This is a genomic window from Cellulophaga omnivescoria (genome assembly GCF_027915275.1).
Lineage (GTDB): Bacteria > Bacteroidota > Bacteroidia > Flavobacteriales > Flavobacteriaceae > Cellulophaga > Cellulophaga omnivescoria.
In genome coordinates this window covers 752,501-810,171 of the sequence record NZ_CP115819.1, presented here as the reverse complement: position 1 = coordinate 810,171, position 57,671 = coordinate 752,501, and the positions used below count along the sequence as shown (strand labels likewise).

General features: G+C 32.6%; 38 protein-coding genes, 1 tRNA gene and 1 rRNA gene (1 of these 40 cut by a window edge). 22 read left to right on the top strand and 18 right to left on the bottom strand.

Annotated features, from left to right (window positions below):
* The 3 genes from PBN93_RS03520 to PBN93_RS03510 form a co-directional block, all read left to right on the top strand.
* A protein-coding gene (locus PBN93_RS03520) for a sodium:solute symporter (protein WP_271081440.1) crosses the window boundary here: on the top strand, window positions 1-647 show its end. 1,000 nt of this gene lie to the left of the window's left edge; 647 of the gene's 1,647 nt are visible here — the last part of the coding sequence; the start codon falls outside the window, past its left edge; it ends in the stop codon at window positions 645-647.
* Between the two features lies 1 nt (window position 648).
* Window positions 649-1,836: a glycerate kinase gene (locus PBN93_RS03515; RefSeq protein ID WP_271081439.1), complete on the top strand. Its 1,188-nt coding sequence runs from the start codon at window positions 649-651 to the stop codon at window positions 1,834-1,836.
* Window positions 1,837-1,924: 88 nt separating this feature from the next.
* On the top strand, window positions 1,925-4,672 hold the full coding sequence (locus PBN93_RS03510) for a TonB-dependent receptor (RefSeq protein ID WP_271081438.1): 2,748 nt from the start codon (window positions 1,925-1,927) through the stop codon (window positions 4,670-4,672).
* 65 nt (window positions 4,673-4,737) lie between these two features.
* On the opposite strand, the gene PBN93_RS03505 is transcribed toward PBN93_RS03510, so the two are convergent.
* The 5 genes from PBN93_RS03505 to PBN93_RS03485 are packed head-to-tail and all read right to left on the bottom strand — an operon-like array spanning window position 4,738 to window position 7,898.
* Entirely contained in the window at window positions 4,738-5,526 is a 789-nt protein-coding gene (locus tag PBN93_RS03505) for a TPM domain-containing protein (protein WP_271081437.1), read from the bottom strand.
* Window positions 5,507-5,944 (bottom strand): TPM domain-containing protein, encoded by a 438-nt coding sequence (locus PBN93_RS03500; RefSeq protein ID WP_077398843.1) that lies wholly within the window; start codon window positions 5,942-5,944, stop codon window positions 5,507-5,509. The genes PBN93_RS03505 and PBN93_RS03500 overlap by 20 nt, the downstream gene beginning before the upstream one ends.
* 8 nt (window positions 5,945-5,952) lie before the next feature.
* Window positions 5,953-6,552 (bottom strand): LemA family protein, encoded by a 600-nt coding sequence (locus PBN93_RS03495; protein ID WP_077398841.1) that lies wholly within the window; start codon window positions 6,550-6,552, stop codon window positions 5,953-5,955.
* Between the two features lie 39 nt (window positions 6,553-6,591).
* On the bottom strand, window positions 6,592-6,921 hold the full coding sequence (locus PBN93_RS03490) for a MerR family transcriptional regulator (RefSeq protein WP_013620277.1): 330 nt from the start codon (window positions 6,919-6,921) through the stop codon (window positions 6,592-6,594).
* On the bottom strand, window positions 6,921-7,898 hold the full coding sequence (locus PBN93_RS03485) for a M23 family metallopeptidase (protein WP_013620276.1): 978 nt from the start codon (window positions 7,896-7,898) through the stop codon (window positions 6,921-6,923). The genes PBN93_RS03490 and PBN93_RS03485 overlap by 1 nt, the downstream gene beginning before the upstream one ends.
* Before the next feature lie 200 nt (window positions 7,899-8,098).
* Here PBN93_RS03485 and alaS point away from each other — a divergent pair, with 200 nt between their 5' ends.
* Genes alaS through PBN93_RS03470 form a run of 3 tightly spaced genes read left to right on the top strand, consistent with a single transcriptional unit; the run spans window position 8,099 to window position 12,309 of the window.
* Window positions 8,099-10,714, top strand: a complete 2,616-nt coding sequence (gene alaS, locus PBN93_RS03480; RefSeq protein ID WP_271081436.1) for an alanine--tRNA ligase — start codon at window positions 8,099-8,101, stop codon at window positions 10,712-10,714.
* A gap of 9 nt (window positions 10,715-10,723) precedes the next feature.
* Window positions 10,724-11,680 carry a GSCFA domain-containing protein gene (locus PBN93_RS03475; RefSeq protein WP_077398838.1) on the top strand — a complete coding sequence of 319 codons (957 nt, stop codon included), beginning with the start codon at window positions 10,724-10,726 and terminating at the stop codon, window positions 11,678-11,680.
* Window positions 11,681-11,682: 2 nt separating this feature from the next.
* Window positions 11,683-12,309 carry a DUF4230 domain-containing protein gene (locus tag PBN93_RS03470; protein ID WP_271081435.1) on the top strand — a complete coding sequence of 209 codons (627 nt, stop codon included), beginning with the start codon at window positions 11,683-11,685 and terminating at the stop codon, window positions 12,307-12,309.
* 1 nt (window position 12,310) lies between these two features.
* Here PBN93_RS03470 and PBN93_RS03465 read toward each other — a convergent pair whose 3' ends face one another.
* The 3 genes from PBN93_RS03465 to PBN93_RS03455 all read right to left on the bottom strand — a co-directional run bounded on the left by PBN93_RS03465 (window position 12,311) and on the right by PBN93_RS03455 (window position 15,018).
* The gene (locus PBN93_RS03465) at window positions 12,311-14,062 is read right to left on the bottom strand and encodes an aromatic amino acid hydroxylase (protein ID WP_271081434.1); all 1,752 of its coding nucleotides are present in this window, start codon (window positions 14,060-14,062) and stop codon (window positions 12,311-12,313) included.
* A 154-nt stretch (window positions 14,063-14,216) separates the two neighbouring features.
* On the bottom strand, window positions 14,217-14,771 hold the full coding sequence (locus PBN93_RS03460) for a DUF4136 domain-containing protein (protein WP_077398832.1): 555 nt from the start codon (window positions 14,769-14,771) through the stop codon (window positions 14,217-14,219).
* A gap of 79 nt (window positions 14,772-14,850) precedes the next feature.
* On the bottom strand, window positions 14,851-15,018 hold the full coding sequence (locus tag PBN93_RS03455) for a DUF5522 domain-containing protein (RefSeq protein ID WP_161633467.1): 168 nt from the start codon (window positions 15,016-15,018) through the stop codon (window positions 14,851-14,853).
* Between the two features lie 167 nt (window positions 15,019-15,185).
* Between PBN93_RS03455 and PBN93_RS03450 the strand changes: the two genes are divergently transcribed.
* Genes PBN93_RS03450 through hemL form a run of 4 tightly spaced genes read left to right on the top strand, consistent with a single transcriptional unit; the run spans window position 15,186 to window position 18,558 of the window.
* A complete protein-coding gene (locus PBN93_RS03450; protein ID WP_077398830.1) occupies window positions 15,186-15,515 on the top strand; it encodes a hypothetical protein in 330 nt (109 codons plus the stop codon).
* Window positions 15,516-15,527: 12 nt separating this feature from the next.
* On the top strand, window positions 15,528-16,433 hold the full coding sequence (locus tag PBN93_RS03445; RefSeq protein ID WP_271081433.1) for a 1-aminocyclopropane-1-carboxylate deaminase/D-cysteine desulfhydrase: 906 nt from the start codon (window positions 15,528-15,530) through the stop codon (window positions 16,431-16,433).
* The gene (locus PBN93_RS03440) at window positions 16,426-17,268 is read left to right on the top strand and encodes a glucosaminidase domain-containing protein (RefSeq protein WP_271081432.1); all 843 of its coding nucleotides are present in this window, start codon (window positions 16,426-16,428) and stop codon (window positions 17,266-17,268) included. Before PBN93_RS03445 ends, PBN93_RS03440 begins: the two co-directional genes overlap by 8 nt.
* Window positions 17,269-17,277: 9 nt before the next feature.
* Complete coding sequence (hemL, locus tag PBN93_RS03435; RefSeq protein ID WP_077398824.1) at window positions 17,278-18,558, top strand: glutamate-1-semialdehyde 2,1-aminomutase; 1,281 nt, start codon at window positions 17,278-17,280, stop codon at window positions 18,556-18,558.
* Window positions 18,559-18,607: 49 nt separating this feature from the next.
* Here the strand turns inward: hemL and PBN93_RS03430 are convergent, their stop codons facing one another.
* The 5 genes from PBN93_RS03430 to PBN93_RS03410 all read right to left on the bottom strand — a co-directional run bounded on the left by PBN93_RS03430 (window position 18,608) and on the right by PBN93_RS03410 (window position 25,646).
* Entirely contained in the window at window positions 18,608-19,120 is a 513-nt protein-coding gene (locus PBN93_RS03430) for a hypothetical protein (protein ID WP_271081431.1), read from the bottom strand.
* A 156-nt stretch (window positions 19,121-19,276) separates the two neighbouring features.
* Entirely contained in the window at window positions 19,277-19,456 is a 180-nt protein-coding gene (locus tag PBN93_RS03425; RefSeq protein ID WP_271081430.1) for a hypothetical protein, read from the bottom strand.
* Between the two features lie 329 nt (window positions 19,457-19,785).
* On the bottom strand, window positions 19,786-22,281 hold the full coding sequence (locus PBN93_RS03420) for a zinc-dependent metalloprotease (RefSeq protein WP_271081429.1): 2,496 nt from the start codon (window positions 22,279-22,281) through the stop codon (window positions 19,786-19,788).
* Between the two features lie 343 nt (window positions 22,282-22,624).
* Window positions 22,625-24,055 (bottom strand): SLC13 family permease, encoded by a 1,431-nt coding sequence (locus PBN93_RS03415; RefSeq protein ID WP_271081428.1) that lies wholly within the window; start codon window positions 24,053-24,055, stop codon window positions 22,625-22,627.
* 85 nt (window positions 24,056-24,140) lie between these two features.
* Complete coding sequence (locus PBN93_RS03410; RefSeq protein WP_271081427.1) at window positions 24,141-25,646, bottom strand: hypothetical protein; 1,506 nt, start codon at window positions 25,644-25,646, stop codon at window positions 24,141-24,143.
* A gap of 149 nt (window positions 25,647-25,795) precedes the next feature.
* On the opposite strand from PBN93_RS03410, the gene yiaA reads away from it, so the two are divergent.
* Window positions 25,796-26,275, top strand: a complete 480-nt coding sequence (gene yiaA / locus PBN93_RS03405; RefSeq protein ID WP_077398812.1) for an inner membrane protein YiaA — start codon at window positions 25,796-25,798, stop codon at window positions 26,273-26,275.
* Between the two features lie 119 nt (window positions 26,276-26,394).
* On the opposite strand, the gene lysS is transcribed toward yiaA, so the two are convergent.
* Complete coding sequence (gene lysS, locus PBN93_RS03400; protein WP_077398810.1) at window positions 26,395-28,086, bottom strand: lysine--tRNA ligase; 1,692 nt, start codon at window positions 28,084-28,086, stop codon at window positions 26,395-26,397.
* Window positions 28,087-28,358: 272 nt separating this feature from the next.
* Between lysS and PBN93_RS03395 the strand changes: the two genes are divergently transcribed.
* Window positions 28,359-28,517 (top strand): YqaE/Pmp3 family membrane protein, encoded by a 159-nt coding sequence (locus tag PBN93_RS03395; RefSeq protein WP_013620258.1) that lies wholly within the window; start codon window positions 28,359-28,361, stop codon window positions 28,515-28,517.
* A gap of 15 nt (window positions 28,518-28,532) precedes the next feature.
* On the top strand, window positions 28,533-29,237 hold the full coding sequence (gene lipB / locus PBN93_RS03390; protein ID WP_271081426.1) for a lipoyl(octanoyl) transferase LipB: 705 nt from the start codon (window positions 28,533-28,535) through the stop codon (window positions 29,235-29,237).
* A gap of 4 nt (window positions 29,238-29,241) precedes the next feature.
* On the opposite strand, the gene PBN93_RS03385 is transcribed toward lipB, so the two are convergent.
* Together PBN93_RS03385 and PBN93_RS03380 are read right to left on the bottom strand one after the other, a co-directional pair.
* Window positions 29,242-31,668, bottom strand: a complete 2,427-nt coding sequence (locus PBN93_RS03385; protein WP_271081425.1) for a ribonuclease HII — start codon at window positions 31,666-31,668, stop codon at window positions 29,242-29,244.
* 39 nt (window positions 31,669-31,707) lie between these two features.
* On the bottom strand, window positions 31,708-32,304 hold the full coding sequence (locus PBN93_RS03380) for a ribonuclease HII (RefSeq protein WP_271081424.1): 597 nt from the start codon (window positions 32,302-32,304) through the stop codon (window positions 31,708-31,710).
* A gap of 428 nt (window positions 32,305-32,732) precedes the next feature.
* Between PBN93_RS03380 and PBN93_RS03375 the strand changes: the two genes are divergently transcribed.
* The 6 genes from PBN93_RS03375 to PBN93_RS03350 all read left to right on the top strand — a co-directional run bounded on the left by PBN93_RS03375 (window position 32,733) and on the right by PBN93_RS03350 (window position 47,725).
* Entirely contained in the window at window positions 32,733-35,852 is a 3,120-nt protein-coding gene (locus PBN93_RS03375) for a SusC/RagA family TonB-linked outer membrane protein (protein ID WP_077398803.1), read from the top strand.
* Between the two features lie 15 nt (window positions 35,853-35,867).
* Window positions 35,868-37,286, top strand: a complete 1,419-nt coding sequence (locus PBN93_RS03370) for a RagB/SusD family nutrient uptake outer membrane protein (RefSeq protein ID WP_077398801.1) — start codon at window positions 35,868-35,870, stop codon at window positions 37,284-37,286.
* 403 nt (window positions 37,287-37,689) lie between these two features.
* A complete protein-coding gene (locus PBN93_RS03365) occupies window positions 37,690-40,953 on the top strand; it encodes a SusC/RagA family TonB-linked outer membrane protein (protein WP_077398799.1) in 3,264 nt (1,087 codons plus the stop codon).
* Window positions 40,954-40,957: 4 nt separating this feature from the next.
* Complete coding sequence (locus PBN93_RS03360) at window positions 40,958-42,472, top strand: RagB/SusD family nutrient uptake outer membrane protein (RefSeq protein WP_077398797.1); 1,515 nt, start codon at window positions 40,958-40,960, stop codon at window positions 42,470-42,472.
* Window positions 42,473-42,996: 524 nt separating this feature from the next.
* Window positions 42,997-46,185, top strand: coding sequence for a SusC/RagA family TonB-linked outer membrane protein (locus PBN93_RS03355; protein WP_077398795.1), 3,189 nt, complete (start codon window positions 42,997-42,999; stop codon window positions 46,183-46,185).
* 10 nt (window positions 46,186-46,195) lie between these two features.
* Window positions 46,196-47,725 (top strand): RagB/SusD family nutrient uptake outer membrane protein, encoded by a 1,530-nt coding sequence (locus tag PBN93_RS03350; RefSeq protein WP_171974448.1) that lies wholly within the window; start codon window positions 46,196-46,198, stop codon window positions 47,723-47,725.
* A gap of 144 nt (window positions 47,726-47,869) precedes the next feature.
* Here PBN93_RS03350 and PBN93_RS03345 read toward each other — a convergent pair whose 3' ends face one another.
* Window positions 47,870-48,574: a hypothetical protein gene (locus PBN93_RS03345; protein ID WP_077398790.1), complete on the bottom strand. Its 705-nt coding sequence runs from the start codon at window positions 48,572-48,574 to the stop codon at window positions 47,870-47,872.
* Between the two features lies 1 nt (window position 48,575).
* Entirely contained in the window at window positions 48,576-52,838 is a 4,263-nt protein-coding gene (locus tag PBN93_RS03340) for a T9SS type A sorting domain-containing protein (RefSeq protein ID WP_271081423.1), read from the bottom strand.
* Between the two features lie 282 nt (window positions 52,839-53,120).
* Between PBN93_RS03340 and PBN93_RS03335 the strand changes: the two genes are divergently transcribed.
* The 3 genes from PBN93_RS03335 to PBN93_RS03325 all read left to right on the top strand — a co-directional run bounded on the left by PBN93_RS03335 (window position 53,121) and on the right by PBN93_RS03325 (window position 57,495).
* Complete coding sequence (locus PBN93_RS03335) at window positions 53,121-55,094, top strand: putative porin (RefSeq protein WP_271081422.1); 1,974 nt, start codon at window positions 53,121-53,123, stop codon at window positions 55,092-55,094.
* A gap of 692 nt (window positions 55,095-55,786) precedes the next feature.
* Window positions 55,787-57,306: ribosomal RNA gene (locus PBN93_RS03330) — 16S ribosomal RNA — on the top strand.
* A 115-nt stretch (window positions 57,307-57,421) separates the two neighbouring features.
* Window positions 57,422-57,495 (top strand) — tRNA-Ile (locus PBN93_RS03325).
* Window positions 57,496-57,671 lie beyond the last annotated feature (176 nt).

Genomic DNA, 57,671 nt, shown 5'->3' with positions numbered 1-57,671 from the left:
CTAAATATTTGCCTCATGGATTAATTGGTTTGTTAATGGTAGGTATACTTTCTGCGGCAATGTCTACGTTAAGTTCTACTGTAAATTCTTTATCTGCCGTAACCGTTGAAGATTTTTTTAATAGAGGTTCTAAAAAAATATCATCTAAAAAATACATATTAGTTTCTAAAATGTCTGTAGTTTTTTGGGGACTTGTATGTATGGCTAGCTCATTTTTATTTGGAGGTAGTAAAAGTGCAGTAATAGAAATTATTAATGCAATAGGCTCTGTTTTTTATGGTCCTGTTTTGGTTACTTTTTTACTAGCTATGTTTTCTAAAAAAGTAAATTACAAGGGTATAAATGCAGGTATTATAATAGGTGTTTTGGTAAATCTTATTTTTTCTAAAACAATGCAAAATATTGTAGGTATAGATTTAGGTGTACATATTTTTTGGATTTGGTTAAATTTTACAGGTGTATTACTTACCTTAAGCATTAGTTATCTAGTAAGTTATTTAACAGGGTGGCAAAAAAGTAATACAGGTTTACTAATAAATGTATTCCCTAAAAAGTCAGATTTTTTAATAAAAGAAGTATATATATTATTAGGTTTTTTTAGTCTAATATTAATTTTAAGTTTTTTAATTCCCCAAATATATAGTTAGTATGAATTATTTAGTTATACCAGACAAATTTAAGGGCTCGCTAACGGCTAACGAAGTAATACAGTCTATTACTAATGGTTTACATCGAGTAGACAAATCTCCTTCGGTTAAATCAATTTTAGCTTCAGATGGTGGTGATGGTTTTTTAGATGCCGTTGCATGTAAAATTATGGTTCAAAAAATATATGTAGATACACTAAACCCTATAGGAGACAAATTACGAACATATTACCTTTACAATAAAGATACTAAAACAGCTTATGTAGAGTTAGCAAAAGCATCTGGTTTAGAGTTATTAAAACCAAAAGAACGTAGTGCTAAAAACACATCTACCTTTGGTACAGGATTGCTTATTAAAGATGCTATAAAAAAAGGGGCCATTAATATTTATGTAGGTTTAGGTGGTAGTGCCACTACAGATGCAGGTATGGGCTTGGCAGCAGCATTGGGTTATTCTTTTGTTAGTGAGGAAGGAATGTTACTAAATCCTATAGGAGATAATTTATCTAAAGTATTTAAAATAGAGCGTAATGCTACAGTTACCATATTAAACCGTATTAAGTTTTATGCCGTTAATGATGTAGAAAATCCGTTGTTTGGAGAAAATGGTGCGGCTAAAGTTTATGCAAAACAAAAAGGGGCTACAGCAAAAGATATAGATAATTTAGATAAAGGCTTAGAATATTTTAATTCGGTTGTAAAACATTCTTTATTACTAGATCATTCATTTGTGCCAGGAGCTGGTGCAGCTGGTGGTACTGCTTATGGTTTAAAAACGTTTTTTAATGCAGAGTTTGTTAATGGAACATCATTTTTGCTAGAATTGGCAGGTGTACCAAAAATGTTTAAGAATAAGAAAATAGATTATGTTATTACAGGAGAAGGTAAAATAGATAGCCAAACTACTAACGGAAAATTGGTAAAAGGTGTAGTAGATTTAGCAACTAAATATAATGTGCCAGTAGTGGCTATTTGTGGTAAGCTAGATGCTAACCAGATAGAGCTAGATGTAATGGGATTAAAAAATGTTTTAGAAATTTACAGCTCTAAAAAGGGGTTAGAATACAGTATAAAAAATGCAGCAAGTTTAATAGAAGAATCTATTGCTAATTTTTTTACCAATAACAGGCGTAAAACACAAAAAAAAGTTAACGTAAGTAATCTCTTTACAAAATTTAATATATTTTAAGAGTTTGTGTAAGTTTTTTAGGTTTTCTTTAAGAAGCATAGTTTTTGATAAAATTACATTTGTCTTTATCAAACTAAGCAAAACTTAAATGAAATTATTTTTAACGCTAGTAGTAATGCTAACCACATTAACTAGCTTTTCTCAATCTAAACAGAAACCGTTTGCCATTTCTGGAACCATTATAACCGCAGATGATAATCAGCCATTAGAGTCTGCCACAGTATATTTACAAAGAGTTAAGGATAGCTCCTTGGTGACCTATACAATTACAGATCAAAACGGAGCTTTTTCGCTAGAAGGCAAATCTTATGATGCTACTTTAAATATGTTTATCTCATATATAGGCTATAAAACCTATACTAAGAGATTAACAATAACAAAAGAGAAAATTAATTTAGGACAGATTAATTTACAGCCCGATGAAAACTTATTAGATGAGGTGGTTGTAAAGGCTACTGCTCCTGTTACAATTAAAAAGGATACTTTGGAATTTAATGTGAATTCTTTTAAAACTAAGAAAGATGCTAATGTAGAAGATTTACTTAAAAAGTTACCAGGTGTTGAAGTAGATGAAAATGGAAAAATTACCATTAACGGTAATGACGTAAGTAATATTTATGTTAATGGAAAGCCTTTTTTTGGTGACGACCCTACAATTACTACGCGTAATTTAACCAAAGATATTATAGAAAAAGTACAAATTACCGATACTAAAACGAAGTCACAAGCTTTTACTGGTGAGGAGTCTGATAATGATAATAAAACAATTAACCTTACCATTAAAGAAGATAAAAATAAAGGCGTGTTTGGTAAAGCCTCTGCCGGTGGCGGTACAGATGAGCGTTATGAGGCTGCCGCAATGGTTAACTTTTTTGATAACGACCAAAGAGTAAGTGTACTTTTTGGTGGTAATAATATTAACTCTGCAGGGTTTAGTTTTGGAGATCTAAGCAATATGTTTAGTATTGTTGGCGGCGGCGGTGCTGGCAGTGGAATAACAACTTCTAAAAATGCAGGACTTAATTACACAGATAAGCTAAGTGATAAAGTAGAACTTTCTGCAGATTATTTTTATAAAGAAAGTAATACAGAAAACGATAATGCTAGCCAGCGAGAAAATATTTTACCAGACTCTAGATACTTTACAGACTCTAGGTCTAACTCTGTTGTAGATAATTATGAGCATGATGCTAATTTAGAACTAGAAGTAGAATTAGACTCTACATTACGTATAGATTTTGAACCCTCATTCACTTACGGAAAAAATACAAGTATGAATGCAAGTATGGAGGAGTCTAGAGACAATGATGATTTTGTAACAAACGAATCTCAGTCCAATTCATTTTCAGAGGGTACAACAAATAATTTTAGAAACGATTTAGATATTACAAAAAGGTTTGGAGCCAAAGGATCTTTTATACGTGTAAGTATTACCCACGGTATTAGAGAGGCTAACACCGAAAACTTTCTTAACTCGCAAACCGAAATATATGGTAGTAACCCAGAAACTATTACTAGAGATCAATTTACAAATGGAGAACAAAAAACATCAACGTTAAATACAGGTGTTACCTATAGGATTCCGTTAGTTAATGAAGCACTTTCTTTAGATCTAAAGTATGATTATAGGTCCGATAAAGATGAAGATGTAAAAAGTACTTTTGACCTAAATACGGCTACACAAGAGTTTACCAATTTTAATGAAGCATTAAGTACAGATTTTGAATATAAAAACGACAGAAGTACTCCCGGAATTAGAATAAACTATAAAAAAGATAAAATTAGATTTAATTTTGGAGGTAGTTATATTTACAGAACTTTAGAAAATAAGGATGCACTTAGACCAGAGCTTAACTTAAAACGTAATTTTGAGGCCTTAGAATTATACTCTAGGTTTACTTACAGGTTTAATCCTAAGTCTAGAATGTTTGCGCGTTATTCTTTAGATAATAACACACCAAGTTTAAACCAATTGCAACCTTTTGAGGATGTAAACGATCCCTTAAATACCATTATTGGTAACCCTAGCTTGGAACCTACTACAACACATAGTTTGTTTTTTGGTTTTAACAATCATAATTTTCAGAAAGGATTAACCATTTGGTCTTATGCAGGCTTTAATGTTAGTGAAAACCAAGTTGTGGCCAAAACCACAATTGATGATGATTTTGTTAGGAGAACCACTTATGCAAATGTAAATGGAGGATATAGTGGACGAGGAAGCTTTTTTATAAGTAAAACAAAAAGGTTAGATACTTTAAGAACATTAAAATTTGGGGTTGGTTTGTCCGGTAATGCTAGTAAAAATATTAACTTTAATAATAATGTAAAGTATAGCTCAACCAATACTTCGTTTAATCCGTCTTTAGAACTTACTTTTAATTGGAAAGATGTCATGGAGATTACACCAAGATATTCGGTTTCATTTACAGAAAATAGGTTTGATTTAGATCAGTTTAGTAATCAAAGTTTTAATTATCAAAATTTGGGTATTAGAACTTCTACTTTTGTCCCTAAAAAGTTAGAGTGGCGTAATGATGTTAACTATACATACAACCCAAACGTGGGGCCAGGTTTTCAAAAAAGTGCTTGGTTTTGGAACACAACTTTAGCGTATTCTATTTTAAAAAATAATGGTACAGTTTCTTTAAAAGCGTATGATTTGCTTAACCAGAATACAAATGCAAGGCGTATAGCAACAGGCAACTACATACAAGACAGTCAAAGTACGGTACTGCAACGCTATTTTATGTTAAGCTTTAGTTGGAAATTTAATAGTTTAGGTAAAACTGGAGGTGCAATGCCATCTCCACCACCGCCTCCAAGAAGATTTTAATTTAAAATATAATAGAAAACACAAAACCCTGAATTTTTATTCAGGGTTTTGTGTTTGTTGTTCTGTTACCAACCTCCAGAAGCGCCACCGCCTCCAAAGCCACCGCCACCAAAGCCTCCGCCAAAACCTCCTGTACTGCCTCCGCCAAAGCTTCCGCCTCCGCCAAAACCACCAGAAGAACCTCCGCGCCCAAGGTTGCTTAATATTATAATATCTAATAAATCAATACCCGTAGACCTGTTGCCACCGTTATTACCACCGTTGTTTCTTTTTTTATTTATTAGTATTAATATGATAATAAAGAAAACAATAAAAGGTAAAAAAGATTCTAATCGAAATTTAGTAAGGTTTCTGTCTTCTTTAAATTCGCCTTTTAATGCACTAAAAATGGCGTCTGCGCCATAGTTTAAGCCGTTATAATAACTACCAGTCTTAAACTCTGGTATAATTACATTATTAATAATTTGGTGTGCTGTAATGTCTGGTAATCTTCCTTCTACACCGTAACCCGTATTTATAGCTATTTTTCTATCATTCTTAGCTAATAGAATTAAAATACCGTTGTCTTTTCCTTTTTGGCCAAGCCCCCATTTATGTCCCCATTCTGCCCCTAAAAAGGTGATATTCTCACCTTCTGTACTAGGTATTATAGCAATAACTATTTGTGTAGATGTACTATCAGAATAGCTAATAAGTTTACGCTCTAAGCTATTTTTTTCTGTAGTAGATAAAAGCTTTGCATAGTCATAAACACTAGTTTGTAGCTGGGGTTTTTCTGGTATTTTATATTGAGCTAAAGTAAAATTAGCAACAAATAAAAATAATAAAAATAGACTAGCCTTTGGATATTTCATTGCTAAGTTCGTTGGTGTCTGTATGTATCCAAGGAAAATGAGTTTCTAATTCTTTTCCAGCTTTTAAAACACCATTAATAATTCCTTGTTTAAAATTTCCTTTGGTAAATTCAGCTTGTATGGCATCTTTAGTGGTGTTCCAAAAATCTTTAGGTACGGCATTGTTTATTCCCTTATCGCCATAAATAACAAATTTTTTATCAAGTACAGCAATGTAAAGCAATACTCCATTTTCGGCTTTTGTATTATCCATTTTTAAAAAATGAAACACCTCTTGCGCTCTTTTGTAATGGTCTATTTTACTTGTAGCTTCAATATGCACTCTAATTTCACCAGAAGTATTTTTCTCTGCGGTTACAATAGCAGCTACAATTTCTTGTTCTTCAGCGGTGGTTAAAAATTCTTCAACCTTGGACATAGTGTTGTTTATTTAAAGTCAAAACTAGCGTCTGGTGCTTTTTCTGATCCTTCATCGGCACTAAATAATGCCATAGGTTCAAAATTAGCTATAGAAGCAATAATGTTTGTAGGTATTTTTTCTATGTGAATATTGTAGTCACCGGCTATGTCATTAAACCTGTTACGCTCTACGTTTATTCTGTTTTCTGTACCTTCTATTTGTGCTTGTAATTCCAAAAAGTTTTTATTGGCTTTTAGTTCTGGATAACGTTCTACAGAAACTAATAGTTTACTAAGTGCGCCAGTTAAACCACTTTGCACTTTACTAAATTGCGCTATTTGTTCTGGTGTCATATTAGAGGGGTCTATGTTTATAGACGTTGCTTTAGCTCTTGCGTTTATAACACCGGTTAAAGTACTTTTTTCAAAGTCTGCTGCACCCTGTACTGTTTTTACCAAGTTACCAATAAGGTCATTTCTTCTTTGGTAAGAGCTTTCTACATTTGCCCACTGCTTAACGGCTTGCCCTTTCATTTCTACTAGTGTATTATTTGCGCTAACATACCAGGCGCCAAAAGCAAGTACTAATACAAGAATAAAAGCAAATACAATTAATAATTTTTTCATAGTTAGGTTTTTAGTGTTTAGTTTATTTATAATTAATGGTTATAGTTGATCTTTAATTTTTAATAGCTCTGATTTTACATTTTCTAATTTTGTAATAATATCAAAATTAGAAAGTGTTTTTTTCTTTTCTTCTTTAAGGTGTGTTTTTGCACCATCTAGGGTAAAACCTCTTTCTTTAACTAAGTGATAAATTAGCTGCAAGTTTTTAATGTCTTGCGGTGTAAATTTACGGTTGCCCTTAGCGTTTTTTTTTGGTTTTAAAACATCAAACTCCTTTTCCCAAAAACGTATTAAAGACGTATTTACGTTAAAAGCTTTGGCTACTTCGCCAATACTGTAATATCTTTTTTCTGGAAGCTCTATATGCATTAATCCAATGATTGATTTTCTTGAGTTGCGTGTTTTAATAGGTTTTCAAACTCTAAAGCAGAAAGGTTTCCGTAGTAGAAATTAATAGGATTAATTCTGTCGCCATCTTTCCAAACCTCGTAGTGTAAGTGTGGAGCTTCAGACCTACCTGTACTACCAACAAAACCAATAAGGTCTCCTCGTTTTACCTTTTGCCCAGCAGTAACATTGTATTTACTTAAGTGCGCATAAAGGGTTAGATAGCCATATCCGTGATCTATACGTATGTGTTTGCCATAACCAGTAGAACTTGCATCTGCTCTTGTAACTGTGCCGTTACCAGATGCGTATATTGGAGTTCCTCTTGGAGAGGTAAAGTCCATTCCCCAATGCATTTTACGTACTTTGGTAAAAGGGTCGGACCTCCAACCATAACCAGATGCCATACGTGTTAAGTCTTCATTACTTATTGGTTGTATGGCAGGTATTGCTTCTAAAAACTTTTCTTTTTCTTCAGCAAGTTTGGTAATTTCATCTAAAGACTTAGACTGTATTACCATTTGCTTTTGTATTATTTCTAAACGTTTAGTGGCGTCAATAATCATATCAGAGTTATTAAAACCCTCTAAAGATTTGTATCTATTTACACCTCCAAAACCAGCGCGTCTTTGCTCTTCAGGTATTGGGTTAGCTTCAAAATATAAACGATAAATATTATTGTCTCTATCTTCTATATTGGCTAAAACTTGTTCCATTTGCTCCATTTTTTTGTTAAGCAACTCAAACTGAAACTCGTAATTATGCAACTCTCTTTGTAAAGATAGCTCTTTGGGTGTGTTTACTAAATTTGTGTTTAATAGAAGTAATAAACCTAAAAAACCTAATATGGCTGCACCTATAAACATTAGGGCAACGTTCCGAAATTTTTTAGACTTTTTATGCTCTATCTTTCTGTAAGATAGTGTGTCTGGATCATAATAATATTTAACTTGAGACATAAAGGGAATTTATCCTATTTTTGCATTTTTAATTTATCAAAACAAACAAATATAAAAATTGTTTTGCAGAAATAGTTAATTTTATAAAAAGCTTACCATTTTAGAGTGGTATAAGCCATATAATTATATGTTATTTGGGTTAAATATAGCGTTTTTTACAAAACTGTAACTGCCAATTAAATTTACAAACATAGCAACGGATGAAATCTCAAGAAATAAGATCTCAGTTTTTAGAATTTTTTCAGAATAAAACACATAAAATTGTTTCTTCTGCCCCAATGGTCATTAAAGATGATCCTACTTTAATGTTTACCAATGCTGGTATGAACCAGTTTAAAGAATTTTTTCTTGGAAATACCGAAGCCAAAGACACTAGGGTAGTAGATACCCAAAAGTGTTTGCGTGTTAGTGGTAAGCATAACGATTTAGAAGAGGTAGGTAAGGATACTTACCACCATACTATGTTTGAGATGTTGGGGAACTGGAGTTTTGGTGATTATTTTAAAGAAGAAGCTATTACTTGGGCTTGGGAATTACTTACTAAGGTTTTTAAAATAGATGAATCTAGCTTATATGTTACTGTTTTTGAAGGTAGTAAGGATAAGGATAATTTAGAGATGGACCAAGAGGCGCTAGATTTATGGAAAAAAATTATTCCGGAGTCTCAAATACTATTTGGAAATAAAAAAGATAACTTTTGGGAAATGGGAGATCAGGGGCCTTGCGGACCTTGTTCAGAAATACACGTAGATATTAGGTCTGCAGAAGAAAAAGCTAAAGTTTCTGGTGCAGAATTGGTAAATATGGATCACCCACAGGTTGTAGAAATTTGGAACCTTGTATTTATGCAATACAACCGTAAAGCAAACGGTGAGTTAGAAAATTTACCAGCAAAGCACGTAGATACTGGTATGGGTTTTGAACGTTTGTGTATGGTAATGCAAGGTGTACAGTCTAACTATGATACTGATGTTTTTACACCAATAATTAGAGAAATAGAAACAATTACCAACGCAGAATACAATAAAAACGAAGATGCAAATATTGCTATACGCGTTATTGCAGATCATATTAGAGCTGTTGCTTTTTCTATAGCAGATGGCCAGTTGCCAAGTAATACAGGGGCTGGTTATGTTATACGTAGAATTTTAAGAAGGGCTATACGTTACGGATTTACATTTTTAAATACCAAAGAGCCATTTATGTATAGATTAGTAAATGTATTAACCAATACTATGGGTGATGCTTTTCCTGAGCTTAAAGAACAAAAGCAACTTATAGAAAATGTAGTTAAAGAAGAAGAGCATTCTTTTTTAAAAACACTAGACCAAGGTTTGGTATTGTTAGATAGCGTAATAAACAGTGCTTCTTCTAAAACTATAGATGGTAGAAAAGCTTTTGAATTGTATGATACTTATGGCTTTCCTATAGATTTAACTGCTCTTATTTTAAGTGAGCGTGGGTATACGTTAGATGAAAAAGGGTTTGATGCAGCAATGCAAGAACAAAAAAACAGATCTAGGTCTGCTTCTGAGGTATCTAAAGAAGATTGGGAAGTGCTTTTGCAAGATGCAGAACAGGAATTTGTTGGGTATGATGTTTTAGAAACTAATGTGCGTTTAGTTAAATACAGAAAAGTTACTTCTAAAAAAGATGGAGAACAGTATCAATTGGTCTTTAATATTACTCCTTTTTATGCAGAAGGAGGCGGTCAAGTAGGTGATAAAGGGTATTTAGAAGCACAAAACGGAGATGTTGTTTACATATTAGATACTAAAAAAGAGAATAACGAAATTATTCACTTTGCTAAAAATTTACCTAAAAATACTACAGATACTTTTAAGGCTGTTGTAGATGTAAAACAACGTCAAAGAACAGCAAGTAACCATACTGCTACACATTTATTACACCAAGCATTAAGAGAAATTTTAGGTACACACGTAGAACAAAAAGGTTCTGCTGTACACTCTAAGTATTTACGTTTTGATTTTTCTCACTTCTCTAAAGTTACTTCAGAGCAGTTAAAAGAGGTTGAAGATTTTGTAAACGCAAGAATAGAAGGTAACCTACCGTTGCAAGAAAAACGTAACATACCAATGCAAGAAGCTTTGGATGAAGGCGCAATGGCTTTGTTTGGAGAAAAATACGGAGATACGGTTAGGCTTATACGTTTTGGGCAGTCTGTAGAGCTTTGTGGTGGTACACACGTACAAAACACAGGAGATATTTGGCATTTTAAAATTAAGTCAGAAGGTGCAGTTGCATCAGGAATACGAAGGATAGAAGCTATAACTTCTGATGCTGTTAAAGATTTTTATGCAGCTAATAGTGAGGTTCTAACAGATATAAAAGAAGTTTTAAATAATGCTAAGGATCCTGTAAAAGCTGTAACTTCTTTACAGGAAGAAAACAGCAAACTTAAAAAAGAAATAGAGCAGTTATTAAAAGATAAAGCTAAAAATTTAAAAGGCGATTTACTTAACGAGTTACAAGATGTAAATGGCGTGCAATTTTTAGCTAAAAAAGTAGATTTAGATCCTGCAGGTATTAAAGATTTATGTTTTAATATAGGAGCAAACGCTACTAATATGTTTTTGCTTTTTGGAGCAGAAAATAATGGTAAAGCTACCTTATCTTGTTATATATCTAAAGAATTAGCAGGCGAGAAAGATTTAAATGCAGGTACTATTGTACGTGAACTTGGTAAATACATACAAGGTGGCGGTGGTGGCCAACCGTTTTTTGCTACTGCGGGTGGTAAAAACCCCGGTGGTATTGCAGAGGCATTAGAAAAAGCAGTGAGTTATATTAGCTAAACACAGTGTATGAAACTGCAAACATTAGTACCACTTAAACCCAGTGAGTTTCAAATAGACTATTCTAGTAAGCTCTTGTTATTAGGATCCTGTTTTGCAGAGCATATTGGTGGTAAATTTGCATACCATAAAATGCAAGCTGTAACCAATCCGTTTGGTATTTTGTTTCATCCAAAGGCAATAACGCAGTTGGTAAAAAATGCAGTTTTAGAACAAGAATACACAGAACAAGATATATTTAAACAAAATGAGCGTTGGCATAGTTTCAACGCTCATTCTGTTTTAAGTACGCCATTAAAACAAGAACTATTACAAAATTTAAACGCTGCGGTAAAAGAAACTAAGTCTATTTTAGACACTGCTACACACGTGGTCATTACTTTAGGTACTGCTTGGGTGTATAAACATTTAGAGTTAAATAAAGTAGTTGCAAATTGCCATAAAGTGCCACAAAAAGCCTTTAAAAAGCAATTGTTAACGGTTACAGAGATAGAGGCTAGTTTGCAAGAGCTTATTTCATTGGTAAAAAGTGTAAATGCCAATGCTAAGTTTATTTTTACTGTGTCTCCTGTTAGGCATATAAAAGATGGTTTTGTAGAAAATCAGCGTAGTAAATCTCATTTGCTAACTGCTGTGCATAATACTATAGAGTTAGAAGAAAATAGAGGTAATGCTTTTTATTTTCCTAGTTATGAAATTATGATGGATGAGTTACGTGATTATCGATTTTACAAAGAAGATATGGTGCACCCAAGCAAATTAGCTGTAGATTATATTTGGGAAAAGTTTACTAGTGTTTGGTTAACTAAAAAGGCCTTAGAAATTACTAAAAAAGTTGGCGCTGTACAAAGAGGGTTAGAGCATAGACCTTTTAATTCGCAATCAGAGGAACATCAGAAATTTTTAAAAAACATTCAAGAAAAAATTACGTATCTTCAAAAAGAATATCCTTTTATTAGTTTTTAATTATGAAGAGAATCCTTGTAGGAATTATAATTGTTTTGGTTGCTTTACTTGTATTTAAAACGTGTTCAGATAAAAAAGAAGAACAATCTATTTTGCAAGAAAACTCAATGCTTATTCAGCAACAAATACAAAACGTATCTAAACTAGTAGTTACAGAGGGGCATTTTGCAGAGGTGTATAATTACAAAGATTCTCAACAGCTTTTTGGCCCCTTAATTACAGCAGAGAAAAAAGCGTTAGTAGTTGTTAATGCAGATGTTACAGTAGCTTATGATTTAAGTAAAATTGTTTTTAAGGTTGATGAAGAAAACAAGGTGTTGCAAATAACATGCATACCAGAGCCTGAAATAAAAATAAGTCCAGATTACGAGTATTATGATGTTACCGCAGACTTTTTAAATCAGTTTGATGCTAATGATTATAATAAAATAAAGAAAAACGTAAAAGCATCACTACTTAAAAAAGTTGAAAAGTCTACCTTAAAAACAAATGCGCAAAACAGACTTTTAAGTGAGCTGTCTAAGTTTTATGTACTAACAAATTCTTTGGGGTGGACATTAAAATATAATGACAATCCAATTAATAAAATGGAAGAATTAAAAGCTATTAAAGAGTTAGAGTTGCAATAAATTAAACAACCATACTTTTATTAACTAACTCCAAACCGTCATCAATTAAATGACCAACCTTTGGGTTGTTTTGTTTTACAGTTTCTAGGTGATTTACAATTTCTTCTGCAAAATCATCATCGTTATTAGATTTGGCTAATTCATACAATTCTACAGGTAGCAACCAATCTGTTGGGAAGTTATTTTGTACTTCTTTAAAAACTTTGTTTCTAGATATTGTAGTGTTGGTTCCTTCTCTAAACTCACGTACTTGTTTGTATAAGTTTTCAAGCAGTGTTGTAGCTTCTGTTTGTTTGGGTTTAATAGTTTCTTCAGTAATACTATGTGTAATTAAATCAAAACTATGTAAATCTGCTGGTCCGTTAAAGGCAGAAACTATATTTTCGCCAACGGCCATATGGTATAAACCCCATTCTGGTTTAAACAATACAGTTTCGTGCTGTGTAACGGTACAATTTTCAAAAGTAATTAGTACAATTTCTCCTTTAAGGTTTCGTGTACCAGTAATTATACTTCCTTCAACTTTAATACCACCAACAAATTCTAGTGTAATGTTTTGCCCTTCAAAAATATTATACGCTTTTAAGTCACGCGGACTCATATCTTCTATGGCTAAGTTAATACCTTTTAGCTTGCCAATGGGAGAACCAAAACCATCTTCATGGTGTTTTGTACTGTGTCCTACAAGTTCTTTTTCTCTGTAAGACAAAGCAGTTTTGCCAGTAGTTTGTATGTATGTAGGTTTGCCCTTGTATGTAAGCACATTTGTGAATACGCCAGAAATTTGTAAGCCCGTACTAAGTTCTACAGTTCCTAAAGCATTAGAGTCTATAAGTTTGTTTACACCATCTAAACCACCAGTGCGTAAAGCCATAGTGTTTGCAAATTCTTCTAAAACCTGACTTAAAAAAGCAAAGTCTGGTGTTACAAAAAGCTGAGGTTGAGGTTGCGTAATATCAAAAGATTTGTGTGCAGCCTCAATAGAGTAATCTAATTTTTTAACTTGGTCTGTCATACACCAAGCGCTTTCTCCTATAGAAGATAGTAAACCTGCGCCATAAATTTTAGGATTATCGGTGGTGCCAATTAATCCGTACTCTACAGTCCACCAATGTAAATTACGAATTAACGCCATTTCACTAGGTTCTCCCATATTTTGTTGCAAGTCTTCAACGTGTTTTTCTGCTTTTTCTATTTCTTTTTCATCAGAATCAGCAGCCTCTTTTATAATAGATAAATGCCTAACAGCTTCATACAATTCATAATCTTTTCCGCTAGATATTGCTTTGCAGCCTATTTCTCCAAATCGTCTTAAATACTCTGCATATTCAGGATTTGCTATAATAGGAGCGTGCCCAGCACCTTCATGGATAATGTCTGGTGCAGGTGTGTATTCAATATTTTCTAATTGTCTTATGTCTGATGCAATAACTAATACATTATATGCTTGAAACTCCATAAAAGCAGAAGGTGGTATAAAACCATCTACAGCTACAGCAGCCCATCCTATTTCTTGTAAAATACGGTTCATACCGTACATATTAGGAATGTTTTCTATAGAAATGCCTGTCTTTTTTAAACCCTCTAAGTAAGATGTATGTGCAACTTTGCTTAAATAATCTACATTTTTACGCATAACGTAACGCCAAACAGCTTGGTTAATTGGAGTGTACTCCTCATAATTTTGCGGTTTTATGTATTGCTTTAAATGCGTTGGTAGTTTATCTAATATATAATTGCTTGTGTAAGACATTGCACGTTATGTTAGGTATTTACTAATAGGCAATAAAGATACAAAATTGGAAAATAATGTAAGGTTTAATTTGGTCTAAAATTAGTATGCGTAACAAGTAAAAAACTAAAGATAAAAGCAAAAAAAAACCGCTAATATTAGCGGTTATTATTTTTTAGTTAGATGCAATTGCCGGAGGATAAGCTTCTAGTATTTGAGAGACAAATTCTTTAATGCGTTGTTCCTTCTTTTCTACACTATTAATATTGTTTAAAGAGCCAATACCTCGTCCTTGCCAAACAAGTTCTTTATTTTTTGCATCTATTAGGTCTATATATAAAGATCCTTCTGTGCTGGTAGAAACATTACTTCTATTAAATCCATTACCAAAATAGTAAGGATTCCAACCCCAACCAAAGCCACCGCCCCAGTAATTATTGTAAATATCTACACGTTCTTTTTCTTTTGTGAAAATACTAACTAAAATATCTGGATTACTAGATTTTACAAAACCTCTAGAGCTCATTTCGGCATCAATAGCCTTTAAAATTCTTTTCTTGTCTAAGTCGGATATTTGTGCCTTATCTATACCAGTTTTGTAAAAAGCGTACGTTTTATAAGTAGTAAAGTTTGCTTCTTTATCATAGTCAGATAAAACGCGTACAGAGGAACAGGAACTAAAAAGTACCAACGCAAATATTGGTGCTAATGCCATTTTTAATGCTTTCATATTTTTTGATGTTTTAGTTTAGTATTAATAACACAAAAATTGTGCCGTTACTTTGTAATTACTTGTTTTTGAGCAAATTTTAAGATTTTTTTCTGCTGTTTGTTTTGGCGTTATAGCCATATGGGCAATGTCTACAGCCACTTTCACAGCAATAACCTCTTCTTTTATGGTATTGCTCTGTAAATACTCTGTAACCTTCTTCAGATAAATAATAGTCGCCTTCTATGGGTTGAAGAATTTTTTTCATACTTGTAAAATTACGAGTTTTATGTTAAGAACATAAATACTTGGTTGTTAAAAGTTAAAATAGTTGGTAGTCGGTGTTTTATAGTTTTTAATCGTTTTAAGTCTTAAAAATGGTATAGTTTCTGTACTAAGTTGTTAAATTTGACATTGTTAATTAATTAAGTACGTATGATTTTAGTTTCAAAACTCTTCTTTAGAAAAAATTATGTAGGCCTATCTTTATGGCCTTTTATAATTTTAAAGAGTGATGCGCTAAGGGATGATGACTCTTTAATTAATCACGAAAAAATACACTTAAGGCAACAGCTAGAACTTTTAGTTTTACCTTTTTATGTAGTGTATTTGTTAGAGTTTGTAATACGTTGTTTATTTTATTGGGATAGCTACAAGGCGTATCAAAATATTAGTTTTGAGCGTGAGGCTTATTTTAATGAAGATAATCCTAATTATTTAAATGAACGTAAACCCTTCAGTTTTATTAAATATCTTTGGCGCTGAAAATTATAAAACGTGAAAGTTTTAAATCAGCAAGTAGATTTACCCATTTTATCAGAAAAAAAGATATCACTCTATATTAAAAGAGAAGATATGCTACATCCTTTTATCTCTGGAAATAAATTTAGAAAATTAAAGTACAATTTACAGCACGTTAAGCAAGTAAAAGCACAAACTATAGTAACCTTTGGCGGTGCATTCTCTAACCATATTGCAGCAACGGCCTATGCAGGAAAAGAAAACGGTATTAAAACCGTTGGTGTTATTAGAGGTGAGGAGCTTGCAGATAAGTGGCAACAAAATCCAACCTTAGCATTTGCTAAAGAAAACGGAATGGAGTTTAAGTTTGTAAGCAGACAAACTTATAGAGAAAAAAATACAACAGAATTTTTAGCCAGTTTACAACTAGAGTTTCCTAATAGTTTTATTTTGCCAGAAGGTGGTGCCAATGAGTTGGCTGTACAAGGTTGTGAAGAAATTTTAACTCCAAAAGATACTATGTTTAACGTAATTTGTAGTGCTGTTGGTACTGGAGGTACTATAGCTGGTATTATAAATGCAAGTAATGCAAGCCAAAGAGTTTTGGGTTTTCCTGCGTTAAAAGGTGATTTTTTAAAAGAAGATATTTGTAAATTTGCCAACAATACAAATTGGGAGCTTATAAATAGCTATAATTTTGGAGGTTATGCCAAGGTAACATCAGAATTAATAAATTTTATAAACTCTTTTAAAGTAACAACCAATATACCTTTAGACCCTGTATATACAGGTAAAATGCTTTTTGGTATTTTAGATCTGGTACAAAAGAATTATTTTGCACCTGACACTAAAATTGTGGCAATACACACAGGAGGATTACAAGGTATAAAAGGAATGAATAGTTTATTAGTAAAGAAAAAATTACCACTTATAAATGAATAAAAATACACCTAAAAATAGTTTAAAATTAGTTTATAAGACATTCTTGTTAGTACTACTTGTTTCTTACACTAGTTGTAAATCAAAAAGAAGCGTGACCAGACAATCACATAAAAAAGTATCTACGATTTCGCCAAAAAATAATACCAATAAGGCTAATGCTCCTTATGCTTTGCCAAAAGATGAAGGGCATTTTGTAAGTTTTGCCATAGAAAATACAGAAGATTACATAAATACATTTGCTGCAATAGCACAAGATGAAATGAAAGTTTACGGTATACCAGCAAGCATTACAATAGCACAGGGTATTTTAGAAAGTGGTTCTGGTAAAGGAGAATTGGCTCGTAAAACCAACAATCATTTTGGTATTAAATGCCATACGGGTTGGGAAGGAGATTTTGATTATCATGATGATGATGAAAAAGGAGAGTGTTTTAGAAAATATAATCATCCAATGTACTCTTTTAGAGATCATAGTTTGTTTTTAACAACCAGAGGTAGGTATTCTTCTTTGTTTGATTTACACGTTAATGATTATAAAGGATGGGCAAAAGGTTTGCGCAAGGCAGGTTATGCTACAGATCCTAAATACCCACAAAAATTAATTTACTTAATAGAAAAATACAATCTTCATAAATTTGATGGTAAGCATAAAGCAGTGCCTAAATCTCCCAAAGAGTATGTAGTAAAAAAACATAGGGTAGAGGCAGGTGAAACACTGTATGCAATATCTAAAATGTATTTTATGGGTGTGCCAGAATTAATGGAGCTAAACAATTTAAAAAACACTAACCTACGTATAGGTCAAGAACTTATTGTAAAATATACTAAAAATTAAATCTTAAAAATGATTTATAAAAGAAGCAGTGCCCTTTTTACTGAAGCAAAAAAATATATTCCAGGAGGCGTTAATTCTCCTGTAAGAGCATTTAATGCCGTTGGAGGAGAACCTATTTTTGTTAAAGAAGCTAAAGGAGCTTATTTATATGATGAAGATGGTAATAGAATTATAGATTATATAGCATCTTGGGGACCATTAATTTTAGGTCATGCTTATGATCCTGTAATTAACGCGGTAATAGAAAAAGCAAAAAAAGGAACGTCTTTTGGGATGCCTACAGAAATAGAAACAGAACTAGCTAAACTGGCAGTTTCTATGGTGCCTAATATTGATAAAATTAGATTTGTAAACAGTGGTACGGAGGCTTGTATGAGTGCTGTCCGTTTGGCAAGAGGTTTTACAGGAAAAGATAAAATTATAAAATTTGCAGGTTGTTATCACGGCCATTCAGATTCGTTTTTAATACAAGCAGGTAGTGGAGCGGTAACTTTTGGTAGTCCTAATAGTCCGGGTGTTACCAAAGGTACAGCCAAAGATACATTGTTGGCTAATTATAATGACTTAGCAAATGTAACGTCATTAGTAGAGGCAAATAAAGGAGAAATAGCAGCCATTATAATAGAGCCTGTTGCAGGTAATATGGGCTGTATAATACCGTCTAAAGAATTTATTACAGGTTTAAGAGAGCTGTGTACAAAAGAAGGTATTTTGTTAATTTTTGATGAGGTTATGACTGGCTTTCGTTTAGGAAGAGGTGGGGCACAAGAAATTTTAGGTATAGATGCTGATATTGTAACGTTTGGAAAAGTTATTGGAGGTGGTTTACCTGTTGGTGCTTTTGCAGCTCGTAATGAAATTATGGATTATTTAGCGCCAAATGGTCCTGTTTACCAGGCAGGAACATTAAGTGGTAATCCTTTAGCAATGAGTGCCGGTTTGGCTATGTTAACAGAGTTAAATAACAATCCAGATATATTTAGAAGTTTAGCAGATAAAACAGAGTATTTGCACAACGGCTTACAAAAGGCTTTAGATAAAAAAGGAATTGCATACCAAATAAATAGGTTTGGAAGTATGATTTCTGTTCATTTTACTGATGAGCCTGTTGTAGATTTTGCCTCTTCGGCAAAAGGAAATAACGATACATTTAAAAAGTATTTTCACGGAATGTTAAGCAAAGGCGTGTATTTACCACCAAGTGCTTTTGAAAGTTATTTTTTAAATGATGCATTATCATACAAAGATTTAGATGATACCATTGCTGCTCTTGAAGATTTAGAGTTGTAAAAAAAATGATAGTACAAAAAAAGGAGCCATTTATGGCTCCTTTTTTGTTTTAAGACTTCATGGTCTTATTCTTTTTTATCATCATTTGTCTCCTGTGCATTTTTCTTTTTTCAGGAGAATGAGTTCTTCTTTTTTGCATTTTACTCCATTGTGCATATTGGTCTTTAGATAAAATCTTCTCCAAAGCTTTCTTTTGAGCTATTTGATGGTCTAATTTTTCATTTTCCATTGCAAACCTTTCTTCAGAAGTTAATTTTTTATCAACACCTTTATTTGCTTTTCTTTCTTCAATTTTTTGTTGAAACATTTTAGCATTTTTTAAATTTAGCTTTTCAATTTTAGATTGTTGATCTTCTGATAAATTTAAAGCAAGTGTCATTTTTTTAGTCTGTAAAATGGCTCTCTGTTCTGGAGTAAATTTTGCCATTCTGTGCATAGCTCTTTTGCCATCTTTTCTCTTGTGCATTTTGTGTTTTGCATCTTTAGAATCTTTCTGTGTTTCTTGGGCAGATATAGTTAAAACGCCTAGCATTAAAACCATTATAAAAGTTATTTTTTTCATATTACTATTTTTTATTGTTTGGTATTTTGACCATCATTTTTTAAAATAGTTTAATTAGAACTTCTATTTTGGCTACACTTTAACATAAAATATAGGGCATAAAAAAAGTCTAAAACCTTAAGGTCTTAGACTTTTTTTTGTATAAAATATATACGTTTACTCTTCTTCAGATAACTGTACAATTAAGTTGTTACTGTTTGTGTTGTCTTCCATTTCATGAAGTTCTACGGTACTTTTATTTTCCTCTAAAACGTTTTCGTTATCAACCTGTACATAAGCAAAAATTGCAACTACTAAACAAGAAAAATATGCTAAGCTTTTTAATTTATATGACATAAGATTTGGGGTTTTTATATCGGTTCTATATCAAAGATACCTAGGTTAATTAATTAATTGTAACTCTTGTTGCGTAACAACCACTTTTAAGTGGTGAAACACTTGTTTTTTGTTGTTTGTTCTCTGCAATATATTAAAAAAATTGAATTAACAAGATAAAATGCATTATTTTATAGATGAAATGCATTTTTATTTATGATTTTAAGTGCTGTATGTAATTTAATTGTTGTGTAAATGTAAAAATATGTAGTGAGCTGTAATGAAGTGAATTGCATATAAAAAGGCTGCAACATAGTAAAGTTGCAGCCTTTAATCCAAGTTAATTTTTCTTATTTAGGATCTAAAATAGCATCTATTCTCTCTTGAATATCTTTTAAGTGAGCTCTTCTAATTCCGTTAGAATTTGAAGCTGCAGATTTTACAGAACGTTGTAATGTTTGCAACTCTGCTCTAACCACGGCTCTAATATCAGACTGGCTAACATTTATGGCTGTACCATACCTAGCTGCTCTACCTGTAGCAGATTTTGGGTCGCTAGTCATCAAATATTCCATACGGTCTATATATGCACGTTGTAAGTTACGTCTGTACGTGTCTATAGATCTTCCTGAGCTTAACTCTTTCCAAATACCTTTTCTAACATCTGCCATCATTGTAGTTAGGTTGTAAGCTTTAGAGCCATTTAAAGCTTCGTTCTCTATCATACGAGCCATTCTACCAGTGTCTAATAGGTTGTTTAATGTTCTAGATTGTGTACTTCTAATACGCTCTACAGCACCAGCATTTTCAATTTTGTTTAAAATGTTGTTGTCTAACAGCCAAGTAGGTGTAGCAAACAATTGTTTGTGCAAAAAGGTAACTGCTCTTTTTTGTTTTTCTTTTGGTACGTGTGTGTATACAGCACCTTCTTGGTCGTATGTTTTGTAGTTTTCATAAACACCACCAACATTGTTAGATACGTGCCCCATATACCTGTTGTATTGCCCTAAAACTTGTCCGTATAACTCATCTAAATCATCATAAGACTTACCATCTTCAGCTGTCCAATTAATTAAGTTAGGAACAATTCTTTTTAAGTTAGCAATACCATAGTCACTAGCTTTCATAGCATCATCACCTAAATCTTCGGTTTGTGAGCTTGGGTCTATTACACCAAATTGTTGTTTTCCAAAACGGTAAAGAGGATCACCAGCGTGCTTTAAAATCCAGCTATCTAAAGTTTTCTTTTCTTCCTTAGCAGATTTATCTAAAATAGGACGGTAACCCCAGCTAATAGAATATTTATCATAAACACCAATGTTAGGCATTAATGCAACACCTTCATCACCAGGCTGTGCTACGTAGTTAAAACGAGCATAATCCATAATAGATGGTGCTGTACCATATTTTTTAGTAAAAGAAGCAGAGCGTAAAGAGTCTACAGGGTATGCAACACTACTTCCCATATTATGAGGTAAGCCTAAGGTATGGCCAACTTCATGAGAAGATACAAAACGTATTAATCTACCCATAACTTCAGTTTTAAACTCAACGCCTCTAGCATCTGGGTTAATAGCTGCTGTTTGTACAAAGAACCAGTTACGTAATAAAGTCATTACATTGTGGTACCAGTTAATATCAGACTCTAAAATTTCTCCAGTTCTAGGGTCACTTACGTGAGGGCCATTTGCGTTTGGAATAGGAGAAGCTAAATACCTAACAACAGAATATCTAACATCTTCTGCAGACCATTCTGGATCTTCTTCTGGTGTAGGAGGTGTTTTTGCTACAATTGCATTTTTAAAGCCTGCAGCTTCAAAAGCAACTTGCCAATCTTCTATACCTTGCTTAATAAAAGGTACCCATTCTTCTGGTGTAGCTCTGTCTATGTAATAAACTATTTGCTTTTTAGGTTCTACAAGTTCACCTCTTTTAAACTTTTCTACATCTTCATCTTTAACTTCTAATCTCCAACGATCTAAATAGGTAACAGATTTACTTTTTTGTGCATCTAAACCATAATCTACTTGGCTACGGGCAAACCAACCAACACGTTCGTCAAAGTAACGTCTTTTCATAGGGTTTTTAGGAAGCAAAATCATAGAGTTATTAATTTCTATAGTTATAGATCCTAGAGCAGAGTTAGATGGTGGATTACCTGCAAAGTAAGTTTTTACGTGTCTTGCTTCAATATTTAGAGGGTAACTTTTAACACTTTCAATATAGCTTCTGCTATCATCTAAACGACTAACTTTATATTGTTTTCTGTTGCGTTCTGGCAGGCCTAAAGTTTTTACATCTTTCTGAAAAAAATCATTAATTTCTATTACAGTAGCTGGGTTAATAGAGTCTTTTTTTAAAGCTTTAATATCAAAAGAATATAAAACTGGCTCTAAATTAGAGTTCATAACGGCTTCATGAACAGGTAGTTTTTCATCTGCAACAATGTTTGTAGACATAATACGAAGAAGAACTTTTTTGTCCTTTTTCTCCCAACGAAGCATTTGTGTGTTAATTTTTCCGCCACCAAAACCTAATCCGGTTGCTGTTTTTGCTATTCTGCTTACCATTAACATTTCTTTGTTAAACAAAGAATCTGGAATTTCATAATAACGTTTGTCGTCTACAGTATGTACGTTAAAAAGACCAGTGTCTGTTTTAGCCTCTTTTGTAATTACCTTATTGTAAGGTTGTATTGCTCCCTTTTTTGGTTTTGGGGCAGGAGCCTCAGTTTTAGCATTTTTTTTGCTTTTCTTGTTCTTCTTTTTAGACTGAGCTTCTAAATTGGTTAATGAGCCAACTAGAAAAACAACCAATAGAAGTTTGGTGAGTAAACTTTTAATCATTGTTAGTTTGAGTTAATTTATTTGAATAAAAACAAATAACTGCAAAAAAATCCTAATTCTATGTTAATAATATCATAACAATACATAGTGTATGTCTTTTAGGTGGAAATACTAATGTATTGGTAATTAGGTGGTTGTGTATTTTATTAACACAACTTAACATTTGTTAATTAAATTACGATTTAATTATAAATATGTTAAAATTTTGTGTTTGTTGTAACTTTTAAAGAATTTTTTCGTCTATTTATATAACAATCAACATCAAAAAGGAATTTTGGAATCTCTTTGAAAGATTGAATTAGTCGATTGAATAGCCTTTGCTTTGCAGAGGCTATTCTGTTTTTTAAAAGAGTAGTGGTAGAATAAATTGATAAAGTACTATTAATAAGCCTACGGCTATTAAGTTTAAAATTACACCAACTCTTGCCATTTGTTTTACTTTAATATATCCGCTTGCAAATACAATTGCGTTTGGTGGTGTAGCCATAGGGAGCATAAAAGCACAGCTACTAGCCATTGTAACAGGTATAAGTATATGTAGCATTGGTATGTTTAAACCAATTGCAATACCAGCAACAATAGGAGCTAAAACAGTTATTAAAGCAACGTTGCTCATAAGCTCTGTCATAAACAACATTAGCAATATTAATAGTGATACCGTAAAAAAGATGTTTATATTACTGTTAGATATAGTTTCGGTAACAGTAGTAACTATACCTGTTGTAGCCATACCATTTGCTAATGCTAAGCCTCCGCCAAAAAGTACTAATATTCCCCAAGCTAACTTTTCTGTGTCTTTCCATTTTAAGATAAAATCTCCTTTTTTTAAGTTATAAGGCACAGCAAATAAAGATACTGCAGCTATCATACTAATTACAGTATCTGATAAGCCTAGTTTTGGAAAAATAGAATTTATTAGGGTTCTAAAAATCCATAAGAACACAGTAATGGCAAAAATTACCAATACCATTTTTTCTTTTTTACTAGTTGGCCCAAGTTTTTTTAATTCTAAATTAATAACGTCCTTAGAGGCAGAAAACTCAAGTTGCTTATTAGGAAACATCCATTTTACAAGCACAAAGTAGATAACAGTTAGTAATGCAATTGAAAATGGCAAGCCAATTATCATCCACTTTAAAAATGATATTTCTATATTGTATTGCTCTTCTAATAAGCCAATTAAAACTGAATTTGGAGGTGTGCCAATAATGGTAGCAATACCACCAGCGTTTGCAGAAAAAGCAATACCTAGCATTACACTAAGAGCAAAATTTTTGTCACTTTTTGTAAAACCATCTTTATCATTAACTAATAATTTTATTACCGACACAGCTATTGGTAGCATTACAACTGTACTTGCAGTGTTACTAATCCACATACTTAAGGTTGCAGTAGCAATAATAAAACCTAATACTACTTTGTTGGGGGTAGTGCCAGTAATTTTTATAATGTTTAAAGCTATACGTTTGTGTAAGTTCACTTTTTCTAGGGCAAGTGCTAAAATAAAACCACCAAAAAATAAAAAAATAATTTTATTACCATAGTTAGCGCCTACTGTATTTAAAGGCATTATTTTTAATATAGGAAACAAAATTAAAGGTAGTAGTGCGGTAACAGAAATAGATACAGCTTCCGTTATCCACCAAATAACCATCCATAGAGCTATTGCTATAACAGCATCTGCATTTGTAGATAGTATTGTTGTGGGTAGTAGTATAATGCATAAAAAAACTAGAGGCCCAGCTACTAGTCCAATTTTTTTGCTTATTGCCATAATATATAATGCTTATAATTATACAAATATAGAATTTGAGAGCAAACCAGAAAGAAAAGAAATTTACATAAGCTAAAAACTGTAATTAATTTTCTTTAGCTAATTGCACTAGCTCTAATGTGGTTAGGTAAAGTGGTTTGTTTTCCATTTTACTTTTTAACCAGGCATAAAAACTCATTACAAAAATGTCTTCTTTTTCTTTTCCTACCCACTCAAAAGAGTTTTCTACTTTGTCTTTAAATTTAGTTGTAGTAATAAAACTTGGGTCCTTATAATATAGCTCTACAAAAGATAAATAGGTAATTGCTTTTTGTTGTTTTATTAGTTTTAGGTATGTAAAATAATTTCTTTTAAAGCTTCGTAATTTAGACTCTACAAGGTTAATATTATTTAACTCTGTATGTAAAATAATCTCAATTAAATTCTTTTTTATAACCCAATCTTTTCCCGCTTTACTTTCGTAATAGTTATCTGTATGGTAAAATTTAGAAAATATATGGTGAGCATCTTTAAATCTTTGGGCTTGTATGTAAAACATACTTAAGGCTAAGTAGATTTTAAGTAAAGAGTCTGTATCTGCGTGTTTAGTGTTTATGTGTTTTTCTAAAATACCAATAGCCTTTTCTTGTTGGCTGCTGTAGTTAGTGTTTAAAGCAAGTAAAAATTGATGTTTTAATTTAAAAGAATTGTAATATTTTTTGTTGTTTGCTAACATTTGCGTTTCCATTAGCTTTAGATAGTGAAGTGAGTCGTTAAACTTTTTATTTCTAAATAATGTGTTGGCAATTAAATACAATACTTCTATATGGTAATACAGTTGTTTGCTGGCGCTTTTATGTGTTTTTAAAATAGCGTAGGTTTTTATTATAAAGGGTTCTGTTTTTAAATAGTCATTGGTAACAAAGGCAGGTATACTTACCAGTGTTATTAATTGGTATAACGATTTAAAAGACATTGACTCGTTAACCGAAATATGGTGCTCCTCTAGTGTTTTTTTTAGTAAAGTTTCAATATCTATTACATCTCCTTTATAGGTTATATTATTTAGTGTTTTGCGCATTTTGGCGTACACAATATTTAATTGATCTTCTATAAACAGGTTTTTCTGGTTTTCTTTAAATTTATTAATGAGAACAGTAATGTTGCTATCTGGGTTAGCATAGGCATACTGAATTTTAGTGTGATAAATTTCGTTTAAAATAGAAAATAGATAATGAGATTTTGCTAGTGTTTCTGCTTTAGTTAAAATTTTATAAGCCACCTTGTACTGTTTATTATGCAGAAAAGATCTTGATGCTAATATGTATTTAATGACTTGCATATCAACAGAGTTTTCTTCTTCCAGATTAATATTAGCTATAAAATCTATTAAAGAATTGTATAAACGTTTTCTTAATGCGTGGTAAGCATTTTTTTTATTACTATATAAATGGTTACAAATTTCTGTAGAAGATAAATTGTTCTGCTGTAATAATTTAAAAAGCTGAATGTTTTTAGTATCATTTCGTTTGTTTTTTTTCTTTAAAAAAAGTGCAAACTGTTGCTGTTCTTCAGTGGTAAGTGTGCTTATTATTACATTTAAATCAGTCATTTAATCGTCATTAAAAATTTATTTTTTCATATAAATATAGGCTATTTAATTTATTTTGTATAAAATATATCGTCAGTTATTTGTGTAAGTTGTGTTGTTGTAGGTTTTAAATCGTTACATATTTGTACCGTAATCAAAACACAAAAATTATGGATTATCAAACAAATGTTTCGTTAGACAAAGAATTGAAATCAAAAAAGAAGAAAAGTAAAAAAGTGTATGATCAAAAACCAACTCCGGCATTTATAGGTGCTGCTTGGACATCTTTATTTGTGGGTATGGCAGCGTTTTGTATTGGTTTATGGAACGCAGATATGTTATTAAATGAAAAAGGATACTACTTTACAATTTTACTTTTTGGATTATTCTCTGTAATATCTGTACAAAAAGCAGTGAGAGATAGGTTAGAGGATGTACCTGTGACAGATATTTATTACGGTATTAGCTGGTTTGCAGCGGTAGCATCTATAGTGTTGTTAATAGTAGGTTTGTGGAATGCAGATTTGTTGTTGAGTGAAAAAGGATTTTACGGTATGTCTTTTTTATTGAGTTTATTTTCTGCAATTGCGGTGCAAAAAAACACAAGAGATGTGCAGTACATAGACCGTAATGATAAAAATGAAGATTAATTTAACAGTACTTAAAAATTAAAACAAACAAACTTATTTGTTTTGATGATGGTTATCTTTTAACCAAAAACAGCGTTACTTAATAGTAACGCTGTTTTAAATTTATTGGTAAATGGATTTTACGCTATTTCTACAAACAAACCATCATCAGTTTTATTCACTTTAGCAACACCATTTTTTGTTAATTCTTTAATAGTTTTATCCCATTTTTTATTACTTAAACCAGAATTAGATTTTAATTCATTTAATGGTAGTTTTTCAGCCTTTTTTAAAAGAGCTAAAACAGCTTTACCTTCATCACTTAAAGCAACCGCTTTACGTTCTGGCTTCATTTGAGGAAAAAACAATACCTCTTGTATAGATTGGTTGTTGGTTAAAAACATAATTAACCTATCCATTCCTATTCCCATACCAGATGTAGGTGGCATACCGTATTCTAAAGCACGTAAAAAGTCCTCATCAATAAACTCAGTAGCTTCATCATCACCTTTTGCGGCAAGCTTTAATTGGTGCTCAAAGCGCTCTCTTTGGTCTATTGGGTCGTTAAGCTCAGAGTATGCATTTGCAATTTCTTTACCACAAACCATAAGCTCAAAACGCTCTGTAAGTTCTGGGTTATCTCTATGCTCTTTACAAAGCGGACTCATTTCTTTTGGGTAATCTGTAATAAATGTAGGTTGTATGTAATTGCCTTCACATTTTTCGCCAAAAATTTCATCAATAAGTTTTCCTTTACCCATTGTGGCATCAACCTCTATACCCATACCTTTAGCTGCTTCAAAAATTTCAGCTTCAGTTTTACCAGTAATATCAAAACCAGTAAAATGTTTAATAGAATCTGCCATTGTTACACGTGCATAAGGCGCTTTAAAATTAATTTTATGCTCGCCAAATGTAGCTTCACTTGTACCGTTAACAGCAATTGCACAATGTTCTAGTAGTTTCTCACAAAAATCCATCATCCAATTATAATCTTTGTAAGACACATAAATTTCCATAGCTGTAAACTCTGGGTTATGTGTTTTGTCCATTCCTTCGTTTCTAAAGTTTTTAGAAAACTCATAAACACCATCAAAACCACCAACAATTAAACGCTTTAAATAAAGCTCGTTAGCAATTCTCATATACAACGGAATATCTAAACTGTTGTGGTGTGTAATAAATGGCCTAGCAGCGGCACCGCCAGGAATAGGTTGTAAAATTGGAGTTTCTACTTCAAAATAACCAGCGTCATTAAAAAAGCTACGCATTGCGTTAAACAACTTAGTACGCTTAACAAAAACCTCTTTAACGTGCGGATTTACAACTAAATCTGCATATCTACGACGGTAACGTAACTCTGGGTCATTAAATTCATCAAAAACTTTGCCTTCAGAATCTACTTTTGGTAACGGCAATGGGCGTAAAGATTTACTAAGTAATGTAAACTTTTTAACCATTATTGTTTTTTCACCTACTTGTGTAGTAAATAAATCACCTTCAATACCAATAATATCTCCAATGTCTAATAGTTTTTTGTAAACATCATTATACAGGGTTTTATCCTCACCAGGGCAAATTTCGTCTCTGTTAAAATAAACTTGTACCCTACCTTCGCCATCTTGTAGCTCTGCAAAAGAAGCTTTACCTTGAATTCTTCTAGACATTAATCTACCAGAAATAATCACCTGTTTACCCTCTTCAAAATTTTCTTTAACTTGTTTAGAGGTAGTGTTTACTGGGTATAAATCTGCCGGATATGGGTTAATGCCCATTTCTCTTAGCTTGCCTAATTTTTCCCTTCTGATGATTTCTTGTTCCGAAAGCTGCATATATCTATAATTAAGGCTGCAAATATAGTTACAAACTGGTAATCTATCAAAGTAGAAAGTACATTAGCATATAAAGGTTTTTAAATTTTTATATTTTGATGCTAGTATGTTGTAAATCATTAGTGTTAAATATGTTGTTTTTGGTTAATGAGTATTTGGTTTATCAACCTAAAAACAAACCTTAAATAGTGTTTTGAAATAAATTTGAAGAAAAATAGTAACAATTAGTGTTTTGAAGCGTCATATAAGTACATCAATCAAAATAATAATAAATGAGTTTTTGGAGAGTTTTATTGGCTATTTTATGTCCGCCTTTGTCTGTTATAGGTAAAGGATGCGGATCTATAGTTATTGTATTTTTACTATGGTTATGCGGTTGGGTGCCTGGCACAATTGCGGCACTTATAATATTGAATAATCCAGACAGATAATTGTATCTTTGTAGAATGAATAAAGAAGTATTTCTACAAGATTTAGGACAGAAGGATTATAAAGAAACTTGGGACTACCAAGAAGATCTTTTTAAAGAAACTTTAGATATAAAAATAAAAAACAGGCGAGAAGATGCTGGTTTAAAAACACCTAATCACTTTTTGTTTGTAGAGCATCCGCACGTGTACACTTTAGGTAAAAGTGGCGATATGGCTAATTTGTTAATAGATGAAGAGCAATTGGCTAAAAAAAACGCTACTTTTTATAAAATTAACAGAGGAGGAGATATTACGTATCACGGTCCTGGACAAATAGTTGGTTACCCAATATTAGATTTAGATAACTTTTTTACAGATATACACAAATACTTACGGCTGTTAGAAGAAATGGTAATTTTAACCTTAGCAGAGTATGGTTTAAAAGCGGAACGTTCTGAAGGAGAAACTGGAGTTTGGTTAGATGTTGGTACACCGTTTGCTCGTAAAATTTGTGCAATGGGTGTGCGCGCTAGTAGATGGGTAACAATGCACGGTTTTGCCTTAAATGTAAATGCAGATTTAGGGTATTTTGATCTTATGATTCCGTGTGGAATAAAAGATAAAGCAGTGACTTCTTTAAACGTTGAATTGGGTAAAAAAGAAGTAAATATAGCAGAAGTAAAAGAGAAATTACTAAAGTATTTTACAGCATTGTTTGAAGCGGAAATGGTTTTAAAATAGGCTATTAATTTATTTTATACACAATTATAGAGTTGTCTAAGTCTTTAGCAACCAGTTCTAGCTTTTTATCATTGTCTATATCGGCTAAGTCAATTAATGAGCTTCCGTAAACCGGAAAGTTTTGTATGGCTTCTGCTTTGCTATCAAACAAATATATTTTTTGGTTCTGTAAGTCGGTAACGGTAACGTATATTTTATTGTTTATGTAAAATATTTTTGGTTTACTGTACATACCTAACTCTAAAGTTACTTTTTTTCCTTTAATGGATATGGTATTCTGGTCCATTAATACTAGTGTATTGGTTGTGGCATCTATACCGTGATCTTTAATAAGGTTAAATTTAGAAGCAGAAGTTTTACCGTTGGTAGTTATTTGGTGTAAAACAGCAGTAGTATCTGTAACTGTAAATTTATTTTTAAACAAGACTACATCATTGTTAGAAAATGCAATTTTATTAGTTGTTTTCACTCTTACCTTACCAACTCGGTTTAAAATTTTAAGCGAGCCGTCTTCATGCATAAAAACCAGATAGTCTTTATTGCCAACAACAAAGTGCTGTGGTTTTTTTATTATAGAACTGCTTGCTTCTGTGTATTTAAAACCTGTAACAATTTCTGCTTTAGCATTGTACATAAATACTTTTTTGCCTTGGGTAACAACAAATCTGTAATTTTTGTTGTTTTCATAGTCAAAAACGGCTAATTCGTTCAAGTTTCCACCATCATAAGTTATAGAGAAGGGGGCAACTAATTCTCCGTTTCTGTCTAAAATTAAAAACTGATTATTGGTTGTAAAAGCAAATTGCAGCCTACCGTTTTTGTATAGGTCTACTTGTTTTATCTTTCCTTGTATTTTACTTTCCAATTGTTTTTTCCACAATACTTTTCCGTCTGTAGAAATTAGATATAAATTATTTTCTATATCCTGTACTATAATTTCTTTTTTATTGGTTCTGTGGTTTTTTACAAATTGTGGTTCTGTGGCTAAATCATTATCTAATTGTATAGTAAAAATTGGAGTAGTAGTGTTAGCCTTAGTTGCTTTATTAATTTTTTGAATTGTTATATTAGTGTGGTAAAAGTTAGCATCTGCAACAAGCTGGTTTGCATAAAAATAATCATTTAAATCAAGTTTAATTTTGTTTTCTAAAAAGGTAGAATTTAAAAGTTCTTCAAGTTTTTTAGAATTAGAAATTTGCAAAACAGAAGATTGTTTTGCCATAGTTTCTGTAGCAGATGTGTATAGTGGTGTTTTATTAAACGTGGTACCTGATTTGTAATTATTAATAATGTCTTGTAGTGTCTCAATTTCTTCAGTAAAAATAAAAGCATTACCTAAAATAGTGTAGTAATTGGTACTAAACTCCTGTATTAAAGGGCTAAAAATAGATGTTAAAATAGTGTTGCTATTTAATGTAATTATAGGATTGTCTTTGTCGTTAGCTTTTTTATAAGTACTTAGGTATTCATCTATATTATCTGCGCCAAAGGTTTGTAGTAAAACTGCTTTTTTAGAATTTGTTGTAATTATAGCTATTTCTTCAACCGTAGTAAAAATTGAGTCAATTTTGGTTTTTATACCTAAATATTTTAATCTGTTTTTTGCAAATGTTGTATAGTTTGTAAATGTGTATGATGTTATAGCCTCCGTTTGTAGAGGTGCATAATTTTGAGCTCTATTAGCTACTGCTTTGGTATTTTTAAATAAATTTAAAAAGTTAACAAGGCTGTCATTAGTTGTGGTAATCCCAGCTAAATTTAATTGATTTTGTTTGGTGTTAATGTCTAATGAAACCCAATTTATATTTTGTTTAATGCTTAGGCTGTCTTTATTACTAATATTTGTTAAAAACCAATCATTATTTTTATTGGTGAAAATTGTAGCAGTTTTATTGTTGTTAGATGCATTATATAATTTATAAATACTAGGGTCTACACTTTTAGAGCTATTAAGTGTACTTATAATTAAATCTTTATCTGAAGAAAAAATAGTAAACGGTTTTTTAGTAACTGTATAATATAAAACACTGTCTATTTTATACTCTTTATAATTAATGTTGTTTATGGTTTTTGTACTGTGGGTAAATAAACTATCAAGATTATGCAGGTTAACAGAATCTTTGGTAATGTATAAATAGCTGCTAATAATACTATCTTTAGTATTAAAAGTTAAAAGACCTTTGTTGTTTGGTTGTAAATGATTTAAAATTTTACTAGCCTCCTTAAAAGTTTTAAATTTATGAGAGTTCATTAAAGTATTTAAAACCTGGTTATTTTTAATGTTACTACTAAGGCTATTGTAATCGTTTATTTTTAAAATTACAGATGAGTTGTTAGGTAAGTAATCTAAAATATGTGTTTTAGTTTGTTGTTTACTAGTACAACTAAAACAGCAAATGATGAGTAACGCAATAACAATTTTTAATTTCATACAATTACAACTTATAATAACAAAGTTAAATTAATTTACCTATAGCGGAAATTTTAATTGCTCTGGTAATTGTTTAAAGCTTTTACGGTGGTATTTTGTTAGTCCAAATTCTCTAATAGCCTCTCTGTGCTCTTTAGTGGGGTAACCTTTATTTTTTTTCCAGTTATACATAGGAAATTCTTTGTGTATTTTTTCCATATATGCATCTCTGTACGTTTTTGCTAATACAGAGGCTGCTGCAATACTCAAAAATTTTGAGTCGCCTTTAATAATGCATTCGTGTTCAATTTTTTTATAAGGTTTAAAACGGTTACCATCAACAATTATAAACTCTGGTTTGGTAGTTAGCTTACCTACGCTTTTATGCATAGCAAGTATAGACGCGTTTAAAATGTTTATTTCATCTATTTTTTTAGGGTAAATATGTGTAACTCCAAAACAAATGGCTTGTTCTTCTATAATAGGTTTTAAAAGTTCTCTTTTCTTTTCAGATAGCAATTTGGAGTCGTTTAATATGTCGTTTTTAAAATTCTCTGGTAAAATAATTGCAGCAGCGGTAACAGGTCCTGCTAAACAACCACGTCCCGCTTCATCAGTTCCTGCCTCGTTAATTAATTTGTAGTAAGATTTTAACATAAAAAGTGATAATTGGAATGTAAAACTAAGTATAATTTTTATTTAAATGTATTGTGTTCTGTGCGGTTAAAAAATTCACACTTAAGAACCTTTAACTTTTACTGATAATAATTAGTTGTCATAAAAACTTGTTTGGGTTAACGCTATTTAATTATATATATACTGTTATGTCATCTAGTATATACATATGTTTTTTTTTGTAAGGTTTTTACTAGTTGGTATTAAGTATTAATCATTTTGTATTTAAATTTTTCACATTATTTTGGTTAAAAAATAAGGTGTTTTGTTGCTTTATGTGTCTTAATTTTAGTAAAAGCTTAATAGTTCTTTTATTTTTAACATTTACTGCTTTCGTTAACTATAATTTCTTGTGAGCTTAACTCTTAATTAGGAATTTTGTTAGATACTAACTCAAAAAATAATAATAAATGAGAACGAAGGTAGCTTGGATTTTAACACCCTTATTGGTGATGTTAATGAGCTTCTCTTATGCGCAAGAGAAGACAATTACTGGTAATGTTACAGATCATGAAGGTTTGGCATTACCTGGAGTAACTGTATTAGTTGTAGGAACAACTACAGGAACTCAAACAGATTTTGATGGTAATTATACTATCAAAGCAAGTGTAGGACAAATATTGCGTTACAGTTATGTTGGGCAAAAAACTACTGAGAGAAAAGTTGGTTCATCAAACACTATAAGTTTGCAAATGGATGAAGATGCTGAGGCATTGGATGAGGTTGTAGTGGTGGCTTATGGATCGCAAAAAAAGAAGTCTATTGTTGGTTCTGTAACCTCATTAGGAGAGGAAATGATTGATAGTCAACAATTAACAACTATAACAAGTGCAATACAAGGTACTGTTGCTGGTGTTAATGTAATTACGTCAGGTGGTCAGCCAGGTTCTAATCCAACTATTAGAATTCGTGGTATAGGTTCTATTAATGCCAGTGCAGAGCCTTTAATTGTGGTAGATGGGGTTCCGTTTAATGGAAACATAAATAGTATTAGTGGTGATCAAATAGAATCTATGAATATTCTTAAAGATGCATCATCTACAGCTTTATATGGTTCTAGGGCGGCAAATGGTGTTGTTTTAATTACCACAAAAAAGGGGTCATACAATTCAGGTTCTAAAATTACAGTTTCGGCTGTGTCTGGTTTTTCTACTCCGGCTGTTGCATTACACGACCGTATTGGTAATGATGATATGATGAGATATTCTTGGGAAGCAGAAAGAAATAAAAATTTATACATAACTGGTCAGTCTGCAACAGACGCAGGTATTAATGCATCACAAAGTTTAATTTCTAATTTAGGGTACAATCCATATAATGTTGCTCAGCCTGTAGATCAAAATGGTAATTTAGTACCAGGAGCTACTTCGTTATGGGAGACAGACTGGGAAGATGAAATGTTAAGAAGTGCAGCACAACGTAACGAATATACTGTAAGTATTTCTGGAGGTGGAGAATCTTCAAGGTTTTTCTTATCTGCAAATTATTTAAACCAAGAGGGGGCTGTAAGAGAATCAGATTTTGAAAGGTTTACAACTAGATTAAATTTAGAAACCGAAGTTAAAGATTGGTTAACAGTTGGTTTAAATACATCTTTATCTACATCAAAACAAAATTTCCCTACTCAATCAGGAAGTACTTTTCAAAGTTCATACCAATGGATATACAGTATGTCTTCAATATATCCATTATATAGAAGAAATGAAAATGGAGGTCTTGTTTTAGATAATTCTGGTAATAGAATATATGATTATGGTTCTACGCCAGGTCAATCTGTTAATGGTAGTAGACCGTTGTTAGGTAATGAAAATGCAGTAGGTTCGTTATACAATTATGATGATGTTAACAAAAGAACTAATGCCCTAGTAAACGGTTTTGCGAAAATTAAATTTTCTGATAATTTATCTTTTAAGACGAATTTGTCTTACGAAAATTATTTATTTGATAGTAATAGTTATGATGCTTACGATGTAGGTGTTGCATCAAGTGTAGGTGGGCGTGTAGCTCAAGATAGAGATATTACTACAACTTTTAACTTTACCAACTCTTTAAACTATGATAAAACTTTTGGAGATCATAGTATACAGGCAAATGCAATTTTTGAAGCCTATAAATTAAAAGTTGATGCACTAGGTGCTCAAGGAACTGGATTTTTACCAGGTGTAAAAGTTTTAAATGGTAGTACGCTGCCAGAAGGTGTTAGTGGCTTTATTAGTGAAGATAGATTAACATCATATTTAGGCCGTTTAGCATACAGCTATAAAGATAGATATTTTATAGAAGGTTCATACCGTAGAGATGGTTCTTCAAGATTTTCTGAAGATACAAGATGGGGTAACTTCTTTTCTGTTGGTGGATCTTGGGTAATTTCAGATGAGAACTTTTTGGCAGGTAGTAGTACTATTAATCTACTAAAGTTAAGAGCTTCTTATGGTGAGTTAGGTAATAATGGTACTTCGTCATATTTTCCTTATTTACAAGGTTTTGAAACAGGAAACAATGAGTTGGATAACACTGGTGTATTACTAGGAGATGTAACAGATCCTAATTTAACATGGGAAACTTCGGCATTATTTAATGTTGGTTTAGATTTTTCTTTGCTTAATGATAGATTAGATGGTAGCTTTGAATACTACAGTAAGGAGTCTATAGATTTAATATATACTAAACCATTACCAATTTCTACAGGTAACTCTGGTATAACTACTAATGTAGGGTCAATTAAAAACTCTGGTTACGAAATGTCTTTAACAGGAAGATTAATTCAAAACAATAAGGTTACTTGGACTTTAGGAGTTAATGCTGCAATTAATAAAAATGAAATTACAGAGCTAACTCAGGATGAATTTATTACTGGTACTAAAAAATGGAAAGAAGGAAAGTCTTTATATGATTTCTTTATTCAGGACTGGGCAGGAGTAGATCCTGAAGATGGATACGGTATGTGGTATAAAGATGTATTGGATGTTGATGGTAACCCGACTGGAGAAAGAGAAACAACAAAAGATTACTCTGAGGCAACAAGGTATTACCAAGGTTCTTCTTTGCCAGATGTAACAGGAGGATTAACAACAGATTTAAAAGTTGGAGGTTTTGATTTTAATATGTTATTTAATTTTAGTTTTGGAGCGCAAGTCTATGATAGTTCATATGCTGGTTTAATGGATGGTTTTTCTAGACCAGGTTACACCGCTTCTCCTGATATAGCTAATAGATGGACGCAACCAGGTGACATTACTGATGTACCTTTATTATTAAATTCTCAGAATGACTTTAATGGAACATCTACAAGATTCTTATTTGATAATGATTATGTGAGATTAAGAGCTATTACTTTAGGATATACTTTACCGTCAGATATTACTAAAAAGGCATATTTAGACAATGTTAGAATTTACTTAAGAGGTGATAACTTGTTTACTTGGCAAAGCCATAAAGGAATAGATCCTGAACAAAGTTTAGCAGGTACTACAGACAGTAGATCTTCTTTGTTAAAAACAATTAGTTTAGGTCTTAATGTACAATTTTAATAAAATTTAAAGAAAATGAAGAATATTATAAAAAAAGGAATACTATCCTTATTATGCACAAGCTCTTTAGTATTTGTTGGTTGTTCAGAAGATTATTTGAATGAACCACAGCCAACTGAAGTAGTTGCAGAAAGTGTAATTTTTGGGTCTAGAACAGGTGTAGAATCTTTTCTGTCTGGAATTGCCAGAAGAGCTAGACGCCAATTTACAAGTGTTGATGCTGCAGGGGTAAATTCTATTTATTTCGCAAGAACAATAAAAGGTAATGATTTAATTCATGCTCGTTCATGGTGGGGTTTTGACTATGATAATGATAACAGAGAGCCTACTTACCGTAGAACTTCTTTTTCATGGGAATTTCCTTATTATATGATTAACCAAATTAATGCGTGTATTAATGGAGTAGAAACTTCTGAACTATCAGAAATTGATAAACAAGAGCTTACGGGACAAGCAAAAGCACTTAGAGCATTTTATTATTTTCAGTTAGCATTAGAATTTCAAGAAGGTTATACAGAGGCTAACAGAGATTTACCTGCGCCTCCAATTTATACTGAGCTTTCAACAGAGGGTAAACCTATGGGGACTTTAGGTGAACTTTATGATTTTATTGTAGATGATTTAAAAGTTGCAATTTCTTCTTTAACAGAAGAAAGGTTAGGGAAATCCTATGTTAATGTTAATGTTGCTAATGGTATATTGGCTAGAGTTTACTTAGCAATGGGTAATTGGAGTGGTGCAGAAGCTGCTGCCTTTGCTGCTTACGGAGGTAATGTTAACGAGGTTTTAGATCCTGCTACTTACGGAAACGGTTTTGATGATATTAGCAATAAAGAATGGATATGGGGTATGCCTCAAACAGGTGACCAATCTAACTATTACTATAATGCACCATCTGCCTTTGTAGATCCAATTACACCTGCATATAATAATGTATATATTAATGAGTACTTTTCAAATGAGTTTACTGCAACAGATGCTCGTAATACTTTTCAGGTTGGTACAGCTACTGATTATACTAAGGTTACAAGTACAAAATTCTTGTTTGCTTTCTCTAGTGATATAGTTATTATGAGAACTGCGGAAATGATTTTAATTGAAGCAGAAGCTAAGTTTAGACAAGGAGATGAAACAGGAGCTAAAGATTTGTTATTTGAATTACAAAGTAATAGAGATCCATTGGCTGTTAAGTCCTCTAATACAGGTGCTGCTCTTGAGGAAGAAATTCTTTTAGAGAGAAGAAAAGAAATGTATGGAGAGTTTGGTGTTGAGTGGTTTGATGCCAAGCGTCTACAAAGAGGCATTGTTAGAACTCCTAATCACAGAATTGTAAAGAATTTAGAACCAAATGATAAGAGATTTTATTTAAAAATTCCTCAGGTAGAAATTGATGCCAATGAGAATATAGATAACTCTGTAAATGCTAATAGATAAGCAGTAGCTTTTCTACATTTTATATTTTAACCGTCAAGAGCTATTGCTCTTGACGGTTTTTTTTGTTAAAAACATAAATATGTAGTCTTTAGATTGTTAATGTTAATTAATGTTAATAGGCTTTAATCTTATAATTTTTATTTTTCTCAAAACAATAAGTTTTGTGGAGTTATTAATTTATACAACCCATTATATTTTTATTTGTATGATTTTTAGTACAGTATAAATTAACAAATGTTATTTTAATGTGTATTTTTATATGTTTTTTTGCAATCGTAAAAGGTTAATAATATGACGATTATGTAATGTTTTTAACATAAAATTTGCGTATTAACATTTTATCTTTGGTTCTTTAACTTAAATTTAAGATTTTTGCTAAGTACTAACTCAAAAATTAAAATAAATGAGAACAAAAGTAACTTGGATTTTAACACCCTTGTTGGTGTTATTTATGAGTTTCTCTTATGCACAAGAGAAAACAATTACAGGTAACGTTACAGATCAGGATGGTCTTCCGTTACCAGGTGTTACTGTTTTAATTGTAGGGACTTCTACAGGAACAGAAACAGATTTTGATGGTAACTACACCATCAGTGCAAAAGTTGGTCAGGTATTGCGTTACAGTTATATTGGTCAAAAAAACACTGACAGAAAAGTTGGTGCTAGCTCAACAATTAATGTGCAAATGGCTGAAGATGCCGAATCTTTAGACGAAGTAGTAGTTACTGGTTTTGGTAACGTGTCAAAAACTTCTTTTGCAGGATCTGCAAAAGTAGTTGCAGGGGAGAACATCTCTCAAAAATCATTTACTAACGTTTCTCAGGCTTTAGCTGGTGAAGCAGCTGGGGTTTCTGTATTTAATACTTCAGGTCAGCCTGGTAGTACTTCTACAGTAAGAATTAGAGGTTTTGGCTCAGTAAACGGTAGTCAAAGTCCGTTGTATATTGTAGATGATGCACCTTTTAGAGGTAGTTTAAATGATATCAATCCAAATGATATTAAATCTGTTACAGTTTTAAAAGATGCTTCTGCAACCTCTCTTTATGGAGCAAGAGGAGCTAATGGTGTAATTGTAATTACAACTAAAAGAGGTTCAGATACTGGTAATGAAATTAACGTATCTATTAAAACAGGTGCTAACTTCCAAGGTATTGGTAGATATGAAACTATTGAATCTCCAGAGGAATACATTGGTATAGCTTGGGAAGGAACTTACCAGAGAGGTTTATTAGAAAATAATGGTGATGAAATAGCAGCAATAGATTATGCAAATGCAAATTTATTTGAAGGTGCAAATGCAGATGTTTCAGATATTTCACCTGTTTACAATATGTGGAATGTTAGTGATAGCGGTGCTCAAGGTGTTTCTGAATTAATAGACCCTGCTACAGGAATGGTTAGACCAGGAGTAACTAGAAGATATACGCCAGAAGACTGGGAAGATTTTGCTTTTCAAAGTGCTAACAGAATAGAAGGTAACATATCATTAGCTAATACTGGTGAAAATTCTTCAGTTTATACATCAGTTGGTTTTATTGATGATCAAGGTTATGCAAGTAATACAGATTACCAAAGATTAAATGCTCGTATTTCTGCAACAAATAAGTTTAGAGACTTTATAAAAATGAATACTTCTTTAAACTACGCTCAAAGTGAAACCAATAACAACGGGACAGGAAGTTCTTCTTCTTCTCAATTTTGGTGGATTGATAACTTACCAACAATATATCCTCTGTTTACAAGAGATGCAAACGGAAACAAAATAGAAGATCCAATTTATGGTGGTTTCTTGTATGATTATGGTTTAGAAGATGGTCGTGGTTTTGGTTTTGCTACAAATGGTGTTGCAGATTCTCAAATTAACATTAGTAGGTCAAAAGATAACTCTGTAAACTTTACTAATGACTTAAAAATAACATTAGTAGAAGGTTTAGATTTAGAGAATAATTTCTCTTACCAATATTTTATGAGTGATGATATTCTTTTAAATGAACCTTTTTATAGTCCTTCTAAAGGTCAGGGTGGTGTAATTAACAGATCTAGATCTGAGGTGAAAAACTATACTATTAGAACAGGACTTAGATACAACAAGTCATTTAATAATATGAACTTATCAGCTTTTGTATCTCACGTAGCAACTGCTTATGAGTTTAATTACTTAGAAGCTGAGCGTTCTAAATTAGTGACTCCTTTTGGAACAGATATTTCAAATGGTGTTGTAAATGCACCTAGTGATGGTTTCACTAGAGATGAGAGAACTGAAAGTTATATAGCAAATGCAACTTTAGACTTTTCAAGCAAATACTTTTTAAATGCTACTTTTAACAGAGATGCTTCTTCAAGATTTGTAAATGAAAAATGGGGTAATTTTTATTCTGTTGGTGGTGCATGGGTAGTTTCTCAAGAAGATTTTATGTCTGGCTCTAAGTTTGTAGACTTTTTAAAATTAAAGGCTAGTTACGGTGTTCTAGGTAACTCTGGTGTATTAAACGGTACTGCTAATAATTATTATCCTGGTTACAACTTATACTCTGTTAATAACTTAAATGATAACATTTCTTTAGCTTTTGCTACAAAAGGTAATCCAGATCTTACTTGGGAAAGTTCTAACCAGTTTAACGTTGGTGTAGAATTTGAACTTGGCGGTTTTGTTGATGGTTCTATTGAAGCATACAGAAAGTCTACTACAGATATGTTTTTTGACAGAAGAGTTGGCCCTTCAGTAGGTTATGCTTTAATATCTGTTAATGACGGTGAATTATTAAATTCAGGTGTAGAATTTGATTTAGATTTTAAAATAGTTGATAGTGATAAATTTAATTTATCATTTGGAATTAATGGTTCTACTTTCAAAAATGAATTACAGGCAATGCCTATTGACCCTGCAACAGGTGAACAACAAAAGCTTGATATAGATGGAAATTATGCTCGTACAGTTGGGCGTTCATTATATGACTATTATATGCCAGTTTATGCAGGTGTTAACGTAGATACTGGTGCAGCACAATGGGAGCGTAGTTTTAATGACTTAGATGGAGATGGTGTTTTTGGAACTGGTGATGAGATTATTACCAATTTAACATCATATATGAATGATAATCCTGATGCAACAATAGTTCAAGATATTACTGAGGTATATTCTGAAGCTGCAGATAAGTTTATCAACAAAACAGCAATTCCAGACATTACAGGTTCTTTTAGGTTAAACGCTTCTTACGGTAACTTTACTTTAAGTACTTTGTTTAACTATTCTTTAGGAGGATATGCTTATGATACTGCTTATGCAAACTTAATGGACAATGATTATGCAGGTACTAATAACTTCCACGTAGATATTAGAGATCGTTGGATGCAACCTGGTGATGTTACAGATATACCAAGACAAGATGCAAGATTTCAAATTCAGCAAAATGCTACATCTACAAGGTTCTTAGTAAAATCTGATTACTTAGCTTTAAATAATGTTAGATTAGGGTATACATTACCAAATGATATTAGTGAGCAAATAGGTCTAAAAAAGTTAGACTTTTATATTACAGGTGATAACCTTGCATTTTTCTCAAAAAGACAAGGATTTAATCCATCTACATCTATAACTGGTGGATCTAGTATTTACAGATATAATCCATTATCTACAGTTGTTTTAGGTGTTAATTTAAAATTATAATATTATGAAAACAATAAATAAAATAATTTATGCAGGAGCTTTGTTATTTATGAGCTCATGTAGTGAAGACTTTTTAGAGGTATATCCAACAGAAACTTTATCACAAGAACAAGTGAGTGAGGCTTCTAAAATTAATCCAGATGTATCTAAAGCTACATTACTAGGTATTTATGAAAACTTATACCGTAGAGGTAGTGGTGGTACTGGTAGTCAGGAAGATTTTGGTATTACTACACAGTACATTCAGTTAGATATGTTTTCTGCAGATATGGCTCATTTAGGTAAGAGTTATAACAGACAAACACAAATTTCTGAGTTAACAGCTACAGTAGACCCAGATTCTGAATATAATTACAGACCATGGAGATTTCTTTTCAGAATTATTAACTTATCTAATTTAGTTATAGATGGTGCGGGTGGTAATGACGTAGTGCCAGAAACAGAAAACCTTAGATATACAGTTGGTCAAGCAAAAGCTCTTAGAGGGTACGCTTATTTCTTTTTAGCACATGTTTTTGTAAATGATATTACAAATATGTCTCAAGAAGTACTTCCTATCTATACTAGTGCAGAAGACATAGATCAGCCAAAATCTACTTTGCAAGAGGTTTTTGATTTGGTTATAAAAGATTTAACAGATGCAGAAACTTTGTTAGAAGGTTTTGTTAGAGAAGATAAAATTGAAATTAACCAAGATATTGTTAGAGGTTTATTAGCAAAAACTTACGGAGCATTAAATAATTGGCCTAAAACTGAAGAGTATGCTGCACTTGTGGTTAACTCTGGAAATTATCCAATTATGACTGCAGATGAAGTTGCTTTATTGCCAGATGAAAGTGGAGCAGTAGGTGGTTTTAATGATATTAACTCTATTCCTGGTATTATGTGGGGTATTGATATTACACCAACTGGTCAAGGTTTAGCATCTTTATTTTCTTGGTGGGGTTTTATGGACGTGTACAGTTATAGTTATGCTGCCGTAGGTAACTCTAAAGGAATGGATGCAGATTTACATGCTAATTTTAGAGATGATGATATCAGATTAAATCAGTTTTCTGCAAGTTTACAACCTACTGGTAAGTTTTACTATAAAGGAGCAGAGCTTAATGGTTTTGCAGCCTTTTCTGGCCCGCAATCTAATATAGATTCAGATTCTCATTATATGAGAATAGCAGAAATGTATTTATTACACGCAGAGGCTGCGGCAGAAAATGGTAATGATGCAGCTGCAAGAACTAGTTTAAAAGCTTTATTAGATTTAAGATTAGATGACAGTTCTTATATTGATGGTTTATCTGGTCCTGCCTTAGCAGAGGAAGCTGCTTTACAAGCGCGTTTAGAGTTATTTGCAGAAGGACAATCTTACTTTATTATGAAGAGAAGACGTGAAACTAGAACTAGAGGATCTAACTGGTTAGACTTTTCAGGAGATTCTTTTAGTCATGATGATGAGCGTTTAACTTATGAAATTCCTCAAGAAGAGATTTTATTTAATCCAAATATTAATTCTCAGAATTAAAATTTAAACATTTATTTTATTTAACCGCCAAGAGCAATTGCTCTTGGCGGTTTTTTTATGGTTTTATTTATCTGTAAAAGGGTGTTGGTTGTTAATCTGTAATGTTTTCATGAACAATTGTACTTGTTAAATTAACACTGTCTTGTCTTACTTTTCAATGATTAAATTTCTTCTGTTTTAACTGCGTAAAATTAAGAATATGATAAGAAAGTTGCTGTTATAGTAATTTTTACGCAACAAAAATCAATTTTTTTCAATAATTAATGTAATTAACAAAGTTTTAATACGACAAAGTGCTTTATAGATACTTTTTAAGTTGCTGTTTTCTTATTTATAAAAGTTTTTTGGGTAGTACTAATTCTTTGTAGGACACTGAATTTACTAAGTATCTATTTTAATTAAATAATTTTTAGTCCAGTTTAATTACTTGTTATAAATCTAAAAATGCTAAAAAATTGTTAATAGTATTTTTTAATAGTACAAGGGGTTAAAGGAAAGCTAAAGCTAACTCAAAACTAAATTAAATGAGAAAAAAAGTAACTTGGATTTTAACACCCTTACTGGTGATGTTAATGAGTTTCTCTTATGCGCAAGAGAAAACAATTACAGGTAATGTAACAGACCAAAATGGTTTACCATTGCCTGGTGTTTCGGTACTGGTTGTTGGTACAACAACTGGTACGCAATCAGATTTTGACGGTAACTATACCATAAATGCAAAAGTAGGTCAGGTTTTGCGTTACAGTTATATTGGTCAAAAAACAACACAAAGAACTGTTGGGACTTCAAGCACAATTAATCTTCAAATGGAAGAAGATGCAGAAGCGCTAGAAGAAGTTGTGGTAACTGCTTATGGTACTCAAAAGAAAGAGTCCCTTACTGGGTCTATAGCAGAAATTAAATCAGAAGAAATAGCTAAAGTGGCATCTGGTAATGCGGTAACAGGTTTAACTGGTAAAGTTTCTGGTGTTCAAATTTTTTCTAACTCAGGACAACCTGGTACAGCACCTACAGTTAGGTTTAGGGGTATAGGTTCTTTAAACGGATCTTCTGCGCCTTTATATGTTGTAGACGGTGTTCCTTACAACGAGTCTATTACATCATTAAACCCAAATGATATAGAGTCTATTTCATTCTTAAAAGATGCTGCAGCTGCTGCTTTGTATGGAAATAGAGGAGCTAATGGTGTTATTATTGTAACAACAAAAAAAGGTAAAGCGGGTAAAGTAAGTGTAAACTTAGATGTTAGAACTAGTTTTACCAGTAGAGCTGTTAAAGATTATGATGTTATGGATGGGGCTGGTGAGTATTTGGAGGCTTATCATAAAATGCTTAAAAGTAATGACATTGTAGAGAATGGCACAGATGAAGCTACTGCTGGCTTAAATGCTTCTGCAAATTTATTTGATGGAGCACAAGGCTTGGTTTATAATCCTTTTGGAGGTGATAGAACAACTGTTATAGACCCTACAACGGGTAAATTAAGATCTGGTAACCAGTTATGGACATCAGATTGGGAAGATGAGTTGTTTAACAACGGTAGTGGTATACAGTCTTTATACGCAAGTATTGCCGGAGGTACTGAAAAAGCGAAATACTTTTTCTCTGTAGGTAATGAAGATAATACTGGGTATAACATTAATACCGGTTTTAAAAGGTTAACTTTAAATATGAATGTAAACTCTCAAGTGAGTGATAACATTAAATTGGGGATGTCTGCTAATTATGCTAACAGAGAGCAAACAGGAACTTTAACTAATAATATTACAGGTAATTTTGCTTGGGTTAGAAATATAGCGCCTATATATCCTGTTTTTGCTGTAGATCATGCTACGGGGCAAACGGTTTTAGATGACAAAGGAAATCCACTTTGGGATTGGGCAGATGTTACATCTCCAAATGCAACTGCTGGTAGGCCATTTAATGGTTTTTCTAATCCGCACGCTCTACAAACACTAAATGTAAATAAATCTGTAAGAGATAATTTAACGTCAAGGGCTTTTGCAGAAATTAACTTTTTAAAAGATTTTACATTTACATATAATTTTGGTTTAGATCTTGCTTTTTATAATACCACAAATTATACCAATAAAATTGTTGGTAGTGCATCTCCTGCAGATGTAAACGGTAGATTATCAGAGCAGTTTGGTAGAGGTACTACTTATACTAATCAACAATTATTAGGTTGGAAAAAAACGATAGGAGAAGATCATAACCTAGATATTTTGTTAGGGCATGAAAACTCAGATTACAACTTTAAATTTTTAGATGCCAATAAAAAAAATCAGTTTATCTCTAATGATATTTCAGCTAGTTTATTTGCAGAAAATGATGGAGCAGGTAATGTAACTGGTGGTCCTACAGAATACCTTTTAGAAGGTTTTTTTGCGAGAATGTTGTACGACTTTGATAATAAATATTACATAAATGGTAGTTTCCGTAGAGATGGTTCTTCTGTTTTTGCAGAAGAAAATAGATGGGGTAACTTTTGGGGAGCTGGTTTAGCTTGGAGAGTTTCTAAAGAATCTTTTATGGATAATGTAAATTGGATTTCTGAACTTAAACTTAAATCTAGTATTGGCCAGCAGGGTAATGACTATGTTGGTTACCCAGACAATACTGCTGTTAGAAATTATGCACCTTACTTAGATCAGTGGGATGTAACTACAGATGGTGAAGAGTTTAACTTAAATAAAACAGTTTTAGGTAACAGAGATTTAAAATGGGAGACATCTACCAATTTTAATGTTGGTTTTGAACTTAATATGTTTGACAATAGGGTTCGAATAGAGTCGGAATATTTTGAACGTAAAATAACAGATTTAATTTTTAACAGACCTTTACCTAACTCTTCTGGTTTACCATCTATACCAGAAAACGTAATGGATATGCAAAATGTAGGTTTTGAAGCTAGTATTTCTTATGACATTATTAGAAACAAAAACTTAAACTGGACGGTAGATTTAAATGCAACTCATTATAAAAATGAGATAACTAAACTTGCTCCTGGAAGAGAATTTATAGATCCGGGTACTGTATACAGATGGGAAAAAGGTAGTAGTGCTTTTGATTATTACATTAGAGATTTTGTTGGCGTTAACCCAGAAAATGGTAATGCAATTTGGTATACTTCTAGTGAATTTGAAGCAGACGGTACAACACCAATTATAAACAACCAAACCGAAGATTACTCTGTAGCGTCAGAAACTAGTTTAGGAAAATCTGCTTTACCAGATGTTAATGGTGGTTTTACATCATCACTTACATATAAAAACCTAGATTTTAGTTTTGCTCTTTCTTACCAATTTGGAGGGTATGCTTATGATGCAATTTACAACGACGGCTTTGGCGGTGGTATTGGAGAAAACTTTCATAGAGATTTTAATAAATCTTGGACATATGACAATACAACAGCGCAGTTACCAAGAGTTATAGATGGCTCTAGAAACTATAGTGTATCAGATTTATTTTTACAAAAATCAGATTTCATTAGTCTTAACGATGTGTCTGTTGGGTATACTTTACCGCAAGATGTTACTAATAAAATAGGTTTAAGTAAAGTTAGAATTTATGGTTTGGGTAACAACTTAGCTTTGTGGACAGCGTCAGATATACAAGGTTTTGATCCTAGAGCAAGTGTTACCGGAGGTAACAATTCTGTAAGGTACGCAACATTAAAAACGTTTACGTTAGGTTTAAATGTTAATTTTTAAAAGTAAAAAAATGAAAAAAATATTAGTAATAGCTACAATGTTAGCAATATCAGCTAGCTGTAGTGATGATTATTTAGAGTCAGATTTAGAAAACATAGTTACAGATGCAACCATTGCAGAATTAGCTGAAGAGTCGCCAGAAGCTTTATTGTCTACCGCAAGTTCTTTTGATACTGGTACAATAAATAATATGAGAACCTTTAACGTAGCAGGCTCTGGGGGTAACCATAACGATTATGGCCAAAAGTCTATTGATTTAATGATGGATATTATGTCTAATGATATGATAGACTCTAACAATGGCTGGTGGTATGATGATTTGTATAAATACATTGGTAGAACCCAAGAATCTGGTACAGAAACTAATACAATTTGGGATTATTACTATGAAATAATTAAAGGAGCAAACCAAACTATTACACTTATTGGTGGATTAGATGAGTCTGTATTAACACAAGATTTAACCTATGTTTTGTCTAGATCAAAAGTAGTTAGAGGATTGGCTTACTTGCAACTGATACAAATTTACCAAAAAGGAAATCCTGCAATGTCTGATGCTGGTGTACCAATTATAGATCCAACAGCAGATTTAGTTAACGGGCCAGGTTTTGGTAGGTTAACTGTGCAGGAGGTTTATGACCAAATAGAGGCAGATTTAAAAGAAGGTTATGATGGTCTTGAGGGTTTTACAAGACCAGATAAGACTGTTATCAATCAAAATATTGCAGCTGGTTATTTGGCTCGTTTTTATTTATTGTCTAAAGATTATACTAAAGCAATACAATTTGCAGAAATAGCAAAAGCAGCCGGATCTTTAGCGGCAGATCAGTTATTAGATGGTTTTCAGTACATATCTAACCCAGAGTGGTTATGGGGAGCAGATATAAATGGAGATACATCATCAATCTATGCATCATTTTTTGCGCAAATACAATCGTACTCACCAGTACAAAAAAGCGCTATTGGTGTAACACCTGGTTATACAGGTCAGTTAGGTCATCACAGAACTGTAGATGTAAGGTTATATAACGCAGTATCTTCTACAGACGTACGTAGCAATTGGTTTGGGCCAGATAACGGTTTTATTGATCAGCCTAAAGAAGGTCAAATTTATAATTATAAGTTTTATGATGATACTTTTTTTGAGGCAGATTATGTTTATATGAGAGTTGCAGAAATGTACTTAATTATTGCTGAAGCCAAAGCCTCTAACGGAGATGACGCTGGTGCAGCACAAGAATTATATGATTTGGTTTCTACCAGAGATAATGCTTATATGCTTTCAACAAATTCAGGTAATAGTTTAATGGAGGAAATTAGGTTGCACAGACGTATAGAACTTTGGGGAGAAGGATTTGGTTTGTTAGATATGAAACGATGGAATGTTGGTCTTGTTCGTGATTTTGAAGGTACAACACATCCAAATAGTCCATCTTCCTTCTTTAATATCCCTGCGGGTGATGCTCGTTTTACTTTTCAGATTCCAGAAACTGAAATTAATTTAAATGACGCTATTACTCCAGCAGATCAAAATCAATAGTATATAAGTAATATTTACTTTGTTTTATTATTAGCCCAGATTATTAATTCTGGTATCTGGGCTTTCAATTTGTTTTAGTCGACATATAAAAAAAGCTCTTAGATTAGTTTCTAAGAGCTTTTTTGTGCATTACTGTTAACGTTATTATTCCACTTTAAATTCAAATATTTCCGAATTAGAAGTGTTGCCTTCATTGTCTTTAGTAATTACTCTCCAATAATAAATAGTATTGGTTGTAACATTTGTGTTAATAGTAGTTTCTGTAGTTACTCCTATACTTGTAGTTGGTGTGTTATCCGTTCCAAATAATATTTCATAATCAACTATATCATCATCTACATCTTCACCAGACCATTTTAATGATACTTCATTAGTTGTAGCAATAGTAGCGCCTCTTGTAGGGTTAATTGCATCTGCAGGAAAAGGAGCGTAATTTTCTGTGCCAATACCTTGGTTGTAAAATTTCCAGACGTCACTAGTTGCCGTTTCTGTAGTGCCAGACGCTTTAGATGTTACAAACCACTCGTAAGGAGTTCCGCGGTCTATAATAACAGCATTAAAAGTAGTGGTAACTGTTTTTGTTATAGTATTACCGGTATTTAAATTTTTAATGTTAATCTCATAACTGTCTGTATCTGCAGCATCACTCCAGCTAAATTCTACAGAGCTTTGTCTATCACTTACAATAGTTCCTTCATTACATTCGGTGTTATTTTCAGGAAAAACTAATGTTGTTGGTTTTGGGGCAGCAGTGGGTGCTGGCGTATCTGTTCCTCCATCATCTCCGCCGCCACCGCAAGAGGCCAAAATTAAAGCACTAATACAAGTAAATTTATATAATGTTTTCATATTATTTTCTTATTATTTTATAAGTAAGTATAGTTTGTTGGGTTTTTATATTTAAAACATATACACCTCTAGATAAAGAGTCTACATTAAATTGTATAAAACCGTTATTTAATTTATGATCTTTTTTGTATACTCTGGTGCCATTTATAGTGTATAATGCAAGTTCTACTTGGGTTACATTTGGTCTGTTTAATTCTATGGTTAAATCTCCACCTTTAATTGGGTTCGGGTAAATAAAAATATCTGTGCTAGAAATTATACGTTCTTCATAAATTCCTTGGCAGTCTTTATCTGTTTTTATACTAATTTTATTTTCAATTTTATCTAACGGTAAGGTAATTTCGTTTTTAGTAGTGGTATATGTTTTATTATTTATGTTGATGTTATAGACCTTACCTCCAGTTAAATTAAATGTTACACTATTAGAAACAGAGTTTACTGCAGTTGTTACCGCTAGTGGTTCTGGTTCTGAAATAGATACTGTAAAACAATTTTGATATTCTGGTTGGCCATCAACAGTAATACAAATAGTATAGTTACCTAAGGCTAAATCATTAAAAGAAACTTCATTGGTAAATGTTTTAGAGTTATTAACACTGCCGCTTATGGTTGCCGTATAATTTAAAGGCATTTCTGCTGTAATATTAACAGCTCCGTTATTACTAGATATACAACTTTTAGCAATTGTTTTTATTCTAAAATTTGAAGATGGTAACGAAAATATTTCACATCCATTTACATTTACAATAGTGTTTTCTGGCGTTGTAGGGCACAAGTCTAAACTGTCAATTACACCATCATTATCATTGTCGTTATCACAAACATCTCCTACGTTATCGTTATCTAAATCTGCTTGGTCTGGGTTTGCAATTAAATCACAATTGTCATCTATATCTAAAATACCATCATTATCGTCATCTGTGTCGCAAACATCACCAATACCATCTCCGTCTGTATCTAATTGGTCTGCGTTGGCAATAGTAGGGCAGTTGTCGTCTACATCTAAAATGCCATCATTATCATCATCATCGTCATCTTGTTCGCCTTCTAGAACAAAATCATCTATAATAACACCTTCTTCTGATACTCCTGGGTCTGAGTGAAAAACTATTCTGAAAATAATATTTTCTTCTAGGCTTAAATTTGGTTCTCCTAACGCTGCATTTGTATTAAAGTTGTAGCTATATTCTGTTAGGGTTGTATTGGTGCCTGTCCATTGTTTACCAGGGCAATTTTGGCAATCGTCAGCAACACCAGATATTGCATTTGTTCTGTTACTGTTGTACCAGTTTGGTTGGCTATTAATGTTGCCCAAAACATTCCAATCTATACCTTGGTTTGTAGAGTATTCTACATAAACCACATCCCAGTTTTCTTCTAGTTCATATGCCATTTTAAACTTTAACACAGGATTTGCAATATTGGCTATATTGTAGCAGTTACTAATTAAATAAGCTTTAGTGTTGTTTGGGTGGTCGCCATCCAAATTAGTGCCATAAACATTGGCTCCAGAGCTGGCAGTGTTTAATAAAGTGCCAGTAGGAACTCCTTTTTCCCATAATAATGCGTCACTAGATTCATTGTACGTAAGTAAGTACTCATCCTCACTATCAAAAGTATTTACAACATTAGCATTTCCGTCTCTGTTTATATATAACGTGCTGTTTTTAGAGTTGTTTGTGTTAAAAGTGTCATTTGTTATTGTAGCGGCTACTTTTAAAGATGATTTTCCAAAGTCTGTTGTATTTATAGCAGGTAAAGGTATTGTAGCTGTTTCCTCAAAGTTTAAAGCCCCTGTCCAAACATAAGTTAACTCTGTATTGTTTAGTCCGTATGTAAATGTAACTTCTGTAATTAGGTTTGTTCCGTTATTTTTAATGGTTGCTATGGGTGTAATTTCTCCGCATAAAACTGAATTTATTGAAGGAGATATAGAAATTAAGCTAACATCATTATCTGGGTCCCTAGTTGGTAAAGGAGATTGCCAAACACCTCTGCCGTATGTTGCGGCAGTAATAATATTATCTGTGGTATTAATATCAATATCGCCTATAGCTACATTTGGTAAATTGGTATCGTACTCTTCCCATTCTGTAAGCGTATCATCTAGCCTATAAACACCTAAACTTGTGCCAACAAAAATTGGATTGTCTTGGTGTAAGCCTTGGTGGGCAATGCTAAAAAATGCTTGGTCTGTAGGTAAATTTAAAGTAATATCTTCTAAAGTAACATCTGTGCCATCAGTTGTAATTTTATAAACTCCACGACTAAATGGTTGTCCAGATAATGCTATTCCTACTCTGTTTGAAGTAGTCGCGTATAGGATAGAGCTATCTAAGTTGTTTATAGCTAAATCTGATATGTTTCCAGGCAATGATATATACGAGGTAAAATTAAGCCCATTATCATCGCTTTTATAAATAACATTATTGTTAACAGCATAAATAATATCAGGATTAAGAGGGTCTGTTTCTAAATCTTCAATTTTACCAAAACCAGCAGAAGTACTTGTTTTTGTCCAATTAGTACCTTCTAACTTGTAAATAGCATCAAAACCGGCAAAAACTTCACCTCTACTATTAATGGCTAGTGGTGTTATCCAATTTCCATCTATATCTTCATTATCTGCATTTTTAGGAGGACCTAATTGAGCAATGTTTTCGCCAGAATTAGATGAAATATTTAAAGAGCCTCCGTTTTGTGTAAACCCATATATTAAATTGTTATTATTAGGGTCTATTACATTGTCCATACCATCACCACCATGATAATTATTCCATTGGTTGTTGTTAAATACATTACCTCCATTATCTTGTAAACCACCTATCATTTTAGATGAGTCGTCTTTAGCTACAGATATTCTGTAAAACTGACCAATAGACATTCCGTTTGTTACATCTGTAAATGTTGTTCCGTTGTTTTCAGATACATATAAGCCGCCATCACTACCACAAAAAAGTTTAGAGTTAAACATTTTTAGGGTATGTATATCTGCGTGGGTATAAGCACTATTGTTAATTCCCCAGTTATTTAGTTTTCCAAAGCTATTTCCTCCGTTTGTACTTCTCCAAACATTTAGGCAACCGGTAAATAAGGTGTTTTCATCTGTTGTAGATACTTCTAAGGCCAAATCAAACCAAGCTTGGTTAGACTCTAAAATATCTGTATTATTAGATGTTTTTGTAAAAGTTGTTCCGCTATTTGTAGATTTGTAAATGCCCTGAAATGTATAGTCTGTATTTGCACTTAACACGTATACAAAGTTTTCATTAGCGGGTGTAACACCTAAAACCAGCCTACCAGAGCTTGTTGGCAAATTACTGGTAATTGTGTTAAATGTTGTACCCCCATCTGTAGACTTATAAAAGTTATTAAAATCAACGGCATAAACAGTATTGCTATCGTTTGGTTTAATTTTAAAATCGGTAATGTTTTCTTGTAATGTATTTACCCATGTTACACCTCCGTCTATAGTTTTGTATAGTCCGTTATTAGATGCTACCCAAACAATATTACTATTTGTAGGGTCTATGGTAATTTCATTAGTTAAAAATGATATCCCAGAAGAAATTGTATTTGTATTTAAACCAGTTTCATTCCAAGTATTTCCGCCGTCTGTAGATTTAAGCACTCCAATACTATAGGAGTCTGCAGCATCATCATCACCTGTTGAAATATAAAGTACATCAGAGTTATTAGGGTCTATAGCTATACCAGATACGCCAATTTGTAAAAAATCAGACAATAAGTTTGTCCAACTTGTACCAGCATTTGTAGATTTCCAAATACCACCAGCAGGCGCGCCTGCGTACCAAACATTCTCATTATTAGGGTCTACGGCTATTGCGTTTATTCTTCCGTTGCCGGGTAGTCTGCCGGCAAAAACATTGCTAGTAGTGGGGCCAACAGATGTCCAGTTGCTGGTAGGGTTTACCTTATTGGCAGTGCTTATTTTTGTCTTCCAGGCATCATAAATTTGTTTGGATGTTGGTACGTAACCATTTGTATTTTGGTAGTAACTCCAGTAATTATGCCATCTCATAAAAGGTTTGTAGCCACTACCTTTCTCTTTTTTATTTCTATTAATCCAATAATCATTAAATGAACTAGTGAGTTCATCCATAGTCATATTGTTGCTATTCTCTTTAGAGGCTGTATTGGCTTTTTCTTTCTTTAGATTTTTCATCCAAGGAGCTGCTTCATTAAATTGGGCAAATGAAAATGAACAGCTCATTAAAAAAAGCATAAGTAGTTTTTTTGTCATCTTAGTTTGTTTGGTGTTTAAGTTTATGGACTATAAATTTTAGGTTTTATTTAACATTTTTATGTAGTAAAAACGCTAAATATCCTAATTAATAGTTCTATTTACAAGGAAATAGTATTTTTATGTTAAAATACTCTTAAAATACTACAGTGAGTTATATTAGTAAACATTTGTTAATTTATAGTTTTGACCTTGTTGTCTAAATGTTAGTCTGTAAAAGGTAACAAAACTTTCACAGATAATTAAATGTAAAAAATTACCTTTGCTTATATTTTTTTATAAATGAGATATATTGTACTTGTAATTTTACTTTGGGGAGCAATCGCTGGTGCGCAAAATCCAAAACCGACTAAAAATAATTTAGGTTCTAAAGGTGAAGAAAATCCAGGTAAGCTTTTAAAGGATGGTGAAGAGGAAAAGCCTAGTGTGCAAGAGTATAAAATATTTACCATAAAAAGAGATACTACCTTTTTGGATACTACTTTAAGTATACAAAAAGAGTATAAGTACAACTACTTAAGAAAAGATGGTTTTGAGCTTATGCCATTTGCAAATATTGGAAAACCGTCTAATAGGTTAGGTGTAGATTTTGATAGTGAATCTATGTATCCTTCTCTAAATTCATCTGCATTAACAGATAATTACTGGAGTATAAATCAAATTAAGTATTACAAAGTTCCAACGCCTTTAACAGAGTTAATGTTTAAAACTACAATGGCCCAGGGGCAATTGCTAGATGCTATGCTAACATTTAATATGTCTCCTCAGTTAAATATTTCATTAGGTTACAAGGGTTTTAGGTCTTTAGGTAAATACAACTACGATCAGGCATCATCTGGTAATTTCACAGTTACTTCTAATTATACATCTAAAAATAATAGATATTTATTGTTAGCACATATTGCGGCTCAAGATGTAACTTACCAAGAAAATGGTGGATTAACAGATGGAGATACTCAGTTTGAAACCGGAGATGATGAATTTACAACTAGAGATAGGTTAGATGTAGCTTTTATAGATGCAGAAAGTATTGTATTAGGAAAAAGATATTTTTTAGATCAGCAATATAAGTTAGTTAAAAAGAATGAAGATTCTATAAGCAGTATTATAGCTACATCAATAGCTGTTGGACATCAGTTTAGTTATGAAACAAAATTCTCTAAATTCAATCAAGATAACCAATATGATTATTTTGGAGATACCTTTTTAGATGAGACAAATGATAAAGCTCATTTGCAAACAACATACAATCAATTAAACACTACGTTTTCTAACAAATTATTAGGAAGGCTAAAAGGTTATGTTGGTATTTATAATTATAACTACTTTTTTAAAAGTTTATTAATTACTCCAACAGGTACAATAGATAATCAGTTAAGAGGAACGGAAATATCCTTAGGTGCTGCTTATAGCAAAAAAATAGGGGAGTTTAATTTAAAAGGAGAGGCTGCTTATAATGTATCAGGAGATTTAGGAGGTAGTTTTTTAAATGCAGAAGCTACCTATATATATAAGGATAAACATAAATTTAAGGCAAGTTTACATAATGAGTCTAAAATGCCTAACTTTAATTTCTTACTTTATCAAAGTAATTATCAAAATTACAACTGGCAAAACACGAATAGTTTTGATAAACAAAATGTAAATAGTTTAAATTTTCAGTATAGCTCTAAACCATACGGAACATTATCTGCCAAGTACACAAATATAGATAAGTACACCTATTTTGCTTCTACAGCTACAGAGGAACAAATAAATAATGGTCAAGAAAACGCATATATAAAACCGTTTCAAGAAAGTGCTTCTGTTGGATATTTAAAAATAAAATATAATAAAGAGTTTAAGTTTGGTCGTTGGGCATTAGATAATACAGTAATGTATCAAAATGTATCACAATCTAACTCCGTATTAAATGTACCAGAATTTGTAACCAGAAATACGTTGTACTTTTCTAAAGATGTATTTAAAAAAGCTATGTTTATACAAACAGGTGTTACATTCAAGTATTTTACAGCGTATAATATGAATGCTTATAATCCTGCTTTAGGAGAATTTTACGTTCAAGATCAACAAAAATTAGGAGCATACCCTATGTTAGACTTTTTTATTAACGGAAAAGTAAAGCAAACAAGAATCTATTTAAAAGCAGAACACTTTAATTCGTCCTTTACGGGTTACGATTTTTATTCGGCACCAAATTACCCGTATCGTGACTTTGTTATACGTTTTGGATTGGTATGGAACTTCTTTTCTTAATTTAAACCCTGCATCACTCTCGTTTATTACCTATTATTTTAATAGTTTTCTAGCTCGATAATCGCCATTCAATAGTTAAAGTAATAGGGATTAAAAGCAGTTAAAACTCGCAGGTTGATATTTTCTAAAAAAGCAGCAAAAAAGAATAGGTTTTAAGTGCTTGAAAAATAGCGTAGTAAAGCTTGTTTTAAAAATACTTTTAAAAAAGATGTAAAAAAGGCTTGTGGTGTTCAAAAATGAGAGTATATTTGCAGCCGCTAACGGACAAACGAGCAGTTATAAAGTTAGCAAAGTTCATTGATTAGGTTGTAAAATTAGTATTGTAAAAAGGTTAAAAAATAAGTTTACAAAAGCTTGTTTAGTAGCAATTAAAAATACTATTTTTGCATTCCCAATTTGCTAGGGTTGTTAAAGCGAAAATAAGCACTAAAATAATTTAAATTTTTATTTTGTCAGTTTAAAAAAACGTTTTACATTTGCAACCGCTTTCAGAGGGGTAAGAGTTAAGAAATTTTGGAATGATTATATTGTTAATCAACTAGTTCGAGTCTAGTATTTCTACAAGAATTAAAAGTTCATTTGACATATTGAAGAGACAGCAAAATAATGCTACTTAGTAGTATTATTGAATTAAAAAAGAGAATGAGTTTGGTTTTAGACGATTTTAGGTTGTTAAGAATATTTACAAAACAACGATGAAGAGTTTGATCCTGGCTCAGGATGAACGCTAGCGGCAGGCTTAACACATGCAAGTCGAGGGGTAACAGAGGAGCTTGCTTCTGCTGACGACCGGCGCACGGGTGCGTAACGCGTATACAATCTGCCTTGCACTAAGGGATAGCCCAGAGAAATTTGGATTAATATCTTATGGTTTATAATTATGGCATCATATTTATAATAAAGGTTACGGTGTAAGATGAGTATGCGTCCCATTAGTTTGTTGGTAAGGTAACGGCTTACCAAGACTACGATGGGTAGGGGCCCTGAGAGGGGGATCCCCCACACTGGTACTGAGACACGGACCAGACTCCTACGGGAGGCAGCAGTGAGGAATATTGGACAATGGAGGAGACTCTGATCCAGCCATGCCGCGTGCAGGAAGACGGTCCTATGGATTGTAAACTGCTTTTATACAGGAAGAATAAGGACTACGTGTAGTCTGGTGACGGTACTGTAAGAATAAGGACCGGCTAACTCCGTGCCAGCAGCCGCGGTAATACGGAGGGTCCGAGCGTTATCCGGAATTATTGGGTTTAAAGGGTCCGTAGGCGGGCTGTTAAGTCAGGGGTGAAAGTTTGCAGCTCAACTGTAGAATTGCCTTTGATACTGATGGTCTTGAATTATTGTGAAGTGGTTAGAATATGTAGTGTAGCGGTGAAATGCATAGATATTACATAGAATACCGATTGCGAAGGCAGATCACTAACAATTGATTGACGCTGATGGACGAAAGCGTGGGTAGCGAACAGGATTAGATACCCTGGTAGTCCACGCCGTAAACGATGGATACTAGCTGTTTGGATTTCGATCTGAGCGGCCAAGCGAAAGTGATAAGTATCCCACCTGGGGAGTACGTTCGCAAGAATGAAACTCAAAGGAATTGACGGGGGCCCGCACAAGCGGTGGAGCATGTGGTTTAATTCGATGATACGCGAGGAACCTTACCAGGGCTTAAATGTAGATTGACAGGTTTAGAGATAGACTTTCCTTCGGGCAATTTACAAGGTGCTGCATGGTTGTCGTCAGCTCGTGCCGTGAGGTGTCAGGTTAAGTCCTATAACGAGCGCAACCCCTGTTGTTAGTTACCAGCACATTATGGTGGGGACTCTAGCAAGACTGCCGGTGCAAACCGTGAGGAAGGTGGGGATGACGTCAAATCATCACGGCCCTTACGTCCTGGGCCACACACGTGCTACAATGGTAGGTACAGAGAGCAGCCACTTAGCGATAAGGAGCGAATCTATAAAACCTATCACAGTTCGGATCGGAGTCTGCAACTCGACTCCGTGAAGCTGGAATCGCTAGTAATCGGATATCAGCCATGATCCGGTGAATACGTTCCCGGGCCTTGTACACACCGCCCGTCAAGCCATGGAAGCTGGGGGTACCTGAAGTTCGTCACCGCAAGGAGCGACCTAGGGTAAAACTGGTAACTAGGGCTAAGTCGTAACAAGGTAGCCGTACCGGAAGGTGCGGCTGGAACACCTCCTTTCTAGAGAAATACGACCGTTACATATTAGTTTATGTAGTAAGAATTTAGTTGTAACTAGATTTATTTTCTTTTTTCGCTGTCACTTCAAAATATTAAGATACAACAACTAAGATTGAGTCCCATAGCTCAGCTGGTTAGAGCGCTACACTGATAATGTAGAGGTCGGCAGTTCGAGTCTGCCTGGGACTACTAAGTAAAGCTTATCAATAGTAAGTGTTACAGAAGTAGTCAAGGTAAAACAAGAGGCTATAATTGATTAGTTTGGTTGTATTGAGATAACATTATAAACGTAATGTAGAAGGAAATTCTGGAAGTTGAGTAGTAGTTGGCAGTACTAACTACAAGCTACTATATACTACTTTTAG

Bases quoted from the DNA above. Each gene is read 5' to 3' on its own strand.
- PBN93_RS03355 (WP_077398795.1), top strand. From the start codon at position 42,997: ATGAGAAAAAAAGTAACTTGGATTTTAACACCCTTACTGGTGATGTTA.
- PBN93_RS03470 (WP_271081435.1), top strand. From the start codon at position 11,683: ATGAAGAGAATCCTTGTAGGAATTATAATTGTTTTGGTTGCTTTACTT.
- PBN93_RS03510 (WP_271081438.1), top strand. From the start codon at position 1,925: ATGAAATTATTTTTAACGCTAGTAGTAATGCTAACCACATTAACTAGC.
- PBN93_RS03475 (WP_077398838.1), top strand. From the start codon at position 10,724: ATGAAACTGCAAACATTAGTACCACTTAAACCCAGTGAGTTTCAAATA.
- PBN93_RS03490 (WP_013620277.1), bottom strand. From the start codon at position 6,921: ATGCATATAGAGCTTCCAGAAAAAAGATATTACAGTATTGGCGAAGTA.
- PBN93_RS03415 (WP_271081428.1), bottom strand. From the start codon at position 24,055: ATGGCAATAAGCAAAAAAATTGGACTAGTAGCTGGGCCTCTAGTTTTT.
- PBN93_RS03420 (WP_271081429.1), bottom strand. From the start codon at position 22,281: ATGATTAAAAGTTTACTCACCAAACTTCTATTGGTTGTTTTTCTAGTT.
- lipB (WP_271081426.1), top strand. From the start codon at position 28,533: ATGAATAAAGAAGTATTTCTACAAGATTTAGGACAGAAGGATTATAAA.
- PBN93_RS03425 (WP_271081430.1), bottom strand. From the start codon at position 19,456: ATGTCATATAAATTAAAAAGCTTAGCATATTTTTCTTGTTTAGTAGTT.
- PBN93_RS03380 (WP_271081424.1), bottom strand. From the start codon at position 32,304: ATGTTAAAATCTTACTACAAATTAATTAACGAGGCAGGAACTGATGAA.
- PBN93_RS03465 (WP_271081434.1), bottom strand. From the start codon at position 14,062: ATGTCTTACACAAGCAATTATATATTAGATAAACTACCAACGCATTTA.
- PBN93_RS03455 (WP_161633467.1), bottom strand. From the start codon at position 15,018: ATGAAAAAAATTCTTCAACCCATAGAAGGCGACTATTATTTATCTGAA.
- PBN93_RS03495 (WP_077398841.1), bottom strand. From the start codon at position 6,552: ATGAAAAAATTATTAATTGTATTTGCTTTTATTCTTGTATTAGTACTT.
- PBN93_RS03335 (WP_271081422.1), top strand. From the start codon at position 53,121: ATGAGATATATTGTACTTGTAATTTTACTTTGGGGAGCAATCGCTGGT.
- PBN93_RS03410 (WP_271081427.1), bottom strand. From the start codon at position 25,646: ATGACTGATTTAAATGTAATAATAAGCACACTTACCACTGAAGAACAG.
- PBN93_RS03345 (WP_077398790.1), bottom strand. From the start codon at position 48,574: ATGAAAACATTATATAAATTTACTTGTATTAGTGCTTTAATTTTGGCC.
- PBN93_RS03385 (WP_271081425.1), bottom strand. From the start codon at position 31,668: ATGAAATTAAAAATTGTTATTGCGTTACTCATCATTTGCTGTTTTAGT.
- PBN93_RS03340 (WP_271081423.1), bottom strand. From the start codon at position 52,838: ATGACAAAAAAACTACTTATGCTTTTTTTAATGAGCTGTTCATTTTCA.
- PBN93_RS03375 (WP_077398803.1), top strand. From the start codon at position 32,733: ATGAGAACGAAGGTAGCTTGGATTTTAACACCCTTATTGGTGATGTTA.
- lysS (WP_077398810.1), bottom strand. From the start codon at position 28,086: ATGCAGCTTTCGGAACAAGAAATCATCAGAAGGGAAAAATTAGGCAAG.
- PBN93_RS03430 (WP_271081431.1), bottom strand. From the start codon at position 19,120: ATGAAAAAAATAACTTTTATAATGGTTTTAATGCTAGGCGTTTTAACT.
- PBN93_RS03395 (WP_013620258.1), top strand. From the start codon at position 28,359: ATGAGTTTTTGGAGAGTTTTATTGGCTATTTTATGTCCGCCTTTGTCT.
- PBN93_RS03460 (WP_077398832.1), bottom strand. From the start codon at position 14,771: ATGAAAGCATTAAAAATGGCATTAGCACCAATATTTGCGTTGGTACTT.
- PBN93_RS03370 (WP_077398801.1), top strand. From the start codon at position 35,868: ATGAAGAATATTATAAAAAAAGGAATACTATCCTTATTATGCACAAGC.
- alaS (WP_271081436.1), top strand. From the start codon at position 8,099: ATGAAATCTCAAGAAATAAGATCTCAGTTTTTAGAATTTTTTCAGAAT.
- PBN93_RS03515 (WP_271081439.1), top strand. From the start codon at position 649: ATGAATTATTTAGTTATACCAGACAAATTTAAGGGCTCGCTAACGGCT.
- hemL (WP_077398824.1), top strand. From the start codon at position 17,278: ATGATTTATAAAAGAAGCAGTGCCCTTTTTACTGAAGCAAAAAAATAT.
- PBN93_RS03505 (WP_271081437.1), bottom strand. From the start codon at position 5,526: ATGAAATATCCAAAGGCTAGTCTATTTTTATTATTTTTATTTGTTGCT.
- PBN93_RS03450 (WP_077398830.1), top strand. From the start codon at position 15,186: ATGATTTTAGTTTCAAAACTCTTCTTTAGAAAAAATTATGTAGGCCTA.
- PBN93_RS03485 (WP_013620276.1), bottom strand. From the start codon at position 7,898: ATGTCTCAAGTTAAATATTATTATGATCCAGACACACTATCTTACAGA.
- PBN93_RS03500 (WP_077398843.1), bottom strand. From the start codon at position 5,944: ATGTCCAAGGTTGAAGAATTTTTAACCACCGCTGAAGAACAAGAAATT.
- PBN93_RS03365 (WP_077398799.1), top strand. From the start codon at position 37,690: ATGAGAACAAAAGTAACTTGGATTTTAACACCCTTGTTGGTGTTATTT.
- yiaA (WP_077398812.1), top strand. From the start codon at position 25,796: ATGGATTATCAAACAAATGTTTCGTTAGACAAAGAATTGAAATCAAAA.
- PBN93_RS03350 (WP_171974448.1), top strand. From the start codon at position 46,196: ATGAAAAAAATATTAGTAATAGCTACAATGTTAGCAATATCAGCTAGC.
- PBN93_RS03440 (WP_271081432.1), top strand. From the start codon at position 16,426: ATGAATAAAAATACACCTAAAAATAGTTTAAAATTAGTTTATAAGACA.
- PBN93_RS03360 (WP_077398797.1), top strand. From the start codon at position 40,958: ATGAAAACAATAAATAAAATAATTTATGCAGGAGCTTTGTTATTTATG.